Consider the following 57223-nt stretch of genomic DNA (forward strand, 5'->3'; position numbering starts at 1 on the left):
TTTTTTGTGGCGCACCAACCGGCGAACCACTGCCGGTATACGCGTAGTCATAGAACAGCCCGCCAAGTTTGATCGACATACGCGGATTGACATCAAAAATATAATACGCTTCGTAAACTTCGCCCCGTACAGCCAGCTTGCTGCCAAGCATATCATCCTGCGCCTGGGTGAACGGAGTCCAGTATTTCGAGCCATAGTTATATTCGAAACCGACCTTCCCCATCGGTGCCGGTACCTGCACACCAACATAGACACCGTAACCGTCCTGAGCTGAATCATCAGCAACTGTGTTGGTTGGCACCATCATGAAGTTATCATTGACACTGTCCCCATCGGTGTCAATACCAACCGCCTTATAGACATTGTCAGAACCCATGCCGCCAAACATACCTGCTTTACCATTGGACTTCAGCTCAGTATAGCCGAGCGAAGCGAAATACTTGATACCATTATCTTCTTCGCGGCCCAGCCCGAGACCGATGAGCTTCATGTCACCGATAACGGTGGAAGGCTGATAACGAGTGACAAAGTTCATGTTTGGGAAGTTCTGCATGTCCTGGTTCATGGTTGGAGCAAAGAGTGGAGCAAATTCAGTTGGGAAAGCAAAGGTTCCCTTGAACCCGTCATTGACATCCTGCGCTGCAAAGGCGGTTAACTGAATAAAGTTGGTGCCGTCGGCAAGAATATCGATATTGAATCCACCGAGATGCGTGTCCTTGGTCACGATATTGTTAAACATTTCACCGTTACCCTGCTCCGACTCAAAACCCTGGCCGTAGCAGAAGCGGATATTCATACCCTCAAGAATATCGCCGAGGTCGTAACCTACAGTGATGCCGTCAAAGTTGAAGTGAACCAGGTGACCCGAGGGAGTCCCGCCGCGCATTTCGTTTTCACGATACTGGCTGGGGGAGCCATAAGTCGAAGGACGACGACCAATTGAAAGATAAAATGGAGTTCCGCCAATATCTTTCCAGTTAAAGTAGGCACGCTCAACCCGGAGGAAGTCACCGGTGGTGTTACCGCCATCAGTACCGTCCTGAGTAAAAGCATCCCAGGAATCAAACACCTTAACGCCAGTGGAATCGCCCCACCCTTTATACATTGCCAAACGACCAGAGAAATCAACGTTGTCGTAAACTTTGGCTTTCATGTTGAGACGCAGGCGGGTGGTGTAAGCAATATCATTATTGATGTCAGAGACTGCATGCTTGGGATAAAGCATCGGCATGTAGCCTACACCAACAGAGGCTCCACCACCAAACGCACCCATCATGGTTCCGATCTGACTAAAGAGCTCTGGGTAGTGGGTAGCAACAGCAGCAAAGGCCTGTTCAGTTGAACTCACAGGAATACCTGGCGGAAGGTTTTCCGGGTTAAATGCACCATAGTTGTCGGCGAAAAGATTAGTAAAAAAATCATCCATATCAACCGCTACGCCGGGGCTCCAAGTGATATTTTTATAGTGTAGAGAATCCGCCTTGGTGCGCAGGTCGCCGGTAAAAGTAATCCGGTCAGTCGCCGTATGAACCTCGTTCGCATCGATACGGTCATTAAGGTCCCCAATCTCGGCGACCAACGCATCAAGTTTCTTCTGCAGATCGTCAACATTTGATGCCGCCAGCAGCGAAGCGGGGCATGCCAGCAGAACCGCCAGCAACACAACAAACAGTTTAGTCATTGTCAATCTCCTTCTAAATAGAAAACATTAACCACAGGTCTGTGGCTGGTCGGAATCCTTGGCATGGTTGAACAGAAACTGATTGATATCTTTCATCTGCTTGTCGTCGATATCTTTCCATGCAGCCGGGTCATGCTGTTTTTTGTCAAAAAAACGATCCCACTGTTTCATGGTCTTGCTCAATGGAGTGATTTTGCCTCCGGCAGCACCATCTTCATGACATACCTTGCAATTTTTTTTGAACAGGTACTTCCCTTTTTTCGGATTGCCACCTTCGATGGCCAAAGCCAGATTGGCAGTGAATGCAAGCAGTACGAGTGAAACGATAATCTTGCCTGACAGTTTCATGATTTTCCTCCGTCCTGGTTGAGACCCTTCTCTAACTGAACAGAATGAGGTGGGTCGAGTTTTTTATCGGGGCACCGGCCACTAATTGTATATTCTGTATATTTCGAATTCACGACTTATGCCAAGAAAGCGTCTATTCCAGATATTCATATACATTAATAATGGAGTAGCAAAAGATAATGTGTGTGAAAAAATGAATAATTCTTATTTATTTCCGATACCTGGCGGCAATAACAATAGCACCGGAAATTGGCATTTCAATAAAAAGTTCTAATTTACCTTCTAGTCGAAAAAAAAAGACGGGACCCCGGTCCCGTCTTTTCGCGTGTGTATTGTTTGCTATATGGCATTTTCCAGTCGTGTCCCAACGTTGACAATATCGGGACACGACTAAAAAGCAGAATATCCTTATAATTGATCAGAATTCAATGTTCGGACGTAAAATGATGGTGTATTCGGAGTCGTTCGGGCCGCGGTAACGCAGGCTGTAGCGGGCGGAACTTTCCCAGATAAAACCGAGGTCGAGGGAGAGCCCGAGATCGAAGTTTTTCAGCGGATATTTTTTGCCAATGGTCACTTCCTGACGGATAAAGCGGCCATCGTTCAGCGAAAAATCGCTTTGCAGGTTGATGTTACTGTTGGGGAGCAGCGCAAAAACGGGGCTGTCGAAGTCGAGGTTGTTGCGCCGCATGCCGATGTAGGCAGAATCTGCAATCCCTTGATTTTCATGCAGCGTGCTGCCGACGCGGAAGCTCCAGCGATGGATGACGTTGGCGAATTCGCGATCACCTTTGAGCTTCCACTCGACCTGCAACCATTTGTCGTTGATCAGTTCATTGTCTTTGATGTGCTGGTCGCCGACACTGAACATCCAGCCCATATAGCCCTTGTTGGTTGCCTTGCGCTCTTCTCCGGGGCGAACCAGGGTTACCACGTTGCCGAAAAAAAAGGTCAGGGCATACGGTTCCTGGAAGCCGGCGGTGAGTGATTCAATCAGATTGCTGTCGCCGAACTTCCCTTTGTCATAGTGACGACGATGATTCTTTTTCAGGTAGACACCGAGAATCGGCAGTGGGTCGACGCTTAATTCGAGCAGAAAAAAATGTGGCGGCCACGAAGTCAGGAGGAGTTGACGATAGATATCGATTTCATTCGTAACGTTGAGGTCGGGAACCGGATCATCGGTGAGTGGCACAAAAAATCCGACATTTGAGTAGTAGGCGTCTGGTTCGACAACGATTTCCAGCGCTGGTGTTGGCGGTTCGCTGCCAAGCGCGACGCACGGGTTGAAGGTGAGGCCGAAAAAAATCAGTAACGACAGCCGGAAGGCGTATTTTAATGAACGGTTGCGGCGTGGGGAAACCATAAATTTTCCAAGGGGGAAGAGCTGAAGTTGTTCTCTGCGTGAAGATAGCAGCCGGATCGGTTAATTTCAAGATGGAACCGTCGCGGTAATTGACGACTGCTGCTGGCTGTGCTTTAATTGGCCCCTGGTGATATGATGATAACGGCATTATTGGGCCTCGGCTCAAATCTTGGAGACCGGGAAGCATATTTGGTTGCGGCGCGTGCGGATCTGGAAGCACATCCGCGCATCCGCCTTGACCGTTCGTCCGGTCTCTTTAATACCGCTGCGGTTGGCGGACCGCCGAATCAGCCGGATTATTTGAATGCGGTGTTGCTGGTCGTTACATCACTCCCCCCGGCGGTGTTACTGGCCTGTTGCCAGGAACTTGAACAGCGCGCCGGTCGTGAGCGCCAGATTCGCTGGGGAGCACGCACCCTTGATGTTGATCTGCTCTGTTATGATGCGCTGGTACTCAATGAGCCCGATTTGCAGCTGCCCCACCCCCGGTTGCATGAGCGCCGTTTTGTTTTGGAACCGTTGTGTGACCTGGTGCCGGATTGGCCGCATCCGGTGTCTGGCGAGACGTTCGCCTCATTATTAAACAAACTTCCCGTCTCCGGAGTCCAGCGCTTGCGGACAATATGGTAGCAAAATGATTCGATTACTGATTTTTGGCGCATTGGCCTGGATCGTTTACTCACTGGCAAAAAGATGGCTGCGCACGGTCCTGCCTCCGTCAACCGCCACGCAGGGTCCGCTCTCCCGCCAAGGGGAACCGATGGTCGAGGATCCGCAGTGCGGAACATTTATTCCGACGGATGCGGCGATCAGTGCTACGGTCGCGGGGAAGAAAATTTATTTCTGTTCCAAAGAGTGTTGTGATACCTATCTGAAAACCCACTGAAAAGCTTTTTTGCGGAGGACCAATGAAATTTTTTATCGATACTGCCGAAGTTGACGAGATTCGCGCGGCTAATGAACTGGGACTGGTTGACGGCGTAACGACCAACCCTTCGCTGATCGCCAAGAGCGGTCGTGATTTTTACGAAGTTATTCGGGAGATTGCAACGATCGTCTCCGGCCCGATTTCCGCCGAGGTGATTGCCCTCGATGCGGAAGGGATGGTGGCGGAGGGGCGCGAGCTGGCGAAGCTGGCCCCCGGCCAGATCGTCATCAAGTTGCCGATGACCGAAGCGGGGCTCAAGGCCACGCGCATTTTTTCTGCCGAAGGGGTCAAAACTAATGTGACGTTAGTGTTCTCGCCACTCCAGGCGTTGCTGGCTGCCAAAGCCGGGGCCACCTATGTGTCACCGTTTGTCGGTCGTCTCGACGACATCGGCCACGACGGCATGGAAGGGGTCGAACAGATCCGCGCACTCTTTGTCAATTACGGTTATGACACCGAGATCATCGTCGCATCGGTGCGTGGACCGCAACATGTCCTCAGTGCCGGGCTGATCGGCGCGGATATCTGCACAATTCCCTATGGCGTGATCAAGCAGCTGGCCAAACACCCGCTGACCGATATCGGCATCGAAAAATTTCTTGCGGACTGGAAAAAAACGCAAGAGTAATGCCCGCCTCGAGGCACGGCAAGGGTTAAAAACTTTCGGTTAACCGTGAGAATGAAACAGAAAGAGCCCGCAACGGTGATGATCCGTCTCGGGCTCTTTTCGTTCAAGGTGAAATCGCCATGCTGCCGCGTTTTGACCATTATAAATTCCGCGATTTATCAGCGATTTGCAAAATATCAGTCATCTGTACCGGAGCCTTTCGGGGTCATTCCCTGGGGCGGGGTGTTTCCGGACAGGTACAATTCACGGCGCCGACAGGCTTCGACGAGTGAGCCGCGACAGTACAATTGGGCCATTTCGGCGAGTTTGGAATCTTTTTTTGTTGCTTGAAAAAAATCACATTGTAGATCGCATGGGCGCGCCATAATCAACCTCCTCCCGCCAATCACATATTCTTGCATGAATCATCATCTGCAATCGCAGCAGTAATCTATCTTAGCAATAAATGTTCCGTTTTTTGATTTACAACTGCTCCGGGGTAAAAGGGACGACCTGGTCGATGGTAGCACTGTCGGTCAGGAGCATAACCAGCCGGTCAACGCCGAGGGCAATGCCGGCCGAGGGGGGCATCGTTTGCATCGCGCCCAGAAATTTTTCCGGAATTTGCCAGGGATCTTTTCCCAGCGCGCGGCGGTGCGCTTCGTCGCGTTCAAAACGGGTGCGTTGTTCGCCAGGGTCGGTCAGTTCAGAGAAGGCGTTAGCCAGCTCCAGCCCGCCAAGGTAGAGCTCAAAACGTTCCGCGACCAGCGGGTTGGCTGGACTTTTACGTGCCAGTGCCGCCAGTGGCGCGGGATATTCCGTCAGGAAGATCGGTGCTGGACCGAGTTGGGGCTCGATCTGCTCGGTCAACAGCTCATCGAAGCGATCTGTCGCCAAGGCGGTCGCGACCGAAATCCTGGTGTGCCGCGCAAACGCCTCTGCGATGGTCATGCGCGGCCACGGCGGGCTCAAGTCGATCTTCTGCCCCTGATAGGTAAAACTTTGTGCCGGGATCAATGCCCCCAAAAGTTCTTCGCATTCGGTCATCAGGCGGTGATAATCAACCCCGGCGCGATACCATTCAAGCAAGGTGAATTCCGGCAGATGGCGGGCGCCCCGCTCCCCGTCGCGCCAGACGTGACAGAGCTGGAAAAGGCGCTTGTGACCTGCCGCCAGGAGCCGTTTCATGCACAGTTCCGGTGAGGTTTGTAACCACTGCTCACCGCTGGCAATGGCGTCGATGTGCAGTTCCGGGGCATTGGCGGGAATCCGCTGCGGCGTGTCTACTTCGAGAAAATCACGTTCAATGAAGAAAGCCCGGATCGACTGGATGATCCGGGCTCGCTGTTCCAGCTGGCGCTGTTTACGGGCCAATGCCCAGTTTGGTTCTGTCATACGCACACCCTGGTTGGTCTCTTTTCTCCGCCGGGCTTCCGCTGAAGTTTTATTCCTTGACGCGGGTGACGTAGTCGCCGGTCCTGGTGTCAATCTGAATCAGGGTGCCTTGTTCGACAAAGGATGGAACCTGCAGGGTGTAGCCGGTTTCGACGGTTGCCGGTTTGTTGTTGCCGGCGGCGGTATCTCCCTTGACCCAGGGGTCTGACTCGGTGACACGGAGGGTGACGAAGTTTGGCAAGGTAATGCCGATGCCGCGCTCCCCGTGCATCAGGATCTCGACTTCCATGTTGTCGACCAGAAAATATTTATCATCCCCCAGGACGTCCGCGGTCAGAACGATCTGCTCGTAATTCTTCTGATCCATGAAAACGTAGCCGGTTTCATCCTGATACAGGAACTGCATGTCGCGTTCATCCAGGCTGGCCGGTTCAAACGATTCACCGGAGCGGTAGGTGCGGTCAAAAAGCGACCCGGTAATCATGTTGCGTAGTTTGCATTTGTAGAGGGCCTGCCCCTTGCCCGGCTTGGTGAAATCAAACTGAACGACGACGTGCGGCTCCCCGTCGATCATCACTTTCAGACCTTTTTTCAGGTCGGCGCATGAGTACATTAAATTCTCCTTTAGCGGTTATGTGAAAGACGCATGAATTATTACTGAGGGACCGCATTTAAGCATAAAAGCGCTTCTTCTGTCATGGAAAATATAAGAGACCGATTGCTTTGCTGTCAGGCGTTGTGCTACATTCGCGCGCAAATTTACCAATCAGCCCACCAAGGAGAAATGATATGATTACAACGGCCGATTTTAAGCGTGGTCTGGTAATCCAGATCGAGGGGGCCCCTTGTCTAATCCTCGATATCCATCAACAGTCACCCTCCGCCCGAGGCGGGAATACGCTGGTTAAAACCAAATATCGCAACCTGCTGACCGGTCAGGTCCTTGAACGGGCATTCAAGTCCGGAGACAAGCTGGACGAGGCTGACTTTGAAAAACGCAAAGGCCAGTTTCTCTATGCCGAGGCCGATGGAGGGGTTTTTATGGATCTTGAGAATTATGAGCAGTACGAGGTCGGGGCAGAGATGTTCGCCCCGGTCAAGGGGTATCTGCGCGATGGCACCGATCTGATGCTCGGTGTTTTTGAGGGTCGGGTGGTCAGTGTTGAGCCGCCGATGATCGTTGAGTTGATGGTGACAGAAACCGCTCCGGCGATCAAAAATGCCACCGCCCAGGCACAAACCAAGGAAGCGATTCTTGAAACCGGGATGACGCTCCAGGTCCCCGGTTATCTCGAAACGGGGGAGACCATCAAGGTTGACACGCGCGAGGGGCGGTTTGTCTCACGCGCCTGAAGGGTTATTCCTTGGCACGATGGGTGGTTTTAAAGCGTTTAATCCAGCTCTGTAATTCTGCTTCTTCCTGGGCGAGTTCAAAAGCATTGATCAGGCCGCGGTGCAGCGAAACCGCCACCGCCCGATTGCGCAGGTTAAGGGCGTCACCGGCTTTTTCAGTGATGAACTGTTCCTGGTCGATGCCAAGTTTGATGTAGAGATTGTTCAGGCGGCTCTGTACTCCGCGGCGCGAGAGATAGCGGCGTTGGGCGATAAGATTGTCCGTCAACCCGAGAGAGATATCGATCAAGGCCTCATATTCGATATCGGAGAGTGCCGTCTGGGAGTGCCCGGTGCGCCCCTGAATCTTGCGGACTTCGGGGTCAATCCAGCACTGCTCGTCGAGCAGGACGGTGCGCACCGCATTTTCGATGCGCTCTTTGTCGCTCGATTTGAGCACATAGCCGTAAACGGTTTCCGGCGGCACACTCTTCGCCAGCGCGCGCACGTACATCTCATCCTTGAACTGACTCCAGAAAATTATCCGTGCCGCCGGGCGTTTTTCCCAGAGGGCGTGGGCAAAATCGATACCGTTAAGCTCCGGCATCTGGATATCGCTGATCACCAGCGGGACCTCGTGCGCCAGCGCCAACTCCAGTGCCACCGCGCCGTTAGAAGCGTGTTCAACCCGGGGTGGTGTCGGCCAGCGCTTGAGTAGACGTTCCAGAAATTCGAGATCTTTGGGATTGTCTTCGGCGATGACGATATTAATCAGCGACATGGGGTTCTCCTGCGGGGAAGGCTTGCGGTACCAGCAGCTCAAAGCGGCTGCCGCTGCTGAAACGCGCGTGGCTCCAGTGGACTGTTGCACCGATGTTGTACGCACGCTCGCAAATATTGAACAATCCGCGTCCGCCACTGAGCAGTGCCTGGTCGTAATCAAAACCGGCGCCGTTGTCCTCAACGGCCAGGAGCAGGGCGTCTCCGCGTTTTGCAAGATGAACTTCGTAGCGGGAAGCACGGGCATGCTTGATCACGTTATGAATCGCCTCGACGGCAATGCGGTAAATGGCCAATTGGGACGTCTTTGACAAGTTGGGACGGGCAGTTTCGTCGCTGATGTAGAGGTGATACTCCGGCAACCCGTCTTTTTCGAGATGGCGTTCGAGGTGCGATTGCAACGCCGCGCCGAGACCGAGGATATCGAGCGTTTGCGGGTGAAGGTTGTCCATCACTTCACGCAGGTTGCCGATGGCCTTGATCAGATCCTTTTCCAGACGTGAGCGCTCTTCCGCCAACGTCGCCCCGTCGTGCAGTTCCTGAATGCCGCGTAGCACACCGCTGAGGTCAGACAGGGTCTGATCGTGGATGTCCATAGCCAGACGGCGGCGTTCGTCTTCCGCACCCTCCAGCAGCTTTTCGGTGCTGACAACGCGGATCAGCTTGTCTGTCATCAGATTGATTGAGAGTGCCAACTGGTCAAGTTCGTCATTGATTTGTTGCGGAGCCGGGGGCGGGGTGAGGTTCCCTGCCGCGATATTGGTCGCGCTGGTGGTGAGAGCTTCGATACGGCGTAAAATACGCCGGATAAAGACAATCGAGCTGAAAATGCCGAGCAGAATGACTCCGCCAACGACAATAATCGACAGAAACGCACTGCGGTCGACCATTTCTTCAATATCATCGTTATGAACATCCTGGATCTTTGAACGTTTTTCCTGTAACCGTGCGGAAAGCTCAGCCAGCATCGGGAACAGGGCGGAATAGGCATTGCGAAAATGTTCGCTGTTAAATCCTGCGCCGGGGTTCAGTTGTTCACGCGCCTGGTTGATTATCTGGTGATCTGCGGCGGTCAGGAAGGATGTCGTACTGAGCCGGTTGAGTGCCGAGGCAAGGTGGGTGTAGAGACTCGCCATCTCTTCCAGACGACTGATATCAGGGAGCGTCTGGGAGCTGAAACGGGTCATTAGTGCGTGAATGCGCTGCATGGCCATATCGGCCTCGGTCAAGGCGATGAACGAGGTGCGTAAATCTTTGGCTTCCTGGCGCTTGACGGAGAGGTTCCAGTAGGAATACTGAAGAAAACCGAGTAACAACGACAGCAACAGTAAAACCAGCGCTGGCGTCAGCATGATTTGTTGTTTGAGATTCAGACGCATGGCTTCATAGTTAACACAGCTGCTTATAAAATGCACTGTGTTTCAGCACACTTGATCCCTCTTTTGCGTGAAAGGAAAGGACCATGAACAGCGATGTCAGTCCGCCAACCGATGAACCGATTCTGCCACGCCTGCTCGCCAGCAATGCTTTGCGAGCCAATCTGGAAAAGCATATGACGCTCAACAAAATGGCCGACGCTAAGGCTTCGATGGTGATGACCGCCTCATCGTTGATCATTACGGTTGCGCTGGCACAATTTGAAAATCTGGCGTTGCTCACTATCGTGATCCTGGTCACCGCCGGTCTGATCAGTATTTTGTTTTCGATCCTGGCAATTATTCCCCCCTGGCATGTCACTGACAAGACCAACCTCTTTTATTTTCGTTCATTTGGTGAACTTACCGAGGATGAGTTTGTTGCCGCCTTCAAGGAAACCATTGCCAGCCGGGAACAGTTGTACGATGCCTATCTGCATGAAATTTACTATCTAGGTAAATTTCGGTTGACCCGCAAATACGCCTTGCTGCGCAACGGGATGGTTGTTTTACTGATCGGTCTGTTGTTGGCGGCGATGGCCAGTCTGGGCGGGAAATTGTTCTGAGCGAGCGGTTGACATCCTTAGTAGCGGCAGCTGTTGACGAAAACTTCCGGCGTTCGTTGTGCCGCTGTAACGGCCAAAAACGCGTCGAGAACAATCGCCAGTTTACCGGAACAGGTTGGCTGTTGCTCCGCCTCAAGCCCTTGCGCAACCCCGGCAAAGGCCGTTTCATAGAGCTGCTTCTGAAAAAGATTGGCCAGGATCAGCGGGGGGGCACCGAGCGTTGTGACTAGCGTGGCTGCGCGGCAGTGGTCGGCATTGATCGAACTGACACTGCGACACAGCAGGGGGCGCGAGGGGTGGATAGAGCAGGTTGCGTCGGGGTTCAGAAATGCACAGGGTTTGTGCAGCAACAAACGTTCCTCGCTGTCCAGCCAGCGGATTGCCGCAGCCAGCTCTGACACCGTTTCTTGCACGCGATGGCTGGATTCTTGCTCCTCGATCGCGTCAATGTGATTCGCTACGAGCAACGCCTCAGGATAAAGAACCGCGACATTGACCACACAACATGCCCCACAGCCGGGGCCGCAGGCAATCGCATCATCGTCAGCAAGATTTGTTTGCAGCAGGCTGTCTGTCAGGCTGAACAATTGTGCCAAGCCGGCACATTGATCACCGGCGCGTAATGCCGCACCGGCGGTCGCGGCGACTTTGTCCTGAAACTCACCAAAACTGAAGGTAGTCATCTAAGAACCAACATTTTCCGCAGCCCCCCCCCGTTTTTTTTGGGGGGGCTCATTGTCCTGTTTATTCGCGAACAAACGTGTCGATGTCAGTTTCGTGAACCATTCCCATCAAACGGGCATATTCAGATTCAATTAAAACATAATGATTATGGGTTGATTTGATATTTTTCTCATAAATGCAGCGGACCGCCTCATCGGTTATCTTCGCGGCCATCTCTTTAAGACTTGCTTCGAGCTTTTGCTCTTTATCGAGCGCCAGCTTCATCGCTTTTCGTTCCGTGAAGTTACTGTCAATGTTTTCCAGCAGCTCACTCATCCAGCTGGAATCAGTCAACGCTGGCTGTTTGATAAAATCATCGAACGATGGCAGGTCAGTTCCCTCATAGATTGAAAAAAACTGTTCAGCGTGCTCGCGCTCTTCACGCGCCAGCAGTTCGAACAACTTTTTGGCGTCGGCGTTCGTCATATGACTGGCGGCCAGCTGGTAAAAGTTCATCGCGTTTTTTTCGGTTTGGATCGAACGCTTGATGGCGTCCTGAATGTCGGTTGCTTGCATGGAAGTCTCCTTGGGGGATTGTGAAGGACATAAATGCTCACTATAGCGGAATTTTCTGATTTCACAAGCAGAATGCGCTCAGATGGAGGCGGACTGATGGCGCCGCAGAATGCCCCAGCCGAGAAAAAACGCTCCACCGGCAATTGCAAATAAAATATTGAGTCCAACAAATTCGCCAATGTAGCCAAGCAGCAATGAACCGGCAAAGATGCCTCCATCAATCCCGCCGGTGAAGATAGCGGTTGCCTTGCCGCGCATATTATACGGCTGATCACGTACCGCCATGGCGTTCAGGGTCGGAAAGAGGAGCCCATGCCCGAGCCCGGCAATCAGTCCGGCTCCGATGAGCATGCCCGTGCTATGTACTGCGATCATCGACAACAGACCCGTGCCAAAAACCAGCAAGGCCCAGGGCAGAATTTGCTTTTCGCCCAGGCGGTCGGCCCAGCTCCCTGCCACAATGCGCACCAAAATTGCCGCACACGAGTAGGCGATAAAGAAGAGTGAAACCAAGGCAAGGTTGCGCTCCAGCGCCAGGGGCGCGACAAAATTGCCCGATGCCGCAAGGCCGAACCCGAAAAGGAGTGACAGGACTCCAACCGTGGCTTGCTTCGGCTGACGCAGGAGCTCAAAAAAAGACTGCGTTGCCAGGTGAGGCGAGGCGGATTTAGTTTCTGGCAGCGGCCAGATGCAGCAACAGGCCACCCCGGCCAACAGCGCCGCCGCGACAAAAAATGCCGCGAAGCCATATTGCCGTAAAATGATTTCGGCAATGAATGGCCCCGTTGCCATGCCGATCAAGCCGGAGATGCCAAAGATACCAACTCCCTCGTTCAGGCGGGAATGCGGAACAACATCAGCCACAAAGGTAAAGACGGCGGTAAAGCAGATTGCCAGGCCGATACCATGCAGCGCCCGCAAGATCAATAACGGCACTATAAAGTCCGCGAGATTGCCCTGCAAGGGCAGGTAGCAAAGGGGCAGAAACGTCATCAGTGCGCCGCCGACCAGATAGCTGCGTCGCCGTCCGTAGCGATCGATCATCTCGGCAATCCACGGGCGACAAAGTGCCGACGCGCAGGCGAAGATTCCCATCGTCAACCCGACATCCCCTTCGGACCCACCATGTGCCACGACGAAAAGTGGCAACAGGAAAAAAGCCCCGAAGCTGGCAACAGTCAGCAGGTTGGCAATAAAAAGGGACCAGTAGCGGGGGGTGTAGAGCATTGCCTCACCAACCTGTCAGCAAAATTTGTTATGCCAGACCCTTTCCGGCAGTCAATCAGTGAGCGTTGCACGGTCTGCTTGCGGGCGCGACGAACGCCTGGACAAAAGAACCTTCAGCGCCCCGAGCAAGCCCACAACGACAAAGAAAAGTCCGCGCCACAGCCCGGGATTTTTCCCTTCACTGACAAAAATGGCATCGGTGGCGACGTCCATGCCGACATCGCGAGCAAGTTTCAGCAGCTTGTTCTGATTATTGGTGGCGACCAGATTCCCGGCGATGAGCCCGGTCAAGCGTTTGGGGGCCTGAAAAGCACGCAGGTTTTCAGCAAGAAACCGGTCTTTCTCCAGCGTCGAGTCAAGCTTGAAATGGTAGGTTGTCCATAGTTCAAGAATTTGTGGATCACGGGTTTCGAACAAAACTTTGAATGATTTTCCGCCGGGAATGACGGTAAGCGGCACGAGCAGCGAGTCAATTTGAATTGTGCCGGTCATATTGATCGCTTCGAGGAGATTCATGTATCCGCCGTCAATGGTCAGCCATTCACGTGGTGCGCCGCTGTTTTCAAGTTGCTGAATAGTAACTTGCTGCGGTTGCCGGTTGCGCAGAAAAAGGGCGAGATCGGTGCCACCGAGATAGAGTAAAACCAGGCAAATAGCGAGCAGCGTGAAGCTAAACCGTTTCATGATGTGGCCTTGTGGTTAAAATAAGTGGGGCCACCAGAATGGTGGCCCCACAGTATGGCAAACGTTGCAAGAGGTGGCAAGCGGTTTAGGCTTCCGCTCCCTCTTGAACCGGGATGACATCTTTCTGGGTCAGCAGCGAGACAACAACCAGCGCGATGAAGCTCAGCGGAATCGAGATCAGCGCCGGGCTGTTAAATGCGACCGGAGCATCCTGCGGCAGAAGACCGTAGCGTACCCACATATCCGGTGAGAGCAGGATCAGGCCGAGGGCCGAGGTCAGGCCGACGGTAATCGAGGCCGCAATCCCTCGCGCCGTGGTCTTCTTCCAGAACAGCAGCATCAGGATTGCCGGCAAGTTAGCTGAGGCGGCTAACGCGAAAGCCCAGCCGACAAGGAAGGAAACGTTCATCCCTTCAAAGACGATTCCCAGGTAGATGGCAACCACGCCGACGCCAATGGCGACGATTTTGCCGGCGCGGACCTTGCCGGAATCGGACATGTGCATGCCCAGGAAATTATCCATGATGTCGTGAGCCACCGCCCCGGACGCCGCCACAATCAGTCCTGAGACGGTGCCAAGTACGGTCGCGAACGCCAGCGAGGAGATGACGGCAAAGAGGACAACTCCAAACGACAAGGCGAGCAGCGGCGCGCTCATGTTGTTGTCGGTCAGGTTGATCACGCCGCTGGTCATGGCGCCCATGCCGAGGAACAGGGTGAGGACGTAGAAGAAACCGATTGCCGCAATGGCAACGATCGTTGACTTGCGTGCAGCGGCCTGGCTCGGAACAGTGTAGTAACGGATCAGGATGTGCGGTAACGCCGCCGTACCACAGAACAGCGCGAGCATCAGCGAGATAAAGTTGAAGGTCTGCGTGGGGGTGGCGTTGTCAACTTTGAATTTCAGACCCGGGCGCAGCACACGCGCTCCAGGGGTCGGCTTCTGATAGTAGACGGTGTAGAGGCTGTCCCCGGATTTGACATATTTCTTCCCCCACAGCACAATCGTCGAATCCTTGAGGGCCGAGAGGTAGGCAAGGGGGCCGATGGCCCCGGTCGTGGCGACTTCCTGGCCATTGACCCGCAGTTCCTTGATGTGGCCGACCGGGAAAAATTTTCCATCTTCCTTTGTCGCACCGTTGTAAAGCTTGGTGCCGTCTTCGAATTCATTGACGTAGAGGGTTTCCGCCAGGGTGTAACCGGCCGCGGCGTCGTTGAGTTGCCAGATCGACTCGACGCCATCGCTGGTCAGTTTGACGAAGCCCGCTTTGCCGAAGGCGCTGGTTTTCCAGTCTGCTGCTGCCGTATAACCGGGGATTTGCAAACTGCCATCGGCCGCGATACTGGCCGCGAGGGTTTTAAAATCGTGATAGGCGGCAGCGTTGTTAACCGGCTCGGTCGACAGGCCGCGTGACAAGGTGGAGATAACGACAACGGTCGACAGAATCAGCAATAGCGAGCCTTTGAAAAATTGCACATAGGTTGTCGAGGCCATCCCGGCAGTGGCAACGATGATCGTGACAACGATGCCGACGATACAGACACCGACCCAGTGTGGCAGACCGAGCAGCGGCTGGACCAGCACCCCGGCCCCGACCATCTGCGGAATCAGGTAAAACATCGATACCAGCAGCGTAGAAATCGCGGCGGTCAACTGAATCGATTTAGAGTTGAATTTGGAGTCGAGGGCATCGGTGAAGGTGTACTTGCCGAGGCGTTTCATCGGTTCCGCAACCAGAAACAGGGCAACGATCCAGCCGGCGAGATAACCGATCGAGTACATCCAGCCATCGAATCCGGCGGTGGCGATCATGCCGCAAATGCCGAGGAACGATGCCGCTGAAAGGTAGTCACCGGCAAAGGCGATGCCGTTGGTAAACCAGTGAATATTGCCGCCAGCGGCGTAGTACCCGGAAGCAGAGGTGGTGCGGCGCGCCATGTAGAACGACAGGGCGAGCACGAACAAAACAAAGAATATAAAGAGGCCAATGGCCAATGGAGATTGTGTATAAATCATGGTATTTGCTCCCTCAGCGGTTAAAACGTTCTTCTGCGGCGGTGCAGAAGTGGTTGTAAATAACAGCCATAATCAACGCGACGACGATCAGCGCAAAGCCGAAAACAATGGCAACGGTCTGCCCCATAACAGCTTTTTCCATCACTGAGGGCTTAATGGCGTTGAGCGCGACAAAGCTGGCATAAAAGAGGGTGTAAGCGACAAACATCCATACGCCCAACCTGGTTTTGTAGCTGGACGCATTATCTTTGCCCAGTTTCACAGCGGGTCCGTGTCCCATAGCGTTACTCCTTTTCTCTTTGGTGAGTACTTCGTTGAGCTGCGCACCAATATCAGCGAACCCGGTGGTGATTGGGAACGAGGCAGACAATTCGGCCAATGGTGAAACAAAAACAGTTAACGAAGTGGTAATTAATCCAATTTTGTGGTGGTAAAATATCCTTCATATTGGTGTGAAATTTTTCCACATAATACGTCGTTATATTTTCTTGTCAATATATAATTTTATTTTAATCTCTATTTATCGAGGATAGATCGAAATAAGTAACTGAATTTTGACATAATCACGGAAGATAATAAATATCATTTGATGTGTATAAAATAGCGTTTTACACTATCGTGTAAATAATGCATGATATGATAATAATGGTTCGGTAACGCGCTTATGGGGTTTATCGTGGGTGGCGAGGATGTTGCTCGGTTCAACAGGGGATGCGGTGTTTCCGACAATAGGTTTGAATAATCTGCTCGGTTTGACGCAGGCGGGAAAGTTTCATGTTCCGTTTTTTCAGCGCCATGATATCTTCAAGCGGGATTTTTTCGGCCCGGATCAAACGGGTGACGAGGGCCAGATTGGCGAAAATGATTTTCAGCTCGACGGGGTTGTAGTGACGCAACAGCGGCGGGGAGAGCATGAAATAGCCGTCGGCGATGTCTTCCACCAGTTTTTTCGGGCTGCCAACCAGTGCCATAGATTTGTCATCGCAAAAAACAGAAAATATTCAACCGAAGGGACTCTACAATGATAGCGTATAAAGTCGTTGAAACCAGTCTGGTAACGGACGAAACGCTCGAAAAAATTCTCAATGACTCCACGCGCGCTGGATGGCATTTCGAAAACATCCAGTTTGCCATGCATGAGTCGAGCAAACGTCCTTCGATGGCGTTTATTCTCTTCACGCGTGAGGCCGAGGATCACGAATAATCGCCTTTTCAGTAAATCAGTCCGGTCTTTTTGCGCACCTTGCGCACCGTCTTGTTGGCGTGATAGCGGGCTTTTTCGGCACCCTGAGCGAGAATCTGCCGAATGCCGTCAGGATCGGCCAGCAGTGCGTTGCGGCGGGCGGTGAAGGGGGCAAAGAAGTCGCGGATCGTTGCAAATAATTCTTCTTTGACGGTGCCATAAGCGAGCCCCCCAGCCAGGTAACGAGCGCGCAACACCTGCTCCTCTTCCTTGTCCAGAAAGAGTCGGAACAGGGTGAAGATATTGCAGGTGTCCGGATTTTTTGGATCTTCCACCGGAGTCGGGTCGGTGACGATCCGCATCACCTGCTTGCGCAGGGCTTTCTCTTCCAGAAACAAGTCGATCGTATTACCGTAGCTTTTGCTCATTTTCTGTCCATCCAGCCCTGGCACCGTTGCGACCTCCTCATCAATTTCCGGTTCCGGAAGAGTGAAGATATCCCCGTACTCGTTGTTGAATTTGATCGCAATGTCACGCGTCACCTCAACGTGTTGTTTCTGATCCTTGCCGACCGGTACCTTGTCACTCTGATAGAGGAGGATATCCGCCGCCATCAGCACCGGGTAAGCAAAGAGACCGTGATTGGCAGCAATCCCGCGCGTCACTTTGTCCTTGTAGCTGTGGCAACGCTCCAGGAGTCCCATCGGGGTGAAATTCGACAGCAGCCAGGCCAGTTCCTGCACTTCCGGGACGTCGGACTGAACCCAGAAGACGCTCTTTTCCGGATCGAGCCCCAACGCCAGAAAATTGGCTGCGGCTTCGAGGGTCCCTTTCGCCAGCGTCTTGCCGTCACTTAACGATGTCTGGGCATGGTAATTGGCAATAAAACAGAAAAGTTCGGAATGCTCCTGGTGGTCGATCATCTTTTCCATCATGCCGAAGTAATTGCCGAGATGGAGTGATCCGGAAGGCTGAATACCGGAAAGAACACGCATGGTTACACCTTTCTGCATCAATAAAAACGCCGCGGTTGTCGGCCGCGGCTGGCTGCATGGACCAGTAAGCTAGCAGTTTCGCAATTTTTCGTCAACGTGAAATGAAGCCATGAAAGTGCGTGGCAGACGATCAACGGACAGCGCCCGACTCGCCGGAGCCGGACGCTGTCTTTTGTGACATCCCCCCGAGCAGAGGCATTAATTGCGCCAGATCCAGACCACTGTCCTTGACGATGCCGAGCATGATCGGCAACAGTTCCAGTAAAAACCCCGGATCCTCCATGGCATCCTTCGCCAGGTTGGGCAGGGTGGTGATGATAAACTTTTTCTTGTCTTCGAGCGACAGTGTCATGACCGCGTCACTGAGTTCTTGCTGCGTCATTGGTTGAAACCTTTCCGTTTACAGTCATCACGATAGCAGGTGTTGGTTCAGAGATATGTCTGCGTTGCGCTGCTTATCGGCACCTTGTTTCTCAAATGCGATTTTAAACACATCGTCATAAGTTTTGACAAAATGAGCGGTCAGGCCATCTTTGAGATGATCCGGAAGCTCGTCAAAAGAGTCCTTGTTGTCGTGCGGGAAAATCAGTGTTTTCAGCCCGCTGCGGCGCGCCGCAATCGTTTTCTCCTTGATCCCGCCGATCGGCAGAACGCGACCGGTGAGGGTCAGTTCACCCGTCATGCCGAGTTTGTCGATCACGGGTCGTTTGAGGATCATCGACAGCAGTGCGGTGGTCATGGTGATTCCGGCCGATGGACCGTCTTTCGGGGTGGCTCCCGCAGGGACATGCAGGTGGACAAAATGCTTGTCAAAATAATCGGTTTCGACCTTGTAGTAGCCAAGATGCGCCATGATATAGGAATACGCAATCTGGGAGCTTTCGATCATCACCTTGCCCAGTTGGCCGGTCTGCTTGAACCCCTGCCCCTGGCTCGGCATCGCCGTCGCCTCAATCTGCAAGGTGACACCGCCCATACTGGTCCAGGCCAGTCCGGTGACCACCCCGGGGGTGCGTTTGAAAATATCATCCGCGGTAAAGACCGGTTTGCCGAGGTATTCAACGATGTCCTTTCTGTCGATCACCACCTGGTTCTTGCGCCCTTCGGCAAACGCCATTGCCGCCTTGCGCATCAACTTCTTGATCCGGTTTTCCAGGTTGCGTACCCCGGCTTCACGGGCGTAACCGTCAATGATCGCGCGCAGTGCCGCTTTGCGAATGACGATCTGTTTTTTGTCCAGGCCGTGATCGGTCAACGCTTTTGGAATCAGATAGCGCTTGGCAATTTCCAGCTTCTCCTCAAGGATATAACCGGACAGGCGGATCATTTCCATGCGGTCGAGGAGCGGTGCCGGGATAGTGTCGAGCTGATTGGCGGTGGCCACGAAGAGGACGTTCGACAGATCAAACGGCACGTCGAGATAGTGGTCGCGAAAGGCGTGATTTTGTTCGGAGTCAAGGACCTCCAAAAGCGCGGAGGCCGGGTCACCTTGAAAAGAGGCCCCGATCTTGTCGATTTCATCGAGCATCAACACCGGGTTGGCTGTTCCGGCGCTCTTCATCGCCTGGATAAACTTCCCCGGCATCGCGCCGATATAAGTTCGGCGATGCCCTTTGATCTCGGCTTCGTCACGCATGCCACCAAGGGAAAAGCGGAAAAATTTGCGGTTGAGGGCGGCTGCGATACTTTTGCCAACGGATGTTTTACCCACCCCTGGCGGTCCGACCAGGCAGATGATCGAGCCGGAGATATCGCCTTTCAATTTGCCGACGGCAATGAATTCAAGGATCCGTTCCTTGACATCCTGCAGTCCGTAATGATCGCGATCCAGCACCCGGCGGGCGCGGTCGAGGCGGAACGAATCCTTGCTGAATTTACCCCACGGCAGGATCGTCAGCCAATCGAGGTAGTTGCGGCTGACATTATATTCCGGCGAAGACGGTTCGATCAGTTGCAGTTTTTCCAGCTCATCGTCAACCGCCCGTTGCGCTTCCTCGTTCAATGTAAGCTCGGCCAGACGCCGCTGAAATTTTTCCAGCTCGGCGGTCTTCCCCTCCTTTTCCAGCCCGAGTTCCTTTTTGATCGCTTTGAGTTGTTCGCGGAGAAAGAATTCACGCTGGTGTTCAGATATTTCCTCTTCGATCTGGCGGTTGATTTTGGTCTGTAACCGCGACACCTCCAGTTCCTTCTTCAGCAACACCAAGACCAGGTCGATGCGGCGCCGGACGTCGAAGGTCTCCAGAATACGTTGCAGTTCCGGACCGTCTGCCGAGGTCAGGTTGGCGGCAAAATCGGCCAGCCGACCGGGGTCGTCCATGCTTGAGCGGTTGAGGAACAGCTTGATCTCTTCAGAGTAGAGCGGATTGGTTTGCACCAGTTCCTTGAGGGTGCTGATGATCGCCATCGAGTAGGCTTTGAGTTCCGGGTTGTCGGAGAGCTCGGCACTGTTGTCATAGACCACTTCGGCCACCAGTCCGCGTTGGGTCTCGGTCAACCTTTCAGTGCGGAACCGTTCCAGGGTGTTGACCAGAAAATGCGCGGTGTTTTCATCGCGGTGAATCACCTTGACGATCTTGGCAGCAACCCCGACCTGATAGAGATTGTCCGGAGAGTCCTCACTGTCGAAATCGCGTGCCATGATCAGGCCGATTGTGTCGTTGTTATGTTCATGGGCATGATCGAAAGCAAGGATTTGTTCAGGACCATTCGCCGCCAGAGGAATTAACACCGCCGGAAAAGCCGGTCGCGGACGCAGGGGGATGATCGGCAAGCGCCGTGGAAGCAGATTGGAGGCGAGTACCAGCCCCCCCTCTGACGATGATTCCGGCGGATTATCATTGCGATAGTCAGAGTCGACGTGTGGTTCGAGTGGTTCGTCGCGGGGTTCATCCGTCATCAACATTACTCCTTATAATGAAATTCACAGCAAGGTAATCATCCCCTTGCCTGCAATCAAGGGGTAGCACCCTGTTACCCATAATCTTTCGCATCTTGCTTGTTCTTTGCCACGTCAGCTTCGTTCCGATTTCAGCTGCTTGGCTACGGCCGGCAACAGAAATCGCGCCTTGCTGACATGTCAAAGCCCTGCGCAATCCCTCGAAATCCTATGGGTTACAGGGTGCTAGCAACCGTCTCACAACTATTATCATATTGGCAGGAGATTACCAATCTGCTCAGAATGACCGGTGCAGGTTGAGTTGAAAAACAACGTCGGGCGATCCCCCCACAGCAAGATCTTCACTCAACGCGAGCTCAACGATCCATTTGCCCGCTGGCCGGAGGCTGAACCCACCGGTCAGGGTTAACGCTGGATCATCCAGCTCTTGCAGTCCGGTGCCCCGATAAAGGGCGCTGTGACCTTCAAGACAGAGCTGCGCCGCCAGCCAGGGGTAAGGCTGCCAGCCACTGTTCAGCCGCGCGCAAAGGACCGTGCGCCGTTGGCGGGACGGCAGTACTTTACCGTGCCCCAGCCAGCTCGCGCCAAAACTGGCGCTCAGGCTGAATCGCCCGGATGAGGTGTCAAAACAGGCCAGCCGTTCCAGCCACAGGCTCAGGTCGGTGGCACCGCTGCCAAGGAGCCGGTCCGGGTCACCGGTCGGCAACTTCAGCAACAGATGGTAGCGAAATGTTCCGCCGGATGGCGGTTTCCAGCTTGCTTCCAGTTGCAGGTCACCGATTCCGCGGGCGCTTTTATCAAGCAAGACCTGGTTGTGTCCATCCTCGCTATAGCGATAAAGAATGCGGTTGCGCGGTGCGGTATCTCGCCCCCCTTGTGGTAACCCGAAGGTTTTGTGCCAGTCGATGATAAAACTGTCGAGAAACCCGCCGCTGTGAACGATGAAAGGGAGGGTCGAAGCAACCGTGATATGTTGGCTGTAACTGTAAGTAAAGCGCATTTCAGTGCGCCAGCTTTCGCCATCGAGCAGCAGGGCATGATTGGCAGTCTGAACGTCAAGATGATTGCTGGCCAGGCTGTTGTCAAGAGTGAAGCGCCACTGCCCCGGTTCTCCCGCTACGTCGTTCGGGCGGGTCGGGAGTCCATAAATGGACGCAAGGGGGGCGCGGTTACCGCTGGCAAGCGGAGTCAACAGGTCAGCGGCGGCAAGGGTCGGGGTGCCGCCGATAAGGAAAAGAATGCTCAGAAGGATGTGGGGTATTGTCGACACTAATGCAGCCGCGGTGAGGCGACGGTTCCGGTCAGGCGCAGGCGGTAGTCACCGTTACGATTTGCTTTGCCGAGAAGTGGCAGCAATGCCGCAAGCTCGGGGGAGAGCTGATCTGTCGGGTGGAGGGTCAGATTGCCGTTGAGGCGGCTCGCAGCTGGCGGAGACAGCGGGGTCACAGTCATCACTCCGTCGGCGGTAATGGCACCCCCGGCAAGTTGCAGCTGTTCCACGCGGTAGTTGTTCTCGGTCCCTTTGATGCCGATGCTCAAACGCCCCAGCACGAGAGGATCATTTTTACCGGTAAGTTGTTCCAGTCCGGTCAGGATCAGGTCGTCAATGGTCAGTTCCGCCCGGGTTGCGCTGTCAGGAGTCAAGGTAAGAAGCATGTCAAGCAGGCTGCCCGTGAGGGTGCCACCAAGGGTCAGGGGGGCGATTCCGGGGAGCGGCACGGTTACTGGCAGGGCTGCGATTTCGGCGTGCAGGCGTCGGCTTGAGTCGATCTGCCCTGCAATTGTGCCGCCGCCGGAGGTGAGGGTAAAGTTCAGCCCTGGCCGGGCGCTCAACAGGGTGGTCCAGATTGGACTCAGTTGCAGGGTGTCGATGGTGAAGGGCAACGCGCTTCCGGTAACCGTCAAGTGGTGAATCTGAAGATATCCTGGAAAAGACAGGATGACACTTTCCGTTTTCACCGGCGCGCCGAGCTGTACGCTCAGCTCCTGCTCAAAACGCTGCTGGAGCGCCCGGTCCGGGAAGAACAGAAAAAATCCACAAAGGACGGCAAGCAACAAGATCAGCAGCGCCAGCAGGTGATTACCGAAGCGACCGATGAATGTTTTGCGGCCGTTTTTGCGCCGCGTGAATTGGGGCCAGCTGGGTTTCATGGCGTCTTTCCGTAAGCCGCGACAGTCAACACTCCGTCGAGCAGGGTTGCGTCATCGAAGCGCGATTTCAGGCGCAGATTCTTGACCTGCAAGGGTGCGTCGGCGGTTTCAATGCGATAAAGGAGCGTAGTAAACTGATCAAAACGCAGCTTTTCCAGTTTAATGGCGACCGTTTCTTCCTTGACCCCGTTGAGCTCAACCGGCGGTTGCGGTCGCATATAGACCAGATTTTCCCGACCGGCGATCCGGTCGACCAGTTTCTCAACAAACGAGAAGAGCGAAAAATCACGATTTTGTGCGAGTTTTTTTTCAACTTCCGTAAGCTTTTGGCGCAGCGTTGTGTACTCGGTGGCCAGTTCCGTGATGCGCAGTGTCTGCATCTCCCGCGCCGCAATTTTGCGGTCCAGGGTGGCGATCGAACTGCGGTATGGTTCGATGATCATGAGGTAGATCAGGGTCAGAGCGACAACTGTGCCGAGGATAATCAACGCCATGCGGTCGCGCTGGCTGAGTTGTCTGAGGTGATTGATCATTGTACACCCCCTTGCGCCGTAAGCAGGAGGAGACGAAAATCGACCTGACGGCCATCGGCGCTCATCTTTGCGTCGTCGATTCGAGCTGTGCTGAATAACGGCGATTGGCCCAGCCCGGCAGCAAAGCGGTTGATTGCGTCAAAGGAGGAGGTGCGTCCTTCAAGGCGGGTGGTGCCAGGTTCGAACTCCAGCGCGCGCAGGGTAATTGCCAGCTCATTGGGGGTGCGCGCGGAAATTTCACGCAGCGTTTTTAAAACGGAGGCATCATCCCGATCGATTGCCAGCAGGGGATGGTTGCGTAGTTCATCAATTTTGGCGGAGAGTTGCAGCGGCACATCGATAACTGTCTGCGCACCGGGAAAGAGGGCGAAATATGCGCTGACCATGTTGTTGTGCAGTTGTTCGGCACGCGCCGCGCGGCGCTCGTGGTTAATCCAGGCTGAAACAGAGAAACAGAGAAGAGCCAGCAGCGCCAGTGCGCCGAGTCCGAGCAGGCGGCGTTTGAAACTTTGCCACTCGCCACGCAGGGCAAAGTTTCCCCGGCGAAAGTTAAATCCGGTCGCACTCTTTTCGCGCCAGGCACGCACGGCCAGGGTGACGGTGGCCAGGAACTCCGGTTCAATGGTTGTTCCCGGCAGCGGGTCAGCCAGACAGACCTTCGGCCAGTGGCGGGCGAGCGGCGTGATTAATCTGTCCCCCTGCGTCCCAAGCAGCACCAGGGGCCACTCGTCGGCAGCGCCAAGCAGACGACATTCACCGATGATGTGCTGCGCCAGAGCGTCTGCGGCGAGTTGATTGGTGATTTTGCGGGTGCGCTGTGCGCTTACCCGTCCGTCACTGATTGCCGCGACGGTGAATTCTGTCGCGCGGATATCAACCAGCACTGACGCCTCTTTGAGGCGTAGTCCGGCGGCATAGGCAAAGGGAGACAGATCAAGGATATGGAGCGGCAACCCCGCATCGTCAAATGGAGCGAGCGCCGCACTCAAAGCCTCGGCGGCAACGGCGGCGGCGGTGACCTGATGACCGCCAGCACTGCGTGTGGCGGGGAGTGCAATCACTTCGTACGCACCGAGATCAATCGGCAATTGTGTGCTGAATTCAAAGGGGAGAGCGGCGGTGATTTTTTTTGCGTCGGCGAAGGGGAAGTCAAGGGTGCGGATCAACGCCTGTGACGCAGGCAGACAGGCCGCAAGGCGGTCGCTGTAGGCGGGATCATCACCAAGGAGTTCCCGCAGTGCCGGGCCAAGCTGCTCGGTCGCAGTTAATTCCTGCTGTGCGGTTGCCGTGAGTCGCAAGCGCCCCTGGTCGAGCGTTAAGGCCGCGTAACTGAGTCGCGTGCCGTCCAGGTCGATGCCGATGTAGCGTTTAGCCATAAATCGCTTCCTACAGAATCTTCAGGTAATGCAGTTGGTTGCCAGTTTTTGTGACCAGGGCTTCAAGTCGCCGGGTGCCTTCATTGACATAAGCCGCGGTGCGAATCCGGTAATGTTCACTTTTCACTATCAGCGGTGCCGTCAACGCCGTTGCTTTGGTACTCAGGGCCGGATAAGCATCGTTCAATCCGGCGACGCCCTCAAGTTCCTTGATCGCCTTGATCGGCGTTGATGTGCGGTAGTCGATGATGGCCTCGGCAGCGGCCTGGTCGATCTCTTCCGCCAGCGCTTGAATCACCTCGGCACTGGCGGTGTTGATATTCGTGCCGGGACCGCCGAAGGCACTCAGGTGTGGTTCCAGCCTGGCAACCCGCTGCGCATCAAAGCCCTTCACCATGACCAGTTCATTGAACGTGTCGAGCGCCCCGTTCTTGGCGCGATAGGGCGGTTCAAGGCGCAGATAATAGTTTGACTCGGCATCGCCGTCATCATCCGGATCCAGCCAGTCGCGCAAATTATTGACCAGTTCCAGTGCCTCGTCCGCGGAAATTTCGAGCACGCGCTGAAACAGCCGCTGCAGCCGCTGCTTGAGTTCCACGTCGATATTGTTATTCGTCATCATCAAGCGGTTGCAGGCAATGCGGCCATCCAGATCGTCAATTTTGATGGTGATCGCCGCATTGTCATCGACCGGGTACTCGTCCAGCCCCTGCCCCCACATTTCACTGCGGGCATCAAAGTTGTTGCGGTCTTCCTGCAGTAACATGCGACCGACATTGATCCCCCCCTTGGCCAGATAGTAGGCCTGGGTGCTGTCGCGATGGGTTTCCGCCAGGCGCAGGTCGACCAGTGTCGAAGCGGAAAAGTCGATCACCAGGGCAGTCAGCAGCGCCACGATCAGCAGCACCAGCAGCAGAACCATGCCGCGTTCGTTGTGCACCACTCCGGTCACGGCGACCTCCGCGTGGCCGGCAGTTCGCACGCCGTGCGAAAGACGGTCTCGGCAGCGGCGCTGCCAAGGGTCAAGGTGACCTCGACCAGTTGGGGCAGCGCGCGTTTTTCAGCAGGCCATTCGGTGTCCCAGCGGCCCCGATCATAATAGCGCAATTCAAATTTACGGAGCGTGTCGGTCAACCGATGCTCACGGGCAAATTCCTCATGTTCCGAAAAAAGTTGCCGTTCGCCGCGCAGCAGTGTCAATCCTGTCTCTGCCTCCGGCACCGCGCCCTCCAGCCGATAACGGACGATCGCCAGCCCGGCCCGGGTGTCACCGTAGGGGGTGTCAGTTGTGGTGGTGAAGGTCAGGGTGGGGCGCCCCTCTTCATTCCCGGCAGCGAACAGCGTCTGGCGATTGTTGCTCAGGTAAGCGCCGCGTAACTCGCGACCGATCCGGTCGAGCAGAACGCGGGCCAGATGGTGCTCTCCCGCCTCGCGTTCAAGGCGCTCCTGCGTCCCGCTGACGCTGCTGAAAACGCCAAACACGGTGGTCAACAGCAGACTGATAATAACGATGGCAACCAGAATCTCAATCAGCGTGAAGCCGCGCATGTCGGTTCTTTTCATCATCCCCGCCATCATCAACGAAACAGAAACGAGGTCATGGCAACCGTCTCGTTGCGCTCCGGCTCGCCCCAGCTGACCGTGACCGTAACCATGCGCACCGCCGGTAACGGCGTGTCGGCGGTGGTTATTTCCCACCTGTAGCTGGAAAATGGTTCGTCGAAATACCCCTGATCGGCATTTTCCGCAAGGTCAGCGGCATGTTGGACCCCGGCTTCAATCTCGGCAATTTTTTGCTGTGCCAACAGTGTCCCGTGGGTCATGTGCTGGATCCGCCCGTTGACGGCAAGCGAGCGGTTGGCCAGACCCAGTAACGTGACCAGCGCAATGGCGATGACCGCCAGCGCGATCATTACTTCCAGCAGGGTGAATCCCTGTTCTGCCTGACATCTAGAATTCACGATATTCCGTATAGATCTCGGTGGTTCCGGTAAAAGGCATCAGCCGCAGCGTCATCACCTCCCCGGCTGCGTCAGTCAGATGCAGCACGGTTTCCTGCATCCAGCCGACCGGGTAAATGCGGGTAATGACCTCGCCGCCCCCGGTTCCGCTGCCCGGTTGCTGAATGTCGCGAAAGCGCACGCCAGCAGCCAGCTCCATTTTGTTACGCTTGCCGGTTGCAACGAGCTCGCCGTTGTTCTCGCGCAGCAGCGCCCGGTAGCTGCCGTTACCGGGATCAAAGACCAGGCGGTGCTCTTTGCCGGTCAGTGCGGCCTCGTTGAAGAGGTGGCGGGTAACTCCGGCCAGTTGCCGCGCTGAGCGTTTCAGACCACTTTCGCCGAAGTTGCCCAGCAGTGGTAGCGCAACCAGGGCAAAAAGTCCCAACAGGGCAATGACAATCGTCAGCTCAATCAGCGTAAAACCGCGATTATTCGATTTCCCAGCTGTTGATGTCGGCATTTTTCCCTTCACCGCCCTGCTCCCCGTCGGCACCGTAGGAGATCACGTCAAAATCCCCATGCAGGCCGGGGGAGAGAAAGATATAGTCATTGTCCCACGGATCCTTGGGAACCTTGCGAAGATACCCCCCCTCGCGATATTTTTTTGGGATTTTTCCGGTCGTTGGCTTGGTCACCAGGGCGCGCAAACCCTGGTCGGTGGTCGGGTAAAACCCGTTATCCAGCTTGTAGAGGCCGAGTGTTTCTTCAATACTTCTGATCTGGACGCTGGCCTTGGTGCGCCGCGCCTCGTCGGGACGGTCAAGCAGCCGGGGCACGACGATTCCGGCAAGGATGCCGAGAATCACCACCACGACCATGATTTCGATCAGGGTAAAGCCTGCCTGGGAGCGTAAAGTAATGCGTTTCACGTATCGTTCTCCTTATCTTTAAGTGTCATCAACCGATGCCCTGACTGGCCTGAAAGATTGGCAGCAGAATGGCCATAACGATAAACCCGACCGCGACCCCCATAACCAGAATCATCAGTGGCTCCAACAGTGACAGCATCCCGCTGATCCGGGTTTCAACCTGATGATCGAAGGTTGAAGCAACCTTTTCCAGCATTTCTTCAAGGTTGCCGCTGCGCTCACCGACCGCGATCATCTGGCAAACCATGGCCGGGAAAATGCCGTTGCGGCTGAGCGGTTCGGCCAGACTCTTTCCTTCCCGGACTGCAACCGAGGTTTCCGTCAAGGCATTCTGCAACACCCGGTTGGCGAGCAGTTTGCCGCTGATATCGAGCGCCTGCAACAGCGGCAATCCGCCGCGCAACAGGGCGGCGAGGGTGCGGGTCAGACGCGCCGCGGCGATCTGCAACTGCAAGGGCCCGATCAACGGCAACTGCAACTGCAACTGATCGATGCGCAGTCGTCCGGCGGTGGTCTGCCGGTAGCGGTTCAACAACCACAGACCACCCCCGACAAGGATCGGCAACAACCACCAGTAGGCGGCAAACAGATCACTCAAGGTGATCAGTAGTTGGGTCGGCCAGGGGAGCGTTTGTTCCATATCTTCAAGCATCCGGGTGACCTTGGGAACCACGAAAGCAACCAGAAAGAAGAGCACGCCACTGCCGATAATCCCCATCAGTAGCGGATAGGCGAGGGCGGCGCGGAGACGACTTGACAACCGCGCCTGTTCTTCGAGCAGATCGGCCAGTTGCAGCAGGGTGCGGTCGAGGGACCCGCTGCTTTCACCGACGGCAACCATGTTGCAAAAGAGTTCGGAAAAAACCCGTGGATGACGCGCCATCGCGTGATGCGGTGCGTCACCGCCGAGGACATCTTCCCGGACCTGGCTGAAGGTGCGGACCAGTGCCGGGTGTTCTGCCTGGCCACCGGCTGCCGCCAACGCCTCATCGAGGGGTAACCCGGCGTTCAGCAAGGTGGCGAGTTGCCGCGTGATCATGCTTAATTCTTCAATACCGACGCGTCGCCAAAAGGAGAGAGTGCTGCCGGCGTTTTCCGTCGCGCTATGTTCTTCACGCAGTGCCGTCGCAAAGATACCCCGCTCCTGAAGCTGCCGCGTCGCTGCGCGCTGTCCGCTGGCTTCAAGTTTGCCACTGATTTTTTTTCCGCCCCGATCAAGGCCGACATAGTCGAATTGCGGCATCAGCCTTCCTCCTGCGTCACCCGCAAGATTTCCTCAACGGTGGTTTCACCACTCAGAATCTTGTCGATCCCCGCCTCGCGCAGACTGATCATCCCCCCCCTGATCGCGGCATGACGGATCGACGAGGCGTCCTGGTTACGCAACAGCAGGTCGCGAATCGGGTCGGAGACGGTCAACAGCTCATAAATTCCATTCCGTCCCCGGTAGCCGATGCCCATGCATTTTTCGCATCCCGCACCACGATAGAAGAGGGTGTCGCGATGTGCGGCAGGGTCAAGACCGATCCGCCGCAACAGCTCCTCGCCGGGTTGATAGGCTTCGCGGCAGTGCGGACAGATGCAGCGCACCAGACGTTGGGCGAGAATGCCGACGATTGATGATGATGCCAGAAACGGTTCCACCCCCATTTCAACCAGCCGGGTCAGCGCCCCGGCGGCGTCGTTGGTGTGCAGGGTCGAAAAGACCATGTGTCCGGTCAGGGCCGATTGTACGGCAATTTCGGCGGTCTCGCCGTCACGAATTTCGCCGACCATGATGATGTCCGGGTCCTGGCGCAGAATCGACCGCAAGCCGTTGGCAAACGTCAGGTCAATCTTTGCATTGACCTGGATCTGGCCGACCCCGGCGAGTTGATACTCGATCGGGTCTTCGACGGTGATGATGTTTTTCTCACGGTCATTGAGACGGCTCAGGGCGGCATAAAGAGTGGTTGTTTTGCCCGAGCCGGTCGGCCCGGTGACCAGGAAAATACCGTGACTCTTGCCAATCATCGCCTCGGTGGCGGTAAGCATTGCGGGGCCCATGCCGAGATCTTTCAGCGTCAGTACGCCGGCACTTTTGTCAAGCAGGCGCAGCACAATCCGTTCGCCGAAAGCGGTCGGCAGGGTTGAAACGCGCACGTCAACGTCTTTCCCCGCGATGCGCACCCGGAAACGTCCATCTTGCGGCAAGCGCTTCTCCGCGATGTTGAGTCCGGACATGATCTTGATCCGCGAAATTAACCCGGCACGCGCCTGAAAGGGGGGGCGGAGCACTTCGTAAAGAATGCCATCGACCCGATAGCGCACCACCAGTTCGGTTTCAAACGGTTCGATGTGAATATCGCTGGCGCGTTCTTTATAGGCCTGGGTGATCAGGCTGTTGACAAAACGGATAATTGGTGCTTCATCGGCCGTATCGAGCAGATCCTTCGGTTCCAGCGAATGGGCGAGATCGATATTGGTCTCGCCGATTTCGTCAGCCACGGCACTGGCTTGTCCGGAATGACGTTCGTAAATACGGTTGATGGCATCACTGATCGTTTCGGGGGTGGCGACCAGCGGCACAACGTCGAGGCCGGTCAAGGTGGCCAGATCGTTGGTCGCACGAGCGTCGAGGGGATCGGTGAGCGCCAGCCGGATGACTTCGCCGTGGCGCGCCAACGGTACGATGCGCAGTTCACGGACGAAGCCGATCGGCAGCAGGTCGAGGAGTTCCGGGGCGTAATCTTCCACCGCGATTGCGGGGAGGAACTCAAGATTAAACTGGGTGGCCAGAGTTTGTGCCTGCACGGTGGTATCGATGACCCCCTGGTCGCGCAGAATCTCGCCGAGGCGACGTTTATCCTCTGGCTGAAGAGCCAGCGCCGCGTCGATTGCTGCCGCGGCAACGCCATGATCGTTGCGCAGTATGTCCCCGAAACGTTGCCAGCTCATTGGTCGCTACGTGGCTCCGGAGGGGCCGTGTTGATGGTCTGCGTCGGACTCAGGGCGTTGTTCTGGAAATCGTCCATCGCTTTTTTGCTGGAGTTGGTGACTGCGTTCATGTCGGTGCTGTTTTTGATAATTTTGGGGGTGATAAAGACCAGCAGATTGGTCTTGCTTTCGGTGGTGGTTTTTCTTTTGAACAACCACCCCAACAAGGGGATATCACCCAGCAGTGGCACCTTGATTTCGCCCTCGACAATATTGTTTTTTATCAGTCCGCCGAGAACCACCGTTTGACCATTCTGGGCGATGACGGTGTTGCGTACCATGCGCTTGGTATAGGTCGGACCGACATTCTCATTGGTGCTGCTGACATCACTTATTTCCTGATAAACATTGAGACGAACCTGATCCCCCTCGGTGATCTGGGGCGTGAAGCGCAAGGTCAGACCCACATCTTTACGTTCAATGGAAACGCTTTGGGTCAATTGATTGTTGACGTTCGTGGTGCCGTTTGAAAGACGTTCAGTGATGACCGGGACGTTTTCCCCGACAATAATCTCCGCCTCCTCGTTATCGGTTGCCAGCAACCGTGGAGCGGAAACAACATTGACATCGCTCCCGTCCTCGGACAGACCAATCAGTGCCGAGAGTGCGGGAACACTCACCTTGCCCCCCTGGCCGTCGGAAATGTTGATCAGATTAAACATGCCGCCGAGCAAGACGCCGTTGACTGCGTTGGTCAACAGGCTGGTCGGGTTGGTGATCAGATTCGGATCGCCTTCCTTTCTGTTCAGTGCAGCACCGACAACATATTCGCCATTTTTGTCCAGCGCGTAGGCCCCCTGCAAACTCAGGCCCAGATCTGTCGTCGCCCCCATCGACAGTTCCAGAATCAGCGCCTCAACAAAGACCTGCTTGCGCTTGACATCGAGTTTGGCAACGATCCCTTGCAACGTTTCGTAGTCCTCCGGGGTCGCGTTGATGATCAGCGAGTTGGTCGGTTTGTCGGCAGTGATGGTCACCGGCTGGGTTGTCGGTGTGGCCGGTTGCCCCGGTTTAACGGCGCGCCCGGCGGGTGCCTGCCCGACGATCCCGGTAAGGATTTCGTTGAGGGTTTTCGCCAACGTTTCGGCATCGGCGTTTTCAAGATAATAGACCTTGATATTCGAACGCGTTTGTTCCGGTACCTGATCAAGCTGCGCAATCAGATTTTTAATGGTCAGCAGATCATCGCTGGTGGCAAGAATAATCAACGCATTGGTGCGTTCATAAGGGATGATGCGACTGGTTTCCTTCCCCCCTGCGGTCTGCACATTTCTGGCCGCCCGCCCCCTTTTCGGTGTCGCCGACATCTGGGTGATCACCTGGGTACAGATTTGCGCGACATCGGTGGCCGAAGCGTGCTTCAGGGTCACCACTTCAAGCGCCTCGGTGGCACTTGAGATATCGAGCTCCGCGATGATTTTCATCAGCCGCTCAATGTTGGACGCGGTATCGGTGATGATCAGCATGTTCGATGGGGCGTAAGCGACAATGTTGCCGGTTTTGGGAATCAACGGGGTCAGGACGGTACTTGCCATCAACCCGGCATCGATATTCTGCAGTGGAATCAGGCGCGTGACATATTGTTCGCCATGTTTTTTATTTTCCATCGTCGGCAGGGTGTTTTCGCGCGCCGACGACGCTGGAACGATCTTGTTGACGGTACCGGACGGAACGACAGTGAACCCCTTGACGTTGAGGACCGTTAAAAACACCTGGTAGGCCTCGTTAACACTCATCGGCTGAGGCGAAATGATCGTCACCTTGCCGCGCACCTTGTCGTCGTAAATGAAGTTGCGCCCGGTCATCTCGCTGATGACCTGAATCAATTTGGTCAGCTCGACATCCTGAAAGTCGAGGTTCACCTTGTCCGCGGCAAAAGCTGCGGTGCAGATGCTGCCGCAGAACAGCAGCACTAAAAGTTGAATCGCTAATTGTCGGATCACCGGCAATGCCTCCTAGTCGATAGCATATTCAAAAGTTTGAGGAGTCCCCTGACGGATCAGGTTGATCGTGATCGTGTTGGCCTCGCGCAATTGCTGGAAAATCTGCAACGCTTTTTCCGGTCCGTCGAGGGCCATGCCATTGACACTTTTGAGCAGATCCCCCTTCTCGATACCGAGCAGTGCCAGTAACGAACGCGGGCGGATCATCTTGACGACAAAACCGTCGGTCTTGCCGTCGACAATCAGCGGTTCCATGCGCGCCTGCTTGAGGAGCTCATTGAGATTGCCGCGGGCCTGTTGTGCTTCGTCGCGGGGGATCACCCAGCGATTGTCACCGACCTGTTTGATGACCGTGCCTGCGTCGGGCGAGGCGGACGCCAGATCGTCAGCAACGAGGTTTTCTGCATCTTTGTACAGGTACAGAACAGTTTGTGTGCCGTCAGCGTAGCTGATGACCACGCGGTGGCGCTCGACTGTGTCGAGCGTGCCGTTTCCAGGGAGCGTCATGCCCCGGCGGTAAAGTTCTTCATCTTTTCCGGAGCGGATCACCGCCAACGAATGTTCACCGGCAACGACCACGCCGACCAGCAGCAGATCGCTGCGACGACTGGTCGTTTGGGCCGTGTCGCTCCGCGTCGGGGCCAGCTCTGCAGCAGGCGCACCGCCGACGGCGGCCTGAAAAAGATTGCGTTGCAGAATAATATCGAAACTGCTCAGCTCGGGCTGCGGCATGACCTCTGCCGGTGCGGGCACACTGGTCGGCACCGTTGTGGTCGCCGGTGCAATCAAGCCACCAACGATAGTCGCCGTCAGTGAGCCAAGCGCCAGGCCAAGGGTGGCAACCAGCAGGAAGTAGATTTCCCGAAAGTATTTTTGAATGGAAGAATAGATCATCATTCGACAATGTGATAGTTGATAGCGTCTAAAAGTAATTGTTTAATTTAGGGGCAATACTGCAAAATAGCAAGGAATTTCAAGTTTTATTGTATGTTGCGGGGGACGCTGCGCAGGGTGTTGCGGCAGCAAAGCAATGATCCCGTCGGAAAATCAAACCTCCCTTTATGCTCTCTCAAAAAAGAATTCGATGGCTAGGCAAAAATTTCGTCCTCCAGGGCTTGGTGGTTTTTCAGGGGCGAAGGCCTGCATCAGGCAGGTCGAGGTTCTGAAAAAACAGCGTAACGCAGCAGAAAGGACTTTTTTGCGACGCCATCTTCCTTTGTATTTTCCCCAAGCTGTGAAATAATGCCGGTCACCAATGACCTGAGAGGAATGCATGAGCGATACACCGCAACGTCTCTATCTGATCGACGGTTCCAGCTATATCTACCGGGCATTCTATGCCATTCGGCACCTGAGCAATTCGCGGGGGGAACCGACCAACGCCGTCTACGGGTTTACCAACATGCTCCTCAAGGTGGTGCGGGACGAGAAGCCGGACCTGCTGGCGGTGGTCTTCGACGCCAGGGGGCCGACCTTTCGCAAGGAGATCTATCCGGCGTACAAGGCCAATCGCGCTGCCACGCCGGACGATCTGATCCCGCAGCTGCCGCTGATCAGGGAGGTGGTGCGTGGCTTCAATATTCCTGCTTTGGAACGGGAAGGATTTGAGGCAGACGACATCATCGCCACCTTGGCGAAAAAATTTGCCGCAGACGGTTTTGACGTCATGATTGTGACCGGCGATAAAGATCTGATGCAGGTTGTGACCGATAAAATCCGTCTGCTGGACACGATGAAAGACAAAATTTCCGGTCTGGCTGAAGTGGCGGAACGCTTCGGTGGTTCCCCGGACAAGGTGGTCGAGGTGCAGGCGTTGGCGGGGGACAGTTCCGACAACGTGCCGGGAGTGCCGGGGATCGGTGAGAAGACGGCGGTCAAGCTGATTCAACAGTTCGGCTCGGTTGAGAATCTGCTCGCCAACCTCGACCAGCTGAAGGGGAAACAACGGGAGAATCTGGAGAACTTCAGTGCTCAGGCGTTGTTGTCAAAGCGGCTGGTAAAGCTGGTTGATGATGTCGATCTGCCCTATAATGCGGCTGACTTTACCCTCAGCGCTCCGGATCGCGAAGCGCTGACAACCCTCTTCAAGAAGTGTGAATTTCACAAGTTATTGGCAGAATTTTCAGCAGAAGAACGTGCCGGGAGTGAGGGACGTTATCGCGGGGTTCTGGATGAGACGGAGCTCGATCATCTGCTCGAAATCCTCGGCGCGGCAACAGAAATATGTTTCGACACCGAAACCACCGGCCTTGATCCGTTGCGCGCCGAGCTGGTCGGAATCTCCTTCGCCGTGAAACCGGGAGAGGCCTGGTACATTCCGCTCGGCCACCGTTACCTCGGGGTGCCGCAGCAACTTGACCGGATGCTGGTTCTGGAACGACTGCGCCCGTTGCTGGAAAATCCTGCCGTGCCAAAACTCGGCCAGAATATCAAGTTTGACGCGCTGGTTTTGGCCCGTGCCGGCATTGAACTGCGCGGGATCGCCTTCGACACCATGCTTGCTTCGTATGTCGCTCGACCGGCGGCGACGTCACATGGCATGGATGCCATGGCTTCGGAGCTGCTTGGCGTCAAGACGATTGCTTACACGGAGGTGGTAGGTAAAGGGAAACATCAGTGCGGTTTTGACGAGGTCGACATTGAAAAGGCGATTCCGTATGCCGCCGAGGATGCTGACATTACCCTGCGTCTGGCGGAAAAGTTGCGGCCGCTGGTGCGTGAGACGCAACAGGAAAAACTGCTCACGGAGATTGAGCTGCCCCTGGTTGTCGTCCTGATCGACATGGAACGCACCGGGGTGCGGATCGACCCGGACTTTCTCGGCACTCTGTCGGCACAGATGCAGAAGAAACTGGCACTTCTCGAAGGGGAGATTCATACGCTGGCCGGTGCCGTTTTTAATATCGGCTCCCCGAAACAGCTGGGTGAAATCCTCTTTGATAAACTGCAACTGGTAAAAGGGAAGAAGACCAAGACCGGCTGGTCGACCGACGTTGAGGTGTTGTCGAAACTGGCGGAGGATCATGAGATTGCTGCCAGGATCCTTGATTATCGTTCGCTGGCCAAGCTCAAAGGGACCTATACCGATGCCCTGCCGAAGTTGATCCACCCCGACAGCGGGCGTATTCACACGTCATTCAATCAGGCAGTCACCGCTACCGGGCGGCTGTCGTCGAGTGATCCGAATCTGCAAAATATCCCCATTCGTACCGAGGAGGGACGCCGTATTCGCGAAGCATTCATCCCCGCCGCAGGGAATTTACTCCTGGCCGCCGATTATTCGCAGGTCGAGTTGCGGATTCTGGCGCATTTTGCCGACGAACCGGTACTCAAGGAGAGTTTTGCCAAGGGGGAGGATATTCACACGCGAACCGCCAGCGAAATTTTCAACGTCTTCCCGGATATGGTCAATGCCGAGCAGCGACGGCGGGCCAAGACGATCAATTTTGGTGTCATTTACGGCATGAGTGCCTTCGGGTTGGCAAAATCACTCCATATTGGTCGCCGCGAGGCGCAGGAATTCATCGACCTCTATTTTGCCCGTTATGCCCGGATCAAGGATTTCATGGCAGCGTGTCTGATTGAGGCGCGCGAACATGCCTACGTCACAACACTCTACGGGCGACGCTGTGCGGTGCCGGAAATTCACTCCAGCAATCCCAATGTCCGTTCCTACGCGGAACGCAACGCTGTCAACTATCCGATTCAAGGGACCGCCGCCGATATTATCAAGATAGCGATGGTGCGGATCCACGCGCGCCTGGCGCGGCAGAGATTAAGGACGAAGATGGTGTTGCAGGTTCATGATGAGCTGGTTTTTGATGTGCCTGAAGGGGAGCTTGAGATTGTGCGCGACCTGGTTCGCGAGGAGATGGAAGGGGCGGCGCAGCTTTCAACACCGCTGGCGGTTGATATTGGTGTTGGCAACAACTGGCGTGAGGCGCATTAGCTCAGTCTTCCTTGCACGATGCAAATTTTGCACGGTGAGGTGCCCCCTTGAAACACTGGAAGAAGCTACAGGGACATGACAAATGTTTTATGTGCGTCGCGCTCGGGAAGTGCTTCCATGATGTTTTTTGCTTCGGTGTGGATTTCTTCAGGGACGACCAGATAGAAATAGATGTTGTTCTGCCTGGCGCAGCGGGACAATAAACGCAGCTGTTCGAGGGTCTTTTGCGAGCCGATTGTTTCAGCCAATTGCACCTCAAAGATGAAGCAATTGTCGTTCTTTTCCGCGTAAATGTCGGGCACAAGCGGTGCGCCGTCACTGTGGCGGATGGTGTCGCCAGGTTGCTCCATGTTGAATCCATTGAGATAACGCGTATGAATGTTATTATAACCGCGTTTCTGCAGATCTTGAACGAAACGATCAAGCAGCATATGATGTTGCTCGCGGGTTATGTCGGAACTTTGCGGAGTCATGGGTAATCTTTCCGGGGTCGGGTTGGTGTTGCTTCGCTGCTGAATACACTACTCAAAAGCACATAGTGTGCCATTCCATCCTGTATTTTCAGCCGGTTGTGCTGCGGCTTCCTTTCGTCATCCCGGCGCTGATAAACAGCGAACCAATGCTCCTGTCGATGTGTTACCTGGGGGGTGTTTTGTTCATCGGATTAACTCTGCATACGTAAGGGTATGTCAATATTTTGAGCTGTTGGCCATGAAAAAACAGCATTTTATTTATCTCCTCGCAAAAAATCAACGTGGATTCACGCTGCTCGCCGTGCTGGTCGCGGTGACGCTCATCGGTCTTTCCGTCGGCATGGCTGGCTCGACCTGGTCGTCGCTGGTGCAACGTTCGCGGGAAAAGGAGCTGTTCTGGCGCGGGGACCAGTATCGCAACGCGATCCGACAATATTACGAAAAGGGGCACGGCGGGGTCAGACTGTATCCACGGGAGTTGAAAGATCTGCTCAGGGATCCTCGCTCGCTTGAGGTGATGCGGCATATTCGCCAATTGTATAACGATCCGCTGACGGGCAAGGACTGGGAGTTAATCAGGGACCCAGGCGGGCGGATTCAGGGCGTGCGAAGCACCAGCGATCAAGAACCGTTTCGTCAGGACGGTTTTCCGGAGGAATATGCCACTTTCGCCGGAGCGAAAAGTTACCGTGACTGGAAATTTGAGTATAAGCCCGTAGTCGCTCCGAATGCGGTCCGGCAGGGGCAAAAATGAATTGAATTTTGCCTGGCCTCTTACCTGTTTTACCACTGAGAATTTTTCATCATGGCTCTGCCGCCAATAATTTACCGTGTCGCTATTGATCTTGCCGACAGCGATCGTGACCGTTACGTGGCGTTGCGCGCTACCGTTGCGCGCCATCCTTCCGAGACCGCCGAGCGCCTGATTGTGCGCCTTTTGGCCTATGCATGGTGTTACGAAGAAGGGCTGGTTTTCACCAAGGGAATCAGCTCCGGCGATGAGCCGGATCTGTGGGTGAAGGGTGTGGATGGACGAACTCAGTGCTGGATTGAAGTTGGGTTGCCCGAGGCTGAACGCCTGCTGAAAGCTGGACACCATGTTGAACGAGTGGTTCTGTTCGCTTACGGGAGTGGTCTGCGTCGCTGGAAAGAACGGCATTTACCGAAGTTGCCGCGCGCTGAAAATATTGTCTGTTATGGGGTGGATGACCCGTTTATTGCGGAACTTGTCCCCCGGCTGGAGCGTTCTTTCACCTGGGCCCTGACTGTTGCCGGGGGGGTCATCTACCTGGAGACAAACGGCGAAACATTCGCGACGGTGCTGACGCCACTATCTGCCGGGGGAGCTTGAGCGCTTCCCGGCAGGAGGTCACTTGCCGGTGCCGCGCGCCGCACCGGCAGTGCACGGGAAAAGCAGCCTGATCGTGGTGCCCTCCCCTTCCACGCTGTCGATCAGCAGTTCGCCATGGTGTTCCTTGATGATTTTATGAGCGATGCTCAGCCCGATGCCTGAACCGGCCCCTTCCGGGCGAGTGGTGAAGAAGGGCATCTTGAGGAGACCGATTTGCCTGGCCGGAATGCCTGATCCGTTGTCTTTGACCGCCAGTTCGATATAGTCCTTGCCGTTGACCTCCGTGCGGCGGGAGCTCAGCTCCAGAATTTTCGCATCGTCACGCTCTCCGTGGCGTTCATTCAACGCATAGCAGGCATTGTCAAAGAGGTTGAGCAGGACCTGCTGAATTGCCTGGCGGTTCATCTCGACCTCTTCCAGCGATGGGGGCACATTGCAGACGACGTGAATGCCGTCAATCTGTAGCCGTGGCTGGGCGATGACCAGCACATCCGAGATTACGTCACAGAGATTTTCAAAACTCATCCCGCGCTGGCGTCCACGCCAGGAGAAACTCAACAGCGAGTTTGCGATCCGCGCAACACGCTCACCTTCAAGGTTGATTTTGGACGCCAGTTCGTGGAGCGGATTGTCAGCTGTCAACTGGTTGAGCATGACCTGGCTGTAATTGATGATGCCGTTTAACGGGTTGTTGATTTCGTGAGCGATCCCGGCTGCCAGTTCACCGATGTGCACCAGCTGGTTAGCATAGGCCGCGTCAGCCTGGAGTTTGACCTTTTCGGTAATATCGTGTGCCAGGCAGAGGATTTTATCGAACCCGGCAAGATCGTTGCGTAGCGGAAAGACCCTTAGCCCCCAGATCGTCCCATCAGGATGGTGACTCATTCCGGTGAGCACTTTTCCTTCCTTGATGCAGCGCTGATTGATACAGGTGAGATCTTGTTCACACGCTCTCATCTGGCAGAGGGTGCTGCATGAAAGACCAATGATCTGGTCTTCCGACCGGTCAAAATAGCGCCTGGCACCCGCATTGACCCAGACTACTTCCATCTGCGTGTTGTAGATGATGATCGGGTCGGGAATGTTCTCAATGATCGCGGCACCCTCGTGAGGGGATATGGGGGTTAATGGTGACGTTTGTGCTCTATTGAGGATCGTTTTGACGCGATGTTTGATTAATTCAACCCGTAGTGGCTTGAACAGAAAATCAGCAACATCGAGTTCAAACGCACGCTGGATCGAGTCGGCATCTTCCAGTGCCGTCAATACGATGACAGGGGTGTGGGGCGTTGTCGCGGTGGAGCGAATATTTTGACAGACCTGGAAGCCGTCCATCACGGGCATGAAGAGATCGAGGATAACCAGATCGGGGTGAAATTTACCGAAGGCATCAAGTGCGGTGCTACCGTCGGAGGCTTCGATAACCTGGTATTCCGGGCAGGATAGTGCATCAATGAGCAGTTTTCGAATCAGCAGGTCGTCATCGACGACCAGGATTTTTTTCTGAAGAATCATCGCGGGATGCTTCCCTTGTATAAAGTTTATAGCGATAATGGCTAAAAATACGCAATTGTTATGCCGTCTTTTCGAGGGCTGAGGTTGGGTGCTGTGCGTCAGCTCCGGTTCAGGATCGCTTCGATCCCGGTGTGTGTCTGACCGAACGCCTCGGCAACGGCGGCACACGTCACCTGACCGTGCACGATATTGATTCCCGCTGCAATCCGGGCGTCGTTGCGCGCCGCAGCGCGCCAGCCCTGATCTGCCAGGGCAACGATATAAGGCAGGGTGGCGTTGGTCAGCGCTGGCGTCGCGGTGAGCGGCACTGCGCCAGGAAGATTGGCGACGCAGTAGTGGAGGATGCCGTCAACAATGAAGATCGGTTCTTCATGCGTCGTTGGCCGCGACGTTGCGAAGCACCCCCCTTGATCGATGGCGACATCGATCAGGACCGCGCCCGGTTGCAGCAGGGAGAGCATGTCTCTGGTTATCAGGTGTGGTGCTTTCGCCCCGCGGAGCAGGACGGCACCGATGATTGCATCGGCTTGACCAAGCAGGGCGCGGATTTGTGGCGGATTCGACAACAGCACGATACAATTTTTTGGCAGTGTTGCTGCGAGATAACGCAGCCGGTCAGCATCTGTTTCGAGCAGATAAACCTTCGCACCGAGACCACAGGCGATGCGGGCGGCCTCGGTGCCGACAGTGCCGCCGCCGAGGACGACGATGGTGGCGGGCATGACCCCGGCAACGCCACCAGGCAAAATACCGCGTCCCCCGGCCCCGCGTTCAAGGTATTTAGCCGCTTCCTGCGCGGCCATACGTCCGGCAACTTCGCTCATCGGCAGCAGAATCGGTAGCCCGCCACGATCATCACCAACAGTTTCGTAAGCGATACAGACGGCGCCACTGTCGATCATCGCCCGGGTTAAAGCTTCTGAAGCGGCGAAATGGAAAAAAGTAAAAAATATTTGGCCCGACCGAACAAGAGGATATTCACTCGGTTGCGGTTCCTTGACGCGTAAAATCATCTCAGCACGAAAGAAGATGTCAGGTGCCGTGGTGACGATCTTTGCACCGGCGTTTTGATAGGCCTCATCCGGGATCAAGCTCCCGTTCCCCGCACCTGCTTCGACCAGGAGTTGATGACCGCGAGCAACGAGCGCGGCGACTCCGAGCGGGGTTAGTGCGACCCGGTTTTCCCCTCGTTTGATCTCTTTCAACAGGCCGATAACCATCTGTCCTCCTTGAGTTTCCTCAATACTATAGCGCAAAAATGTGGAAATGTTGCCAATGCAGCTTCTTTATTCCACCAGCGCAGCAAGTTCTTCCCAGCGTGCGAAGGCATTTTCCAGCTCCCTGGTGACCGTTTCCAGCTGCGCTTTGAGTTCGGTCATTTGTGCTCCTGCCTCACGGTAGAAGTTCGGATCGGCCATCCGTTGATGCAGCTCGGCCTGTTTCGCTTCGAGGGCATCGATGTGTTGCGGCAGTCCCTCCAGCTCACCCTTTTCCTTGAAAGTCAGTTTGCGTTGCCGTTCGCGCGGCGGTTTTTCCTTCTTTTCTTTCATTGGAGGAGGGGCAGATTCAATCACCGGACGTTGGCGTACCCAGTCGTCATAATCGCCGACATATTCGACGACGCGGCCATCACCCTCAAAAGCGATTGTGCTGGTCACGACTTGATTAATAAATGCCCGGTCGTGACTGACCAGGAAAATCGTGCCGGGAAAATCAGCGAGCAGCTCTTCAAGCAGATCAAGGGTTTCCAGATCGAGATCGTTGGTCGGTTCGTCGAGAACCAGAATGTTGGCGGGACGCATGAATTGTTTGGCCAGCAACAAGCGGTTGCGCTCCCCGCCGGAAAGGATGCGCACCGGGGTGCGCGCGCGTTCAGGGGTAAAGAGAAAATCTTGCAGATAACCGATGACGTGCCGCGCTTGACCGCCGACCTGTACCGTATCCTGCTCACCGGCAAGGTTTTGCTGAACGGTTTTGTCGGGATCAAGCTGGTCGCGCAACTGGTCGATATAGACGATTTCATGATGTGTCCCGAGTTTGACCGTGCCGCTCAGTGGCTGAAGTTCGCCGATCAGCAGTTTGATCAAGGTCGTTTTGCCTGCGCCATTCGCTCCGATGATGCCGATCCGGTCACCGCGCAGGATAGTTGTCGAAAAATTACGAATCAACGGTTTATCTGTCGGAGCGCTGTTGTAACCAAAGGTGACATCGGTCAGTTCCGCGACCAGCTTGCCGCTGCGTTCTGTTTCCTGCACGCCGAGTCGCGCATTGCCGAGACGTTCGCGGCGTTTGCGCCGTTCATCGCGCATCTGTTTAAGAGCGCGCACGCGCCCCTCGTTGCGGGTGCGGCGGGCCTTGATCCCTTTACGAATCCAGATTTCTTCTTCCGCAAGTTTTTTGTCGAAGCGTTGCCACTCCAGTGTTTCGGCGTGAAGCTGCTCTTCCTTGCGGAGTAAAAAAGTTGGATAGTCACACGCAAAATCGTAGAGTCGACCGCGGTCAATTTCGATGATCCGGGTTGCCAGGGCGCGCAAAAAGGCGCGATCATGGGTGACAAAAATCAGGGTCAAACTTTCGCGTTTGAGAAAGTTCTCCAGCCAGTCGATCGAATCGATGTCGAGGTGGTTGGTCGGTTCGTCAAGGAGCAGGATGTCCGGTTCTCCGGCCAGCGCTCGCGCCAGCAGCGCCCGACGTGCCATGCCTCCGGAAAGGTGGGCGATTGGCGCATCGCCGTCCAGCTTGAGCTGAGAGAGGAGCTGCTCTATCCGCGGTTGCAGAGCCCATGCTGACATGCGGTCGAGATCATGCTGGATGTCGAGCAACCGGGGGAGCATCCCTTCGTTCCCCGCCTCAACGGCAACACTCAAGTGGCGATAACGACTCAACAGTCGGCCCGGCTCGCCAAGTCCAGCGGCGATTGCAGCATAGACACTGCCGGTCAGATCGCGTGGCACCTCTTGCGGCAGGGATGCAATTTGCAACCCCTGCTGACGCTCAATGGTTCCGGAGTCAGGGGGGAGCTCGGCGGCAATCAACTTGAGGAGCGTTGATTTGCCCATGCCGTTGCGCCCGAGCAGGCAGATGCGTTCACCCTTGTTGACTTGCAGCGAAATGTCGTGCAGCAGTGGTGGCCCGCCAAAGGCGAGAGACAGATTGCGGATGCTGAGCAGTGCCATGAGAGTTCGTGCCCCTTTATGAAAAAGGCGGCTAGTATGGCAGAAACCAAACGCTTTTAAAAGAGCAAGTTCCGGCGTTTGGATTGCACGCGCAACGCCGGATTACGGGGAATTGACTGTGTGCCGTCACAGTGAAGTTTTATAGCAAGGAAAACGGTTTCAATCACGCAGAAAAAAAATACTTGAATTTTTGTGGCAAACGAGGTTAAAAAGGTTCAACTGAAGACATTTGTATTTGTGGGCAGGGACATGGGTCGGGAGCAACTGACCTCTCTATGAAAAAGAGTCAAACCGCACCGACAAAGGGTCTGTGCGGTTTTTTGTTTTGGGTCCGGGCACGACCAAGCAGGACTCAAGCGTAGATGAAGTTGAAGGAGTAAAGAAAATGGCACAAGGTACAGTCAAATGGTTCAACGATTCGAAGGGTTTTGGTTTCATTGCTCAGGATGATGGTCCCGATGTCTTTGTTCATTTCTCGGCCATTGCCGGTGAAGGGTTCAAGTCTCTGGTGGAGGGTGAGCGCGTCACTTTTGATGTGCAGGATGGTCCCAAAGGCCCGCAGGCGGCGAACGTCCAAAAAGCATAGTCCGGTGTGAACAATCAGTAAAAGCCCCGCATTTTCGGATGCGGGGCTTTTTAATTTTACTTGCCTGACAACGCCGAGCATTATGCGGTGAACCTGACGCGCTTGTAACGACAGCATGCCTGGTTCATAATATCTTCAACGAGTTCCCGACAGGGAGGAGAATCTGATGCCCAATAAAACGAAGAACAAATTGATCTGCGCGGATTGCGCGGACGTCTGGAGTAAGCAGGGAAGTACCCATTGCTGGAGTCCTCCCGGCCAGGGCCCGGCGCGCCCAGGGTATTGCCCGTCCGGGAGCGAAACGGAGCTCATTGAGGCGGCGTTTCAAAAATACACCGGAGATGACTTTGATGCGCGGCTGGCGCGTGTTGCGGCGAAGGTGGAGGGGCTTTGCTATCAGCCGGTCCCCGGTTCCGACGCAGTGAATGCCCGCTGGACGCGGGTTGAAGATACCATTGCGCTGGCCAAGTTGATGGGCTTTTCGCGGATTGGCATCGGTACGTGTGTGGGCTTGCTTGATGAAACGCAGCGACTCACCGATATCCTCATTGCCCAGGGGTTTGAGGTGTTGTCGGTGTGCTGCAAGGCCGGAAGTATCGACAAACTGTCGCTCCAGCTGAAGGAGGAGGACAAGGTGCGTCCGGGGAGTTTTGAACCCGCCTGCAATCCAATCGCCCAGGCCGAGCTGCTCAACCAGGCGGGAACCGACATGAACATCATTGTCGGTCTTTGTGTCGGGCACGACATGCTGTTTAACAAATACTCTGACGCGCCAACCACCACCCTGGTGGTCAAGGATCGCGTCACCGGACATAACCCGGCTGCGGTACTTTACGGACAGAATTTTTATTACAAGCGATTGCAGAAAATGCCGGTGCTCACCGCCGCCGAAATTGACGAACATCGCAACTGATCTCTTGCGTTCCCCCTGAACGTCAGCGTCGATACGGGGGACAAGCTCTCTGGAATATGCCGTGCCCTGGTTTTTACTGGTTTTTTTGTTTATTTACTCCCTGATGCATCTGCTGGTGTTGCGTGGTATCCGACCGTTGCTGCCGCCAGGCTCGACCCGCTCGCGGCTCGTCGTTGGCTGGATGGTGGTGATGTTGTTTACACCGCTGATAACCTGGTTACTGGAACACGGCGGTTTTGAATCGGCCGCACGGCTTGCCGCCTGGCTCGGTTATATCTGGATGGGGCTGCTCTTTCTGGCGTTCAGCGCTTTTGCCGGATTGGGCATTGGCGAAATGATCTTGTTGGCGACGGCGCGCTTCAAGCCTGCTTTCGCTCAGGTTGACTTATGCAACAGGCACAGCGCGCGGCTGGTTTTGCTGATCACTGTCGTGATTGCGGGCTATGGCCTCTTTGAGGCTCGCGACCTGCGCGTTGAAACGATTCGTCTGAGCAGTCATAAACTCCCGGTTGCCGCCGCCACGATCCGCATCGCGCAAGTCTCCGACCTGCATCTGGGGTTGATCAATCGTGAAGCGGTTCTTCAACCGGTGATTGCGCGACTGCAATCGCTGCGTCCCGATCTGCTGGTGGTGACCGGTGATATGGTCGATGCCCGCATCAATCATCTCGATGGCCTGAGCGAGTTGTGGCGTTCCATCAACCCGCCTCTGGGCAAGTTTGCCGTGAACGGCAACCACGAAATGTATGCCGGACGCGAACAAAGCAGCGCTTTTTTAGAAAAGAGCGGCTTTACACTGTTGCGTCAACAGGCGGTTGCCGTCAATGAATATCTGACGGTTGTCGGCATTGATGATCCCGCGCTGCAAGCGCCGATCAACGCAGCGCAACTGTTGGCGAACCTCCCCGCAACACCGTATATCCTGTTCCTCAAACATCGCCCCGCGATCGATCCCGACACTCCCGGACGTTTCGATTTGCAACTTTCCGGGCATACACATCGGGGCCAGATTTTTCCTTTCAACCTGTTGACGGGGCTGGCCTACCCCCTCCAGGACGGGCTGACCGCCCTGGAGGCAGGGGGATATCTTTATGCCAGTCGCGGGACCGGTACCTGGGGACCACCGTTACGGTGGCTGTCGCCACCGGAAATATCACTTTTCGAAATCAGTTCAGGCGCGATTCTTCAGGATGGGGATTAATCCACTGCTTGCCTTCTCCGGGGATATCGGTTAATTTTATCTGGTTTTATGCTGCCGAAGAAAGGGATCGATGGTGATGGCCAGGCATATTGTTGTTATTGATGATGATCTTTTGTTGTTGACGATCGCCAAAGATTTTCTTACCGGTGCGGGGTTTCGTGTCTCAATCTCCGATACCACCGTTTACTCTAATGAGCTGATCTATGCGCAGGACCCTCCCGACTTGATTTTCCTCGATGTTGTTATGCCGTTGATGACCGGTGATCGCAAGGTCATGGCACTGAAGCGGCGCAAACAGAGTCGCGACATTCCGGTGATTCTGATTTCGACCAAACCGGAGGAGGAGTTGCGGGCACTGGCGCTACAAGCGGGGGCTGACGGCTATCTGCAAAAGCCTTTTACCCCCGAAAGCCTGGTCGCCAAAGTCCATGAATATCTACCTCCGGTGAGCTAGTACCACTTGAAAGGGACTGTCGTGCCATTTCTGTCGACATTCGATGTAGAAATTCTGTTGCGCCTGGGAAGCGCGGTCCTTGTCGGGGCGCTCCTTGGCTACGAACGTGAACGCAGCGGACGCAGTGCCGGCCTGCGTACCAACTTGTTGGTCTGCGTCGGTGCGGCGCTGATGATGATTGTTTCCGAACATTACTATCTCAAGTATGCTGGCCTTGGCAGCGAAAGTGTCCTGCGGATCGATCCTGCCAGAGTAGCGGCACAGATCATTACCGGTATCGGTTTTCTCGGAGCGGGGGTGATCATCAAGGAAAAGCAGAATGTTCGTGGCCTGACAACGGCGGCAACTTTGTGGGTAGGGGCCGGGATCGGTATGGCCTGCGGTGCGGGACTTTATCAGCTGGCCTTCAGTGGCGCCCTGATCTCACTGTTGACCCTGGCCATTCTGAAAAACCTGAGCCGCCATCTTGCCATTGACCATTACTACTCGGTTACGGTGGTTTGCGATCCGCCGTTGGGCGCGGCCACGACGGCGCTGGAGGCGTTCTTCTCTGAACGTCAGATCAGTGTGCTTAAGGTTGGTTTTGCTCAGGATCGGTCGGTCGGCACCACAACGATCGATTACCACATTCGTTGCAAACGATATTCCTGCGATCTGCTGGAACTGGCGCAAAAGATTACAGCATTTGACTTTGTTCAACAGACCAGGGTGCGCTGAGCTGTTTCAGCGGCGCAGCGCGTCGACCTGGCGCAGAAATTCGCTGCTCGTCCGGCAGCGTTTCAACATTTTGAAGTCCTCAATGAATTCCCTGTCATCAAGACATAAAAACACATTTTTAATCCGATCGAGAACTTGTTTCTCGCCACAGTACAACTGCTGGTAGCGTTCAAATAACTGGCGCAGATAACCACGCAGCTGGTCAGCCCGTTCCTGCGCTGAGGCAATATCCGCTGTTTCCCCGCGCAACCGAGCAAACAGCCAGGGGTCGGCAATAGCCCCGCGACCAAGCATCAAGCCGGTCGCGCCGGTTTCTGCAAGGATGCGCCGCCCGTTTGCGGCGGTGCGGATATCACCGTTGGTGATCACCGGAATGGAGGTTCGGCGCACCACCTCGGCAGTCAGGCCGTGGTCCGCCGCACCGCTGTACTGCTGCACAACGGTGCGCGGATGCAGCACCAGAAAATCCAGAGCACTGCGTTCGAAGAGGGGCAACAGGTCAAAAATCTGTTCCGGTCGATCGTAGCCGGCGCGGACCTTGACCGAAAACGTTCCGGCGATGACTTCGCGCAAGGCGGGCAGGATTTCATTCAGCAGCTCGGGGCGTTGCAACATCTTGCCGCCGGTCAGCCCGCTGGTCATGCGCCCGTAAGGACAGCCGAGATTGAGATTGAGATGTACCGCCCCGGCCTGTTGTGCCGCTTGGGCAGCACTGACGAGTGTCTCGCGGCCATGACCGATCAGTTGCACGACCAGGGGAATACCGTTCTCCTGAGCACAGATTGCATTCAAATCACCCTTTTTGATCTGCTTGCGTTCCGTCGGCCCGACCCGGATGAATTCGGTAAAAAGGGTATCGGGAGCATACTGCTCCGCAAACAGGGCACGCAGTGCACGATTGGTGAGCCCTTGCATCGGCGCGAGCATCAGTGGTGTTTTATCGATCGACCAGGGGAGTTTTTGGATCGGCATGGTTCAGTAGCGGCTGCGCTCGTCAAGTTTGGCCGCCATCGATTTTTTGTAGGATTTTCCAAAATCCTTTTTGCGACGGTGTTTGTCAACCAATGTTTCAGCGTTGCGATCCTGCTCGTTCAGCAGCTTCAGGTAATTACTCAGTCGGCGCGGATCGAGTTCATTCGCGTCAACCGCCAGCTGCACCGCACAACCGGGGTCCCCTTGGTGGCGACAGTCGCTGAATCGACAGCGCCGAGCAACCTGCGCGATTTCTGCAAAGAGGGAGGCGATGCCATTTTCACAATCACCAAGTTGCAGCTCGCGCATGCCGGGACTGTCAAGGAGCAGCCCTCCGCCGGGGAGCAGATGGAGGGTGCGAGCGGTGGTGGTGTGACGCCCCCTGGAGTCATCTGCGCGGATTGCCGCGGTTTCCTGCACTGTTTCGGCAAGCAAGGTATTGATCAGGGTTGATTTGCCGACGCCGGAAGAGCCGACCAGCGCCACGGTACGGCCAACACCGCACCAGCGACGAAGAATGTCTGCCGAAGCGGGGTCTTTGCTGTTGATCGTCTCGACCAGCAAGCCGGGTCGCAACTGGCGCGCCTGAATGACGAATGCCGAGGGATCATCGATCAGATCAACCTTGGTCAGGACCATGACCGGTTCGACTCCGGCTTCCAGCGCCAGCGCCAGATAACGTTCCAGGCGTGAAGGGTTAAAATCGCGATTGCACGAGGAAACGATAAAGAGGGTGTCGACATTTGCTGCCAGCAGTTGCACCCGCGTATCCTGACCGGCGGCGTTGCGACAGAAGACGCTTTTGCGGTCGAGCAGTCGAGCGGGCTGGCCATCGCTGCCCAGCAACAGCCAGTCACCGACGGTCGGACGATCCTCGGGGGGGAGGGTTTTCCACCGACCTGGCAGCGAGAGCAGACGTCGTTCCGCCGCCCCGACGACATCGACACTATTTCCCTGGGCGGCGAAGACGCGCACGGGGACAGTCTCTGCCAGTTCCTGGCGAGTTAGCTGTTGCTGAAAAAAATGGTCCCAGCCGAGTGTCGACAGGGATGGGTGTGGTTCAGGCATGGCGGGATATTATCATTATCAAGGGAGAAAAGAGCAAATTTACCCCATCTGGCCGCGACCGAAATGGCGCTTGGTTGAATCCTGCAATTTGCTGACGGCGTGAAGCGCTTCCTTGAGCAGATCCTGCTCCGGTTTCGACAGCGCGTAGGGGTCGAGGAAGTGGGTCGGGATTTTGCCTTCCTGTGCCAGTGTAATTTCATTGCGCAGACGCAGAAAGTTGAGGGCTTCGAGCGCCGCGCGGATGTGTTCGGCCGTTTCCGGGGCGAACACATTGCGCTTTACCAGTGCCGTCAGTCGATCAAGGGTGGTCAACTCAGTCAGTTCGTGCTCAAGGGCAAACATGCGCACGCAGTCGACGATATAGATACTTCCTCCCTGCTTCACAGAAATATGCCCTTTGTGTTTTTCTGTTTTATCGAGAATAAATCTCCCCAACAGACCGATGGGGACCTTGAAGCTCAGGTCGAGCGACATCATGTGGAAAAGAAACGCCGGAAATTGACGAATGGTCAGATTGACGATCGTTCGCAGGTCCGTGACCAGCTTGCTGTCTCCGGCCAGGACGGTGAAATCAAAGAAAATCGATGAGTTTCTCACCCGCTGCGGTTCCGGAGCGTTTACCCACTTGTGGATCCGGTTGTGCCAGTCGCTGATTCGCCCGCGCCATTCGGGGTTGTTGGCCATGACTTCGCCATTACATAAGGGATAGCCGACCTTTTCCAGCGCAGTGACAAGCTTGTCAGCGAAAGGAACGAAGAAGGCGTCGATCTCCGCCATGCGTTCGTCCGGGACATCCTCGTAGATAAAGGCATTGTCCTGATCCGGTCCGAGGAGCATTTCGCGACGTCCGCCACTGCCCATGATCATGAAGGCGAAGCGGATGTCAGGCTGCTGGTAGCCCTCGGCAAGCATTTCAGCATGGCACAGGTCGTAGACACGGCGGATGATACCGTGGTGGATATAGGAGATTATTTCCAGCACTTCCGGAGTACTGCGGGTTTCCAACAGCAGTCCTTGGGCAACGGTAGCGATTTCGATTTTAATGTGCGCCAGCGTGGCAATGTCATTGGTTTCGTTGATCGCGCCGACCAACAGCATCGCTTTTTGACTGCGAAAGCGCATCAGATCGCGCTGGGTGACGATGCCGACGATTTCATCGCGGTCTACGATCGGCAGATATTTAATGCGGTGACCGATCATGTATGACATGGCTTCATACATAAAGCTGTCCGGGGGCATTGAATAAATGTGCTCACTCATCAACTCGTGAGCCTGAATCGTCTTGCGGTCGATTTTTTCGGTTGCAATCACTTTAACGATCAGATCACGTTCGGTGACAATCCCGATCGGGGCGTTGTATTCGTCAACCACCACCACCGAGCCAACATTTTTTTGCACCATTTGTATGGCAATCTGTTCACCGGTGGTACCGGAACCACACGTTTCGACCGGGGCCGACATGATCTCCGAGAGGCGCTTCTGAAACGGAAAGGCCTCCATCTGGGTGAGTGCTTTACGGCTGTGTTCTGTGACGATATCGGAGTAAAGGTTCTTGACGCGCGAGAGAACCATGCGGGTGAAGTAGTCGCGCAGTTGTGGATGGTTCTTGCTGACCTGCTGGAGAATGCTTTCAGGGATCAGATAACACTCGGTCGCCTTCACGGTGCGGGCGCCGCCGGTATAGGGCTCGCCGGTAAAAATGGGCGTGCCACCGAAAATGTCGCCTTCACGCCGGTAATCGACGACCATGTCCCCACCTCCGGGAGTATGGACGATGACTTCGACCAACCCCCCTTTGATAACGTAAAGAAACCCGGTCGGTTTGGCGTTCTGGCTGAAGATGTTGATCCCTTTGGGGAAAACCTCCAGTTGTGCGGCTGCGCGTATCTGTGCAAACACCTCTTGCGGAAGCTGGTTGAATGGTTCGGTCTCTTGAAGTTGCTTGATAACACTCATGTGCGTCGCCATTGATCCAGGAAAATTTTGGGCGAGAAGCTGTTTGCAGCAGCCCGGAAATCTGCGTAAAAGATACCATTAATCCTGAATATATTCAAATTCTTTCAAGATAGGAAAGTATCGGTAAAACGACGTTATGTGATTAATGGTAGATGATAACACGACTGTGATCGGTTTGGTAGTGGGAAATCGGCGGTGTGGTGGGCGGATTGCTTTCCCTTCGCGGGGAACATTCGCCCCTTTTTGGTGCAAGGGTCCTGCTCCGCCATGCGGTCACGGTTGTTTCAGGAAAGACAACGGATTGTGCCGATGTTGACAATAAGCAAGGAGGGTGGAAAAGTTCTGGTTACTCTTTTTCCTGTTCGGTGACGGGAGATTCGCTGGCAGCCAGTTCAGCATCCTCGATAATGCTGTCTTCGACTTTGCGCATTTTCTTTTCTTCTTTTTTGGCCTTTTTAGCAATCTCTTTCTGACGTTTTTCAAAACCATAGTTGGGTTTTCTTGCCATGTGATAATCCCTTTCAGGTGGAAAGTTTCCAGAGTTTGGCGTTGTGAACGGGGTGGGGCGGGGCAAGTAAAAAAGAGCCCCACGAAAATCCGTGGGGCTCTTTTTACATATATGCGAAATCTCTTAGATTTTGCGCACGTTGGCCGACTGCGGACCTTTTTGACCTTGAGTGACATCAAAAGTCACGCGGTCTCCCTCAACGAGAGATTTGAAGCCATCGCCTTGGATTTCGGAAAAATGAACGAACACATCGGGTCCATTGTCCTGCTCGATAAAACCAAAACCTTTTGCGTCGTTAAACCACTTTACTGTACCTTCTGCCATCTTTTTTCTCCACGTTCTCTTTTTGAGAACTTTTTTTGTTGTGCAGACGCCGACCGCCCAAAATGAAAAACACACACCCAGCCGGGTCTGTGTTTTGGGTCCAAACTGACACCTTGTCAGTCTGATGGGCGACAAAAAATCTACACAAACTTACTTTGATTGGTCTTTCTACCATGAGTGGTTACAGAAAAGCAAGATAAAAATGAGCGGCTATTTCCTGTTTGGATTTCGGATCTGGTCTTGTTCGCCATTTGACCTCCCCTTATATTTTCACAAAGCTGGTCGTCGGGTTACGCTTCGCTAACCCGACGACGATTTACACCACAAAGCTCCCCGGTTCTACCTCCCGTACCTGCCCCAGCGCTGCCAAAGTTTCGAGCAACTCACCAACCTTGTCGGCGCGGGCGCGCTGGAAGGTGCGGGCGAGGGTTTCGGCGGTGATCGGGGCGGCGGCGCTGGCGAGGGCGGCGCGGACGGCTTGCACCTGCTCGGGAAGGGTTTTGGGCCAGAGAAGTTTGGCTTTGGGGGCGATTTTAACGGCCTCTTCGCCGAGGTTAAAGTCGTCTTGAATGGTGATCTGAGCGCCGTGTGGCTGCTGGTATTCGGGACGCAGCCAGCGGATCAGGCCTTGCTCTTCTTCTCGTGCGCGTTCGCGGTTGAGGGCGACGACCTTTTCGAGGATTTCGGCGTCGTTGAGGGTGGCGGGCCAGCCGTAGGCGGCAAAGACGGCGGCGTCGAGTTCGTCGTGAAGCTGCTTGAGGATGGCGACCAACCCTTGTTCGTGGATCGTTTTTTCTTTGGCGGTTAAAATCCCCCCCCACCCCCCTTTGTCAAAGGGGGGTGGGGGGGGGATTTCGGTCTCCCGCAACTTCTCCAGCACGTTGTACATGCCGGTCAGGGTCAGGTCGGGATGCAAGCCCTGCTGGCGTTTGCGGTGGGCGTCGAGCTGCTCGGCGAGGTTGCGGATGGTCTGCTTTTGCTCGTCGCTGGCGGCGGGGAACAGGAAGGGTTCAAAGCAGCGAGTCTTGTTGTAGCGGGGATCGTTGCCGACACCCAGATTTCCTCCAGCCGCCAGTGCCCAAACGACGTGGATGTGGCTGGAAAGAACGCCGAGGTGAAAGGTGTCATCGCTGGCGATGCAAACAAGACCTTGGTCGGGAAGTACGAAACTGTCAAGAAACGTGAAAATACGGTGCTTGGCGGTAAGAATTGTTGCAATGAAACGATTGAGCCCGACAAAGCTTTCACGCATTCGCGGTTGGTTCTCACCGAGTTGCCACCAATTTTCCCGGTAAGTTGCGCGAGAGTTCTGGTCACGTTCCGGCTTAACTCGTTCCATGACCCACTGAAAGACCTCGGGAAAAAGCTTTCTAGCCTCATTTGCACCGAGACCGAACAGGTCAATTACCATCACCCCACGCGACGTGGCGGTTAGATCTCGCCCGTTCAGGTAGGGGCGAATGTGGGCTTCCAAGCCGGGAATGCGACCAAGACCGCGTTGCTTGCCCTCTTCTGGTGTTACAACGAAACCTGTCCCGATCAGCTGTATTCCACGGTTTTCAATCTCTGCGTTTGCCAGTAATGGCTCACAGCCAACTACATTTGCCCCCGCCGTCAGATCCGCATGCAGAATCCCCCGCTGCGTGGACAGTTCGACAAAAACTCCTTCCCCGTCTCCTCCCCGCTAATCGGTCACCGTGACCAGAGTTCCCACGTCTTCATTCCGCGCCACTCGCCCGACGGTCATGGCAATGCGTACCGCCGCATCGACCCAGGGATGATCGAGGATGGCGAAGGCGATTTGTAGGGGCACCCCTTGCGGGTGCCCATCGGCAAGGCGGGCACCCGCAAGGGGTGCCCCTACAAGGTGCTGTTCGATCACCTTCCACAGACCATGCCGGGTTCACCGACCACAGGATAAGGTCGCGGCTCGTTCCTCGCGCACTCTACCCGTTGTCGTTCGAAACGCAGGTGCCGGTCTAACGTTTATGACATTTGATGCAGTTGCCCTTGGCGTTGAAAGCGCGCTCGCCGTTGTGGCAGATGCCGCAGAGCTTGCCGGCATAAATGGCGTCCATCTTGATCTCGACCGTTCCCTGTTTCATTTTCGGGAAGGTGTCCTTGTTATGACATTCCGTGCAGCCTTTAGCGACAGCGTTGTGCTGTTTGCCGTCGAAGATGACTTTTCCCATAGCACTTTTGGTGAATTCGAGTTGGCGACCGGCGGGAACAGCACAGGCCAACGCCACAGAGAAGATAACGATGGTCAGGGTCAGGATTATTGATTTCAGCGGCATGATAGTCTCCCTTTGACAAAGTGTGGGTGAATGTTTCAGCGCTACATCATACTTGTGACCGGCAGGTTTTGCAACAGGGAAACGATTGCATCGACCGCGATCGGAGCACGCTGCGCACCCTTATCTGTCCGGAATAATTACCGACATCGATTGACACACCCATAAAGCGTGCTTCAACTTGTAGTACAGCTTTATGGTGGAGGTCCGGTCGATGAACATTCAACAGCCTGCTACGGATAAACTGGCAACGCGCTCAGGACGATCAGGCGACAACATCGTCATTGTCGGCTGCGGTCGGCTGGGCGCGATGCTGGCCAGTCATTTCAGTCAGCACGGCAGCCGCGTTGTGGTGATCGATCGCGACCCTGCTGCTTTTGTGCTCCTTGATGCCGGGTTCAGTGGTTTTCAGGTCTCCGGTGACGCGGTCGAACATGATGTGCTGCGCGCAGCCGGTTTGGACGTGGCCAGTTGTCTGCTGGCAGTGACGGAGAAGGACACACTCAACTTGATGGTCGCCCAGGTGGGCAGAACCGTTTTTGATGTGCCTCAAGTCATCGCCCGGGTCTACGATCCGAAGCACGAAACTCTCTATCGCCGCCTCGGCATCGAAACGATCAGTCCGACCAGCTTGACCGCGCGCGAATTTCTGCACCTGGTCAAAGAGCACAGCGAGGTGTCATGAGGGTCATTCTGGTCGGCGGCGGGCGCATTCTTTACTACCTGGCCCGGCAATTTTCCCGCAAACAGTTTGCCGTGCAGATCGTCACCACGTCGCCTGAAGAGGCACGCGAACTCTCGCAGCGTCTCAATCAACCGGTTCTGGTTGGTGACGCCACCGATCCGGGTATCCTCGAGGGGGCCGGTGCCTGGCGAGCCGATGTAGTCCTGGCACTGACACCGAACGACGAGGATAATCTGGTCGTGTGCCAGATTGCCAGTCAGATATATCAGGTTCCGCGCACCATCGCTTTGGTCAATGACCCGGAAAACGAAGAGGTTTTCCGCCAGCTCAAGGTGTCTGTCGCTATTTCCACGACCCGGATTATGTCGGTTATTCTCGAAGAACAGGCGGGGTTCGAAGAGATCGGAAAATTGATTTCGGTCGCCGAGGGACACGTTTCTGTTGCCGAAATTGTGCTGCGTGAAGATTCGCCCGCAGCCGGGGAGACCATCATGTCGCTCACTCTGCCGGGGGAGGTGCTCATCGGCGGGATTATTCGCTCCGGAAAGGTGTTGATCCCCAAGGGGGAGAGTCAGCTGCATGGGGGCGACCGGTTGATCCTCATTGCCACGGAAGAGAGCATGGATAAAGCGGTGCGCAGCCTGGTCGGAGACGATGCCAAATGAACGACCTGCGCTACCGGAACTACCTGCGCGGGCGCTATCGCACCCTGTGCGGCTATAGCGGTTATCTCTTCATCCTGCTGGGCCTGATCATTCTTACGCCCCTCCTGTTGCTCGGTTGCTACCCCGCCGAAATGTGGCTGGTGCCGGGCTTTCTGCTCCCCGGATGCAGCCTGGTCCTTTGCGGGACGCTACTTTACGTCGCGTTTCGCCCTCAGCCAGATGCCGTCGTTACGCATGCCGATGGCGCTGTTGTCGTAATGATCACCTGGTGCACGGCGATTATCGGCGGTGCCGTGCCTTTTGTCTGGGCCGGTCATGATGTCACGCATGCCGTGTTTGAATCGACCAGCGGTTGGACGACTACCGGACTTTCCGTTGTCGATGTGCGCAGTACCTCGCTGCTGCTGTTGTTTTTTCGCAGTCTCATGCAGCTGAGCGGTGGTGCCGGTCTGGCCATTCTGATGCTGAGTGCCATTACCGGTCCGGCAGGTGTGGTTTTAAGTATGGCGGAGGGGCGTTCGGAACAGCTGGTTCCACAGGTGCGGCAATCGGCCCGGTTGGTGTTGATCCTCTATAGCGTTTATCTGCTGGGGGGGATTGTGGCCCTCAAACTTGCCGGGATGAACTGGTTTGATGCGGTTAACCATGCCTGTTGCGCGGTTTCCACGGGAGGGTTTTCAACGCAAATCGAGTCGATCCGCTTCTGGAACAGTCCCGTGATCGAGGCGATCATCATGGTGTTGATGGTCTTCGGGGCGACGAATTTTATGACCGGATATGCCCTCTGGCGGGGGCGGTGGTGGGCCGTGCTGCGCAACGGTGAAGTGCGCATGACTGCGGGGCTGATCCTGTTGACCGGCGGAATCCTGCTGTGCGGCGTCCTGCTGCAGGCCGATCAGCCGCTGCGGGTTGCAATTTTTCAGGCGGTCAGTGCGCTCACTACCACCGGCTATGCGACGACCGGGTTTGAGGGCTGGAACAGCCTTGGCTGGCTGGTCCTCATTGTGCTGATGTTGATCGGGGGTGGCACCGGCTCAACGGCGGGCGGGATCAAGCAGCACCGTCTTTATCTGCTGTTCAAGGGGATCAGAAAAGAGTTCCACGAAATCTTTCTGCCGCCTGGAAGCTGTTCCGAACAAAGGGTCTGGATCGGTGACAGTCAGCGTTTTCTCTCGGCAAGAACCTTGAGCAAAGCGGTCATGTACATCGCTCTTTATCTCCTCACCTGGTTGGCCGGCGGCTGTGCTCTGGCGGCTTACGGATATCCCCTGGCAGACAGCCTGTTCGAGTTTGCCAGTGCGCTCGGTACGGTCGGTCTTTCTGTCGGGGTGACATCGCCGACAGCTCCTGACGGGCTGTTGTGGGTGCAGATTGCCGGCATGCTGCTCGGTCGACTGGAGTTTTTTGTTCTTTTCCGGGGCGTCATCAAGCTATGGCGAGACTTGCCAAATTTGTTAACCAGGCGTACGCTGGGCGACCTGAAAAATCAGGTTGAAGTTGATTAGCTTTTTGCTTAGTAACCAGCACCCGTTCGGTTGTGTCATGCAGTGAAGGGTTTATTGGCAACATGCAGAGTTTTGCGCTGCTGGGCAGGTTGAAAAAATTTTCCCCTGCCCAGGCTTTAATCTTCTATTATGCTACCTCCATTCTGGTCGGGGCGATCCTGCTGGCAACCCCGGCAGCGACCAACGGCGATCCGTTGATCTTTCTCGATGCCCTGTTCACCGCCACCTCGGCGCAGTGCGTCACCGGCCTGATTGTAGTCGATACCGGCACGCGGCTCAGCCTGTTTGGACAAAGCGTCGTTCTGTTGCTGATCCAGATCGGCGGGCTGGGGATCATGACCTTTTCGGTTTACCTGTTTATCTATCTGCGGGTTGGCGTCAGTGCGCGGGGACGCTGGATTATC

General features: G+C 55.2%; 60 protein-coding genes (1 of these 60 cut by a window edge). 18 read left to right on the forward strand and 42 right to left on the reverse strand.

What is annotated here, in order from left to right; translation table 11 throughout:
* From K0A93_09275 to K0A93_09285, 3 genes are all read right to left on the reverse strand, one after another.
* Positions 1-1426, reverse strand: a 1426-nt coding sequence (locus K0A93_09275; GenBank protein ID MBW6512281.1) for a DUF3373 domain-containing protein, incomplete at its 3' end; no start/stop codon positions are given.
* 282 nt (positions 1427-1708) lie between these two features.
* Positions 1709-2029, reverse strand: coding sequence for a cytochrome c (locus K0A93_09280; GenBank protein ID MBW6512282.1), 321 nt, complete (start codon positions 2027-2029; stop codon positions 1709-1711).
* A 418-nt stretch (positions 2030-2447) separates the two neighbouring features.
* Entirely contained in the window at positions 2448-3395 is a 948-nt protein-coding gene (locus K0A93_09285) for a hypothetical protein (GenBank protein MBW6512283.1), read from the reverse strand.
* A 135-nt stretch (positions 3396-3530) separates the two neighbouring features.
* Here K0A93_09285 and folK point away from each other — a divergent pair, with 135 nt between their 5' ends.
* The 3 genes from folK to fsa are packed head-to-tail and all read left to right on the forward strand — an operon-like array spanning position 3531 to position 4951.
* Complete coding sequence (folK, locus tag K0A93_09290; protein MBW6512284.1) at positions 3531-4025, forward strand: 2-amino-4-hydroxy-6-hydroxymethyldihydropteridine diphosphokinase; 495 nt, start codon at positions 3531-3533, stop codon at positions 4023-4025.
* 4 nt (positions 4026-4029) lie between these two features.
* Entirely contained in the window at positions 4030-4281 is a 252-nt protein-coding gene (locus K0A93_09295) for a hypothetical protein (protein MBW6512285.1), read from the forward strand.
* 22 nt (positions 4282-4303) lie between these two features.
* The gene (gene fsa, locus K0A93_09300; protein MBW6512286.1) at positions 4304-4951 is read left to right on the forward strand and encodes a fructose-6-phosphate aldolase; all 648 of its coding nucleotides are present in this window, start codon (positions 4304-4306) and stop codon (positions 4949-4951) included.
* Between the two features lie 462 nt (positions 4952-5413).
* Here the strand turns inward: fsa and genX are convergent, their stop codons facing one another.
* Both genX and efp read right to left on the reverse strand, forming a co-directional pair.
* Positions 5414-6325 (reverse strand): EF-P lysine aminoacylase GenX, encoded by a 912-nt coding sequence (gene genX / locus K0A93_09305; GenBank protein ID MBW6512287.1) that lies wholly within the window; start codon positions 6323-6325, stop codon positions 5414-5416.
* Between the two features lie 49 nt (positions 6326-6374).
* The gene (gene efp / locus K0A93_09310) at positions 6375-6938 is read right to left on the reverse strand and encodes an elongation factor P (protein ID MBW6512288.1); all 564 of its coding nucleotides are present in this window, start codon (positions 6936-6938) and stop codon (positions 6375-6377) included.
* A 176-nt stretch (positions 6939-7114) separates the two neighbouring features.
* Here efp and K0A93_09315 point away from each other — a divergent pair, with 176 nt between their 5' ends.
* On the forward strand, positions 7115-7678 hold the full coding sequence (locus K0A93_09315) for an elongation factor P (protein ID MBW6512289.1): 564 nt from the start codon (positions 7115-7117) through the stop codon (positions 7676-7678).
* Between the two features lie 4 nt (positions 7679-7682).
* Here the strand turns inward: K0A93_09315 and K0A93_09320 are convergent, their stop codons facing one another.
* Together K0A93_09320 and K0A93_09325 are read right to left on the reverse strand one after the other, a co-directional pair.
* Positions 7683-8438: a response regulator transcription factor gene (locus K0A93_09320; GenBank protein ID MBW6512290.1), complete on the reverse strand. Its 756-nt coding sequence runs from the start codon at positions 8436-8438 to the stop codon at positions 7683-7685.
* Positions 8425-9816, reverse strand: a complete 1392-nt coding sequence (locus K0A93_09325; GenBank protein ID MBW6512291.1) for a HAMP domain-containing protein — start codon at positions 9814-9816, stop codon at positions 8425-8427. Before K0A93_09325 ends, K0A93_09320 begins: the two co-directional genes overlap by 14 nt.
* 83 nt (positions 9817-9899) lie before the next feature.
* On the opposite strand from K0A93_09325, the gene K0A93_09330 reads away from it, so the two are divergent.
* Positions 9900-10418: a hypothetical protein gene (locus tag K0A93_09330; GenBank protein MBW6512292.1), complete on the forward strand. Its 519-nt coding sequence runs from the start codon at positions 9900-9902 to the stop codon at positions 10416-10418.
* A gap of 17 nt (positions 10419-10435) precedes the next feature.
* Here the strand turns inward: K0A93_09330 and K0A93_09335 are convergent, their stop codons facing one another.
* The 7 genes from K0A93_09335 to K0A93_09365 form a co-directional block, all read right to left on the reverse strand.
* The gene (locus K0A93_09335; protein MBW6512293.1) at positions 10436-11101 is read right to left on the reverse strand and encodes a YkgJ family cysteine cluster protein; all 666 of its coding nucleotides are present in this window, start codon (positions 11099-11101) and stop codon (positions 10436-10438) included.
* A 61-nt stretch (positions 11102-11162) separates the two neighbouring features.
* Positions 11163-11657, reverse strand: coding sequence for a ferritin family protein (locus K0A93_09340; protein ID MBW6512294.1), 495 nt, complete (start codon positions 11655-11657; stop codon positions 11163-11165).
* Positions 11658-11735: 78 nt separating this feature from the next.
* Entirely contained in the window at positions 11736-12884 is a 1149-nt protein-coding gene (locus K0A93_09345; GenBank protein MBW6512295.1) for an MFS transporter, read from the reverse strand.
* A gap of 51 nt (positions 12885-12935) precedes the next feature.
* Positions 12936-13568 (reverse strand): hypothetical protein, encoded by a 633-nt coding sequence (locus K0A93_09350; protein MBW6512296.1) that lies wholly within the window; start codon positions 13566-13568, stop codon positions 12936-12938.
* 85 nt (positions 13569-13653) lie between these two features.
* Entirely contained in the window at positions 13654-15585 is a 1932-nt protein-coding gene (locus K0A93_09355; GenBank protein MBW6512297.1) for a cation acetate symporter, read from the reverse strand.
* A 13-nt stretch (positions 15586-15598) separates the two neighbouring features.
* On the reverse strand, positions 15599-15865 hold the full coding sequence (locus K0A93_09360; protein ID MBW6512298.1) for a DUF485 domain-containing protein: 267 nt from the start codon (positions 15863-15865) through the stop codon (positions 15599-15601).
* A 421-nt stretch (positions 15866-16286) separates the two neighbouring features.
* Positions 16287-16556 (reverse strand): hypothetical protein, encoded by a 270-nt coding sequence (locus tag K0A93_09365; protein ID MBW6512299.1) that lies wholly within the window; start codon positions 16554-16556, stop codon positions 16287-16289.
* 50 nt (positions 16557-16606) lie between these two features.
* Between K0A93_09365 and K0A93_09370 the strand changes: the two genes are divergently transcribed.
* On the forward strand, positions 16607-16789 hold the full coding sequence (locus K0A93_09370; GenBank protein MBW6512300.1) for a DUF4177 domain-containing protein: 183 nt from the start codon (positions 16607-16609) through the stop codon (positions 16787-16789).
* Positions 16790-16797: 8 nt separating this feature from the next.
* On the opposite strand, the gene trpS is transcribed toward K0A93_09370, so the two are convergent.
* The 16 genes from trpS to K0A93_09450 form a co-directional block, all read right to left on the reverse strand.
* Positions 16798-17763 carry a tryptophan--tRNA ligase gene (trpS, locus tag K0A93_09375; GenBank protein MBW6512301.1) on the reverse strand — a complete coding sequence of 322 codons (966 nt, stop codon included), beginning with the start codon at positions 17761-17763 and terminating at the stop codon, positions 16798-16800.
* Between the two features lie 130 nt (positions 17764-17893).
* On the reverse strand, positions 17894-18145 hold the full coding sequence (locus tag K0A93_09380) for a hypothetical protein (protein ID MBW6512302.1): 252 nt from the start codon (positions 18143-18145) through the stop codon (positions 17894-17896).
* Positions 18146-18172: 27 nt separating this feature from the next.
* The gene (lon, locus tag K0A93_09385; protein MBW6512303.1) at positions 18173-20659 is read right to left on the reverse strand and encodes an endopeptidase La; all 2487 of its coding nucleotides are present in this window, start codon (positions 20657-20659) and stop codon (positions 18173-18175) included.
* Between the two features lie 277 nt (positions 20660-20936).
* Entirely contained in the window at positions 20937-21929 is a 993-nt protein-coding gene (locus K0A93_09390; GenBank protein ID MBW6512304.1) for a DUF3187 family protein, read from the reverse strand.
* Complete coding sequence (gspN, locus tag K0A93_09395; protein MBW6512305.1) at positions 21929-22810, reverse strand: type II secretion system protein GspN; 882 nt, start codon at positions 22808-22810, stop codon at positions 21929-21931. The genes K0A93_09390 and gspN overlap by 1 nt, the downstream gene beginning before the upstream one ends.
* Positions 22807-23343 carry a type II secretion system protein M gene (locus tag K0A93_09400; protein ID MBW6512306.1) on the reverse strand — a complete coding sequence of 179 codons (537 nt, stop codon included), beginning with the start codon at positions 23341-23343 and terminating at the stop codon, positions 22807-22809. The genes gspN and K0A93_09400 overlap by 4 nt, the downstream gene beginning before the upstream one ends.
* Complete coding sequence (locus K0A93_09405) at positions 23340-24719, reverse strand: PilN domain-containing protein (protein ID MBW6512307.1); 1380 nt, start codon at positions 24717-24719, stop codon at positions 23340-23342. Before K0A93_09405 ends, K0A93_09400 begins: the two co-directional genes overlap by 4 nt.
* Before the next feature lie 10 nt (positions 24720-24729).
* Positions 24730-25671: a type II secretion system minor pseudopilin GspK gene (gspK, locus tag K0A93_09410; protein ID MBW6512308.1), complete on the reverse strand. Its 942-nt coding sequence runs from the start codon at positions 25669-25671 to the stop codon at positions 24730-24732.
* Positions 25668-26285: a prepilin-type N-terminal cleavage/methylation domain-containing protein gene (locus K0A93_09415; protein ID MBW6512309.1), complete on the reverse strand. Its 618-nt coding sequence runs from the start codon at positions 26283-26285 to the stop codon at positions 25668-25670. The genes gspK and K0A93_09415 overlap by 4 nt, the downstream gene beginning before the upstream one ends.
* 11 nt (positions 26286-26296) lie before the next feature.
* A complete protein-coding gene (locus K0A93_09420; GenBank protein MBW6512310.1) occupies positions 26297-26680 on the reverse strand; it encodes a prepilin-type N-terminal cleavage/methylation domain-containing protein in 384 nt (127 codons plus the stop codon).
* Complete coding sequence (locus K0A93_09425) at positions 26670-27179, reverse strand: prepilin-type N-terminal cleavage/methylation domain-containing protein (protein MBW6512311.1); 510 nt, start codon at positions 27177-27179, stop codon at positions 26670-26672. The genes K0A93_09420 and K0A93_09425 overlap by 11 nt, the downstream gene beginning before the upstream one ends.
* On the reverse strand, positions 27148-27579 hold the full coding sequence (gene gspG / locus K0A93_09430) for a type II secretion system major pseudopilin GspG (GenBank protein ID MBW6512312.1): 432 nt from the start codon (positions 27577-27579) through the stop codon (positions 27148-27150). Before gspG ends, K0A93_09425 begins: the two co-directional genes overlap by 32 nt.
* Before the next feature lie 37 nt (positions 27580-27616).
* Positions 27617-28831, reverse strand: a complete 1215-nt coding sequence (gspF, locus tag K0A93_09435) for a type II secretion system inner membrane protein GspF (GenBank protein MBW6512313.1) — start codon at positions 28829-28831, stop codon at positions 27617-27619.
* A complete protein-coding gene (gene gspE, locus K0A93_09440) occupies positions 28831-30525 on the reverse strand; it encodes a type II secretion system ATPase GspE (protein MBW6512314.1) in 1695 nt (564 codons plus the stop codon). The genes gspF and gspE overlap by 1 nt, the downstream gene beginning before the upstream one ends.
* Positions 30522-32507 carry a type II secretion system secretin GspD gene (gspD, locus tag K0A93_09445; GenBank protein ID MBW6512315.1) on the reverse strand — a complete coding sequence of 662 codons (1986 nt, stop codon included), beginning with the start codon at positions 32505-32507 and terminating at the stop codon, positions 30522-30524. Before gspD ends, gspE begins: the two co-directional genes overlap by 4 nt.
* Before the next feature lie 12 nt (positions 32508-32519).
* Positions 32520-33404 carry a hypothetical protein gene (locus K0A93_09450; protein MBW6512316.1) on the reverse strand — a complete coding sequence of 295 codons (885 nt, stop codon included), beginning with the start codon at positions 33402-33404 and terminating at the stop codon, positions 32520-32522.
* A gap of 376 nt (positions 33405-33780) precedes the next feature.
* Between K0A93_09450 and polA the strand changes: the two genes are divergently transcribed.
* Positions 33781-36456: a DNA polymerase I gene (polA, locus tag K0A93_09455; protein ID MBW6512317.1), complete on the forward strand. Its 2676-nt coding sequence runs from the start codon at positions 33781-33783 to the stop codon at positions 36454-36456.
* Positions 36457-36521: 65 nt separating this feature from the next.
* On the opposite strand, the gene K0A93_09460 is transcribed toward polA, so the two are convergent.
* Entirely contained in the window at positions 36522-36929 is a 408-nt protein-coding gene (locus K0A93_09460; protein MBW6512318.1) for a hypothetical protein, read from the reverse strand.
* 238 nt (positions 36930-37167) lie between these two features.
* On the opposite strand from K0A93_09460, the gene K0A93_09465 reads away from it, so the two are divergent.
* The gene (locus K0A93_09465; GenBank protein ID MBW6512319.1) at positions 37168-37683 is read left to right on the forward strand and encodes a type II secretion system GspH family protein; all 516 of its coding nucleotides are present in this window, start codon (positions 37168-37170) and stop codon (positions 37681-37683) included.
* A gap of 51 nt (positions 37684-37734) precedes the next feature.
* Entirely contained in the window at positions 37735-38280 is a 546-nt protein-coding gene (locus K0A93_09470; protein ID MBW6512320.1) for a YaeQ family protein, read from the forward strand.
* Between the two features lie 18 nt (positions 38281-38298).
* Here K0A93_09470 and K0A93_09475 read toward each other — a convergent pair whose 3' ends face one another.
* From K0A93_09475 to K0A93_09485, 3 genes are all read right to left on the reverse strand, one after another.
* Positions 38299-39795, reverse strand: coding sequence for a response regulator (locus K0A93_09475; protein ID MBW6512321.1), 1497 nt, complete (start codon positions 39793-39795; stop codon positions 38299-38301).
* A gap of 98 nt (positions 39796-39893) precedes the next feature.
* Positions 39894-41015, reverse strand: a complete 1122-nt coding sequence (gene ald, locus K0A93_09480) for an alanine dehydrogenase (GenBank protein ID MBW6512322.1) — start codon at positions 41013-41015, stop codon at positions 39894-39896.
* 66 nt (positions 41016-41081) lie between these two features.
* Positions 41082-42971 carry an ATP-binding cassette domain-containing protein gene (locus K0A93_09485; protein MBW6512323.1) on the reverse strand — a complete coding sequence of 630 codons (1890 nt, stop codon included), beginning with the start codon at positions 42969-42971 and terminating at the stop codon, positions 41082-41084.
* Positions 42972-43356: 385 nt separating this feature from the next.
* On the opposite strand from K0A93_09485, the gene K0A93_09490 reads away from it, so the two are divergent.
* The 5 genes from K0A93_09490 to K0A93_09510 all read left to right on the forward strand — a co-directional run bounded on the left by K0A93_09490 (position 43357) and on the right by K0A93_09510 (position 46842).
* On the forward strand, positions 43357-43557 hold the full coding sequence (locus tag K0A93_09490; GenBank protein ID MBW6512324.1) for a cold-shock protein: 201 nt from the start codon (positions 43357-43359) through the stop codon (positions 43555-43557).
* 166 nt (positions 43558-43723) lie between these two features.
* A complete protein-coding gene (locus K0A93_09495; GenBank protein MBW6512325.1) occupies positions 43724-44470 on the forward strand; it encodes a DUF1847 domain-containing protein in 747 nt (248 codons plus the stop codon).
* A 61-nt stretch (positions 44471-44531) separates the two neighbouring features.
* Positions 44532-45671 (forward strand): metallophosphoesterase, encoded by a 1140-nt coding sequence (locus K0A93_09500; protein ID MBW6512326.1) that lies wholly within the window; start codon positions 44532-44534, stop codon positions 45669-45671.
* Positions 45672-45744: 73 nt separating this feature from the next.
* A complete protein-coding gene (locus K0A93_09505) occupies positions 45745-46125 on the forward strand; it encodes a response regulator (protein MBW6512327.1) in 381 nt (126 codons plus the stop codon).
* A 21-nt stretch (positions 46126-46146) separates the two neighbouring features.
* The gene (locus K0A93_09510; protein MBW6512328.1) at positions 46147-46842 is read left to right on the forward strand and encodes an MgtC/SapB family protein; all 696 of its coding nucleotides are present in this window, start codon (positions 46147-46149) and stop codon (positions 46840-46842) included.
* 6 nt (positions 46843-46848) lie between these two features.
* Here K0A93_09510 and K0A93_09515 read toward each other — a convergent pair whose 3' ends face one another.
* The 8 genes from K0A93_09515 to K0A93_09550 all read right to left on the reverse strand — a co-directional run bounded on the left by K0A93_09515 (position 46849) and on the right by K0A93_09550 (position 53967).
* A complete protein-coding gene (locus K0A93_09515) occupies positions 46849-47769 on the reverse strand; it encodes a tRNA-dihydrouridine synthase family protein (protein MBW6512329.1) in 921 nt (306 codons plus the stop codon).
* Between the two features lie 48 nt (positions 47770-47817).
* On the reverse strand, positions 47818-48882 hold the full coding sequence (gene rsgA / locus K0A93_09520; GenBank protein ID MBW6512330.1) for a ribosome small subunit-dependent GTPase A: 1065 nt from the start codon (positions 48880-48882) through the stop codon (positions 47818-47820).
* 39 nt (positions 48883-48921) lie between these two features.
* Positions 48922-50838: a CBS domain-containing protein gene (locus K0A93_09525; GenBank protein MBW6512331.1), complete on the reverse strand. Its 1917-nt coding sequence runs from the start codon at positions 50836-50838 to the stop codon at positions 48922-48924.
* A 346-nt stretch (positions 50839-51184) separates the two neighbouring features.
* A complete protein-coding gene (locus K0A93_09530; protein ID MBW6512332.1) occupies positions 51185-51346 on the reverse strand; it encodes a hypothetical protein in 162 nt (53 codons plus the stop codon).
* A 123-nt stretch (positions 51347-51469) separates the two neighbouring features.
* On the reverse strand, positions 51470-51670 hold the full coding sequence (locus tag K0A93_09535) for a cold-shock protein (protein ID MBW6512333.1): 201 nt from the start codon (positions 51668-51670) through the stop codon (positions 51470-51472).
* A 316-nt stretch (positions 51671-51986) separates the two neighbouring features.
* Entirely contained in the window at positions 51987-52202 is a 216-nt protein-coding gene (locus K0A93_09540) for a hypothetical protein (protein MBW6512334.1), read from the reverse strand.
* Positions 52203-53354: 1152 nt separating this feature from the next.
* A complete protein-coding gene (locus tag K0A93_09545; protein ID MBW6512335.1) occupies positions 53355-53552 on the reverse strand; it encodes a hypothetical protein in 198 nt (65 codons plus the stop codon).
* 97 nt (positions 53553-53649) lie between these two features.
* Positions 53650-53967 carry a cytochrome C gene (locus K0A93_09550; GenBank protein MBW6512336.1) on the reverse strand — a complete coding sequence of 106 codons (318 nt, stop codon included), beginning with the start codon at positions 53965-53967 and terminating at the stop codon, positions 53650-53652.
* Between the two features lie 211 nt (positions 53968-54178).
* Between K0A93_09550 and K0A93_09555 the strand changes: the two genes are divergently transcribed.
* The 4 genes from K0A93_09555 to K0A93_09570 all read left to right on the forward strand — a co-directional run.
* A complete protein-coding gene (locus tag K0A93_09555) occupies positions 54179-54649 on the forward strand; it encodes a TrkA family potassium uptake protein (GenBank protein ID MBW6512337.1) in 471 nt (156 codons plus the stop codon).
* A complete protein-coding gene (locus K0A93_09560) occupies positions 54646-55314 on the forward strand; it encodes an NAD-binding protein (GenBank protein ID MBW6512338.1) in 669 nt (222 codons plus the stop codon). Before K0A93_09555 ends, K0A93_09560 begins: the two co-directional genes overlap by 4 nt.
* Positions 55311-56819: a TrkH family potassium uptake protein gene (locus K0A93_09565; GenBank protein MBW6512339.1), complete on the forward strand. Its 1509-nt coding sequence runs from the start codon at positions 55311-55313 to the stop codon at positions 56817-56819. The genes K0A93_09560 and K0A93_09565 overlap by 4 nt, the downstream gene beginning before the upstream one ends.
* Before the next feature lie 62 nt (positions 56820-56881).
* On the forward strand, positions 56882-57223 hold the beginning of the coding sequence (locus tag K0A93_09570) for a TrkH family potassium uptake protein (GenBank protein ID MBW6512340.1). The gene runs 1041 nt beyond the window's last position; only the first 342 of its 1383 coding nucleotides appear in the window; the start codon lies at positions 56882-56884; its stop codon lies off the right edge, out of view.

Source organism: Desulfuromonadaceae bacterium (assembly GCA_019429445.1).
Lineage (GTDB): Bacteria > Desulfobacterota > Desulfuromonadia > Desulfuromonadales > JAHYIW01 > JAHYIW01.

Excerpts from the sequence above, each read along its gene's own strand:
- K0A93_09280 (MBW6512282.1), bottom strand. The coding sequence starts at position 2,029 with ATGAAACTGTCAGGCAAGATTATCGTTTCACTCGTACTGCTTGCATTC.
- K0A93_09285 (MBW6512283.1), bottom strand. The coding sequence starts at position 3,395 with ATGGTTTCCCCACGCCGCAACCGTTCATTAAAATACGCCTTCCGGCTG.
- folK (MBW6512284.1), top strand. The coding sequence starts at position 3,531 with ATGATAACGGCATTATTGGGCCTCGGCTCAAATCTTGGAGACCGGGAA.
- K0A93_09295 (MBW6512285.1), top strand. The coding sequence starts at position 4,030 with ATGATTCGATTACTGATTTTTGGCGCATTGGCCTGGATCGTTTACTCA.
- fsa (MBW6512286.1), top strand. The coding sequence starts at position 4,304 with ATGAAATTTTTTATCGATACTGCCGAAGTTGACGAGATTCGCGCGGCT.
- genX (MBW6512287.1), bottom strand. The coding sequence starts at position 6,325 with ATGACAGAACCAAACTGGGCATTGGCCCGTAAACAGCGCCAGCTGGAA.
- efp (MBW6512288.1), bottom strand. The coding sequence starts at position 6,938 with ATGTACTCATGCGCCGACCTGAAAAAAGGTCTGAAAGTGATGATCGAC.
- K0A93_09315 (MBW6512289.1), top strand. The coding sequence starts at position 7,115 with ATGATTACAACGGCCGATTTTAAGCGTGGTCTGGTAATCCAGATCGAG.
- K0A93_09320 (MBW6512290.1), bottom strand. The coding sequence starts at position 8,438 with ATGTCGCTGATTAATATCGTCATCGCCGAAGACAATCCCAAAGATCTC.
- K0A93_09325 (MBW6512291.1), bottom strand. The coding sequence starts at position 9,816 with ATGCGTCTGAATCTCAAACAACAAATCATGCTGACGCCAGCGCTGGTT.
- K0A93_09330 (MBW6512292.1), top strand. The coding sequence starts at position 9,900 with ATGAACAGCGATGTCAGTCCGCCAACCGATGAACCGATTCTGCCACGC.
- K0A93_09335 (MBW6512293.1), bottom strand. The coding sequence starts at position 11,101 with ATGACTACCTTCAGTTTTGGTGAGTTTCAGGACAAAGTCGCCGCGACC.
- K0A93_09340 (MBW6512294.1), bottom strand. The coding sequence starts at position 11,657 with ATGCAAGCAACCGACATTCAGGACGCCATCAAGCGTTCGATCCAAACC.
- K0A93_09345 (MBW6512295.1), bottom strand. The coding sequence starts at position 12,884 with ATGCTCTACACCCCCCGCTACTGGTCCCTTTTTATTGCCAACCTGCTG.
- K0A93_09350 (MBW6512296.1), bottom strand. The coding sequence starts at position 13,568 with ATGAAACGGTTTAGCTTCACGCTGCTCGCTATTTGCCTGGTTTTACTC.
- K0A93_09355 (MBW6512297.1), bottom strand. The coding sequence starts at position 15,585 with ATGATTTATACACAATCTCCATTGGCCATTGGCCTCTTTATATTCTTT.
- K0A93_09360 (MBW6512298.1), bottom strand. The coding sequence starts at position 15,865 with ATGGGACACGGACCCGCTGTGAAACTGGGCAAAGATAATGCGTCCAGC.
- K0A93_09365 (MBW6512299.1), bottom strand. The coding sequence starts at position 16,556 with ATGGCACTGGTTGGCAGCCCGAAAAAACTGGTGGAAGACATCGCCGAC.
- K0A93_09370 (MBW6512300.1), top strand. The coding sequence starts at position 16,607 with ATGATAGCGTATAAAGTCGTTGAAACCAGTCTGGTAACGGACGAAACG.
- trpS (MBW6512301.1), bottom strand. The coding sequence starts at position 17,763 with ATGCGTGTTCTTTCCGGTATTCAGCCTTCCGGATCACTCCATCTCGGC.
- K0A93_09380 (MBW6512302.1), bottom strand. The coding sequence starts at position 18,145 with ATGACGCAGCAAGAACTCAGTGACGCGGTCATGACACTGTCGCTCGAA.
- lon (MBW6512303.1), bottom strand. The coding sequence starts at position 20,659 with ATGACGGATGAACCCCGCGACGAACCACTCGAACCACACGTCGACTCT.
- gspN (MBW6512305.1), bottom strand. The coding sequence starts at position 22,810 with ATGAAACCCAGCTGGCCCCAATTCACGCGGCGCAAAAACGGCCGCAAA.
- K0A93_09400 (MBW6512306.1), bottom strand. The coding sequence starts at position 23,343 with ATGATCAATCACCTCAGACAACTCAGCCAGCGCGACCGCATGGCGTTG.
- K0A93_09405 (MBW6512307.1), bottom strand. The coding sequence starts at position 24,719 with ATGGCTAAACGCTACATCGGCATCGACCTGGACGGCACGCGACTCAGT.
- K0A93_09415 (MBW6512309.1), bottom strand. The coding sequence starts at position 26,285 with ATGATGAAAAGAACCGACATGCGCGGCTTCACGCTGATTGAGATTCTG.
- K0A93_09425 (MBW6512311.1), bottom strand. The coding sequence starts at position 27,179 with ATGCCGACATCAACAGCTGGGAAATCGAATAATCGCGGTTTTACGCTG.
- gspF (MBW6512313.1), bottom strand. The coding sequence starts at position 28,831 with ATGCCGCAATTCGACTATGTCGGCCTTGATCGGGGCGGAAAAAAAATC.
- gspE (MBW6512314.1), bottom strand. The coding sequence starts at position 30,525 with ATGAGCTGGCAACGTTTCGGGGACATACTGCGCAACGATCATGGCGTT.
- K0A93_09450 (MBW6512316.1), bottom strand. The coding sequence starts at position 33,404 with ATGATGATCTATTCTTCCATTCAAAAATACTTTCGGGAAATCTACTTC.
- polA (MBW6512317.1), top strand. The coding sequence starts at position 33,781 with ATGAGCGATACACCGCAACGTCTCTATCTGATCGACGGTTCCAGCTAT.
- K0A93_09460 (MBW6512318.1), bottom strand. The coding sequence starts at position 36,929 with ATGACTCCGCAAAGTTCCGACATAACCCGCGAGCAACATCATATGCTG.
- K0A93_09465 (MBW6512319.1), top strand. The coding sequence starts at position 37,168 with ATGAAAAAACAGCATTTTATTTATCTCCTCGCAAAAAATCAACGTGGA.
- K0A93_09470 (MBW6512320.1), top strand. The coding sequence starts at position 37,735 with ATGGCTCTGCCGCCAATAATTTACCGTGTCGCTATTGATCTTGCCGAC.
- K0A93_09475 (MBW6512321.1), bottom strand. The coding sequence starts at position 39,795 with ATGATTCTTCAGAAAAAAATCCTGGTCGTCGATGACGACCTGCTGATT.
- ald (MBW6512322.1), bottom strand. The coding sequence starts at position 41,015 with ATGGTTATCGGCCTGTTGAAAGAGATCAAACGAGGGGAAAACCGGGTC.
- K0A93_09485 (MBW6512323.1), bottom strand. The coding sequence starts at position 42,971 with ATGGCACTGCTCAGCATCCGCAATCTGTCTCTCGCCTTTGGCGGGCCA.
- K0A93_09490 (MBW6512324.1), top strand. The coding sequence starts at position 43,357 with ATGGCACAAGGTACAGTCAAATGGTTCAACGATTCGAAGGGTTTTGGT.
- K0A93_09495 (MBW6512325.1), top strand. The coding sequence starts at position 43,724 with ATGCCCAATAAAACGAAGAACAAATTGATCTGCGCGGATTGCGCGGAC.
- K0A93_09515 (MBW6512329.1), bottom strand. The coding sequence starts at position 47,769 with ATGCTCGCGCCGATGCAAGGGCTCACCAATCGTGCACTGCGTGCCCTG.
- rsgA (MBW6512330.1), bottom strand. The coding sequence starts at position 48,882 with ATGCCTGAACCACACCCATCCCTGTCGACACTCGGCTGGGACCATTTT.
- K0A93_09525 (MBW6512331.1), bottom strand. The coding sequence starts at position 50,838 with ATGAGTGTTATCAAGCAACTTCAAGAGACCGAACCATTCAACCAGCTT.
- K0A93_09530 (MBW6512332.1), bottom strand. The coding sequence starts at position 51,346 with ATGGCAAGAAAACCCAACTATGGTTTTGAAAAACGTCAGAAAGAGATT.
- K0A93_09535 (MBW6512333.1), bottom strand. The coding sequence starts at position 51,670 with ATGGCAGAAGGTACAGTAAAGTGGTTTAACGACGCAAAAGGTTTTGGT.
- K0A93_09550 (MBW6512336.1), bottom strand. The coding sequence starts at position 53,967 with ATGCCGCTGAAATCAATAATCCTGACCCTGACCATCGTTATCTTCTCT.
- K0A93_09555 (MBW6512337.1), top strand. The coding sequence starts at position 54,179 with ATGAACATTCAACAGCCTGCTACGGATAAACTGGCAACGCGCTCAGGA.
- K0A93_09560 (MBW6512338.1), top strand. The coding sequence starts at position 54,646 with ATGAGGGTCATTCTGGTCGGCGGCGGGCGCATTCTTTACTACCTGGCC.
- K0A93_09565 (MBW6512339.1), top strand. The coding sequence starts at position 55,311 with ATGAACGACCTGCGCTACCGGAACTACCTGCGCGGGCGCTATCGCACC.